We start from the raw sequence: 57,671 nt of genomic DNA, 5'->3' as shown, positions 1-57,671 counted from the left end.
GATGACGAACTCGGCGCTCAATCGTGACAACTTCAGGCTCAGAAAAACCAATTGGTCGACCATCGGCTTCAAGGCCAATATCTCTCAATAAATGGGTGTTGTTCCATGGTAGATCATATGAACTACGACGAACTTTTCGTTGCCATTCACGCTCTTCACGACGAAGGTCTGCACGGATAAGAACTGTTGCTAGTTTTAAATATACTGAGTGACGCATAATAACTCTCCAGTTGTGGAATAAACTGAGGAAAAATAGCGTTCTAGATAATATGAGGGCTTCTCACTTAGCTGCTATTTTTCCGCAGCCAAATAAGGGTACGGATCTATTAGTTAGGTTTATCTTGGGTGTTTCGATCGGCCATGGCTGATGTGTGTGACATATCAGTCACCATGTCAGTACACGGATCAAACGACGCGCAAATATGCTGTATAAAATCGAAATGTTTCATTTGCGCCTCCAAGCTAACTAAAAAATCCAAAAAGAAATGGGGTAGTAAAAGCAGACAAGTTTTTGTTAAGTCGTTGCTTTCACGGTTAAAGTCTAACCAAGTGAGTATATTATTCAACCGCTAATTGGTTAACATTTTTAAAACAATGCATTCGCCTGAAATATCAGTTGCATATTCATTTACATATAACATATTCACTATGATTATATAAAATCACAGCATATCTCTCTTAGGGTCGAACGAGAAAACAACGGACTATCCTTCAGAAACAAAAAAACCACGTAGATACGTGGCCTTTAATTTTCGGTGACTGGATAAACTCATGTTGAAAGAGTCTAAACAACCCCTTCAGAGATTAGGCTATGTTTATTCAGCAAGCGGTACATCGTCGCTCGTGATACACCGAGCTCCTTAGCCGCCAATGAAACCTGACCACCGTAAGATTCCAATACAATCAGCAACGCATCGCGCTCTGAGCGCTCTCGAATACTCTTCAAGCTTCGGCGTTCATCATTCTGCTTCGGTAAATCCAGTTGGTGATCCTCAATAATCACAGCATCAGACATCAACACAACACGCTTAATCTGATTCATCAGCTCACGCACATTTCCAGGCCAATGGTATCGATTCATCGAACAGATAGCATCGTCTGAGAAGCTCTTCGCTTGAGCATTAAACTCTTTCGAGTACTCACGTAGAAAATGATTCGCCAGTACTGAAATATCGCTCACACGTTCTTTTAAGCTTGGAACGTGAATACGCAGAACATTGATGTAGTGATAAAGCTCTTCATTGAAATCGCCCTCGATCAACGCCTTCTCGATATCAGAGGAGTTCGCAGCCAGGATACGTACATCGACAGATTTGGGTCCATTCGCGGTTTCAATCTTACCTTCTTGCAGAAAGCGCAGCAGGTTCAACTGCTGATTACGTGGCATCGCCAATACATCATTGAGTAAGATGGTTCCGCCGTCGGCTTCTTCCAACAGACAAGGTGCTGCAGCGGGCTGTGCTGAGATACCAAATACCTCGGCTTCTATTCTCATTTCAGATAAGGCACGACAATTGACCGTTAAAAATGGCTTCTGCGCTCGCGAAGAGTTTTGATGAATTGAGCGTGCAACCGTCTCTTTTCCTGCTCCACTCTCTCCGTAAATCAGGATACTGACATCAGTCGGCCCAATGCGCTTTACTTGGTCTCTCAAACGCTTCACAGCCACAGAGTCGCCAAGCAAACCCATATTGTTGTTGATGCCGTAGTTTGGCCATACTTTCTGCTCAAGCTTGAGCATACCCAATTGGTGACCAATGGTACTCAATAACTGGGCATCTGGGATTGGCGCCGTGAAAAAGTCGATACAGAAGTTCACGATAAATTGGCAAATGGTATCAGAGCTCAATTGCGATTCACGAATAAAGGCGAGCCATCTTACTTGCTTGTTGTTGCTCACGAGATTAGCGATACCGTTAAGGCTAAACTCATCATGACTAAGATCCACAATGCCAATGCAGGGGCCAATATCAGTAATTAAGGCATCGGCTTTTCGTAAATCTGCACACTGGGTACATTGCCAACCCACTTGTTCTAACACTGATAACCAGGGTTCGTACGCACCACCAACGACGATAAGAGAACCTGGTAAGGAATCCATCTTAAATTGAGTTCCCATCCTTCTTCCTTATTCTGTTTTTATTTTTTCAATCAGGCTAACACGAGTTAAACGAATCATACGGGTACAAAGTTGCCGCAAGATCGTATTCAGATCCGATACGTATAGTAATGAGACTATCTTAGATTTTTTGTCTCAATGGTAAGACTATGTCATAAATAATCATTTTTCGAATCAAGAGTGCGGTACGAGCTAGGTTTTGACGCTAAAAACCGAAAAAGCCACCCGAAGGTGGCTTTTAAATTACACGGGCAGTAACACCCCATAAGCGAAAATTACGCTTGTGGGCGCATTGCCGGGAACAAGATCACGTCACGGATTGTGTGCGTGTTAGTAAATAGCATCGCTAGACGATCGATACCAATACCTTGACCCGCTGTTGGCGGTAGGCCGTGCTCTAGTGCAGTAATGTAGTCCGCATCGTAGTACATAGCTTCGTCATCACCCGCGTCTTTTGCGTTAACTTGTGCTTTGAAACGCTCGTCTTGGTCTTGTGCATCGTTAAGCTCAGAGAAACCGTTCGCTACTTCACGGCCACCGATGAAGAACTCAAAGCGGTCTGTGAAGAATGGGTTGCTGTCGCTACGACGAGCCAGTGGAGAGATGTCCGCTGGGTAACCCGTGATGAACGTTGGTTGAATTAACTGAGGCTCAGCCGTTTCACCAAAGATCTCTTCAAGAAGCTGACCACATGTCCAGAACTTCTCAACGTAAAGACCCACTTCTTCTGCAATTTTAACCATCAATTCTCTGTTCTGAAGATCATCTTCAGTCAGAGCTTGAATGTTTGCATTTTCAGGTGTGTAGTGTTTGATTGCATCGAACATGCTCATGCGAGCGTAAGTGCCACCGAACTCAACTGTTTCGTCACCGTAAGGCATAGAAGTAGAACCAAGAACGTCCATCGCCGCTGTGCTTAGCATCTCTTCCGTTAGATCCATTAGATCTTTGTAGTCAGAGTACGCTTGGTAGAATTCCATCATTGTGAATTCTGGGTTGTGACGTGGAGAAAGACCTTCGTTACGGAAGTTACGGTTGATCTCGAATACACGGTCAAAACCACCAACTACTAGACGCTTAAGGTAAAGCTCAGGTGCAACACGTAGGTACATGTCGATGTCTAGTGCGTTGTGATGAGTGATGAATGGACGTGCTGTTGCACCGCCTGGGATCACGTGCATCATTGGCGTTTCAACTTCTAGGTAGCCTTTTGAGCTCATGAAGTTACGGATTGAAGACACAAGCTTAGAACGCACGATGAATGTGTTACGAGAGTCTTCGTTCACGATTAGATCAACGTAACGCTGACGGTAGCGCATCTCTTGGTCAGTTAGACCGTGGAACTTCTCTGGCAGAGGACGAAGTGCTTTAGTTAGCAATTCAAACTCTTCCATGTTCACGTAAAGGTCGCCTTTACCAGACTTGTGAAGCGCACCTTTAACACCGATGATGTCGCCGATATCTAGGCCTTGGTACTTCTCTTTCAGTACTTTTTGAACGTCTTTCGCTGCGTACGCTTGGATACGACCAGAAGTTTCTTGAATCGCTAGAAATGGACCACGCTTCGCCATAATACGACCTGCGATCGCAACGATGTGGTTAAGCTCTTCTAGCTCTTCCTTAGTCTTCTCACCGAATTCCGCTTGAAGATCGCCAGCTAGGTGCTCACGACGGAAATCATTTGGGTGACCGTTAGCTTTGCAGTTTTGGCGGATATGATCCAGCTTGCTACGGCGCTCAGCGATTAGTTTGTTCTCTTCAGGTGAAGAAGCTTCTTGTGTATTTTCGTTTTGAACAGCATCAGTCATTTGAGATGTACCCTGCTTTTATAATTTGGACAGCTATATTTTTGAAAATATAGGCATTTTTACCAATATTATTGGTAAAGCTTAATAGTTGATAAAGCTTACAGACCTGATTTCAGGCTAGCTTCAATAAACTTGTCTAAGTCACCGTCAAGAACCGCTTGAGTATTACGGTTTTCGATGCCGGTGCGTAAATCTTTGATACGTGAATCATCCAGCACGTAAGAGCGGATCTGACTGCCCCAACCGATGTCTGATTTCGTTTCTTCGCTCGCTTGTTTTTCAGCATTTTGCTTTTGAATCTCAAGTTCAAAAAGCTTAGCACGTAGCTGCTTCATCGCTTGATCTTTGTTCTTATGCTGCGAACGGTCATTCTGACACTGAACCACGGTGTTAGTTGGAACGTGAGTAATACGTACCGCCGATTCCGTGGTGTTTACGTGCTGACCACCAGCGCCAGAGGCACGGTATACGTCAATACGTAGGTCAGAAGGATTAATGTCGATCGTAATGTTGTCATCAATCTCAGGATAGATAAACGCAGAAGCAAATGAAGTATGACGACGACCACTTGAATCAAATGGTGACTTACGAACTAGACGGTGAACACCAGTCTCTGTGCGTAACCAACCGTAAGCGTACTCACCAGAGATACGTACCGTTGCGCCTTTAAGGCCAGCAACATCGCCATCAGACACTTCGATAACTTCAGTCTTGAAGCCTTTCGAATCTGCCCAACGCAAGTACATACGCAACATCATTGAAGTCCAGTCTTGAGCTTCTGTACCGCCCGAACCTGACTGTAAATCGATGTAGCAATCTGATGCGTCGTGATCACCAGAGAACATACGACGGAATTCCAGCTTCTCTAACTTAGCTTCAAGCTCGGCCAGTTCTGGCTCAATTTCATCGAACGTTTCTTGATCTTCTTCTTCAACCGCAAGCTCTAATAGGCCATCAACATCCTCAACACCTTGGTCAAGTTGGTCGATCGTTTCTACTACTGCTTCCAATGCTGAACGCTCTTTTCCTAGCGCTTGAGCACGCTCAGGTTCGTTCCATACATCCGGTTGTTCTAATTCTGCGTTTACTTCTTCTAGACGCTCTTTCTTTGCGTCATAGTCAAAGATACCCCCTCAGGATATTTGTGCGCTCAGACACATCCTGCAGACGGTTTTTTATAGGATTGATTTCAAACATTTTAGCTCATCATTTATGAGTAGAATTTAACCGGAGAATTGTACTCAAAAGTGTGACGGAGATACAGAATTTTTTAGAGTGGTACACCAAGATTCAATAACTTAATCGGATATAAAATTGACGGGCAGAAAAAACACGTAAAATTTGTAAGGAAAGGAAGGGAAGCAAGCCCTGTTTTTGAACAGAGCTTGTTGGGTTTGGCACTAAGTGATGAACCTCATTCAGTGAACGATAACGCTATTTGGCTTCAACTATTTCGCTTCGATATGATCAATCATCAACTGCAACGATTGATTGCCACGAAACTCGTTAATATCAAGCTTAAACGCAAGATGTACCGTTTTCACTGAGGCATCAGGCCAGCGACGTAGGTCAACATTAAAGGCAATGCCATCAATCATCACATTGGTCGGGTGGCCTTTATACAACGGCTCAAGCATTAACTTTAGGTGCTTTTCACCCACTAATTTTTGATGCAGAACTTTAAACTCACCATCAAAGATGGGCTCAGGGAAAGCTTGTCCCCACGGACCACCTGAACGCAATGTTTCAGCGGTATGCATGGAGAACTCTTCAGGTAACAGCTCACCATCAGACAAGATAATGCCCTTAAGTGCCGTCTCACCGAGTTCTTTACGCACAACGTCATCAAACATCTTGCTGAATCGCTCGAAGTCTTTTTCCATAATGGTTAAGCCGGCTGCCATTGCGTGACCACCAAACTTCAAGATCAGGCCAGGGTTTTGAGTGTCGATTCTGTCTAGCGCATCGCGCATGTGCAAACCTGGAATCGAACGACATGAACCCTTAATGCTACCTTCACCACCATCAGCAAATGCGATCACTGGGCGGTGATATTTGTCTTTGATACGCGAAGCTAAAATACCAATTACGCCTTGATGCCAATCACGTTGAAACAGAGCCAAACCAGAAGGCAAATCGTCTTTACCAAATTCAAGGCGCTCACAAAAAGCCATCGCTTCTTGTTTCATGCCCTCTTCGATCTCTTTACGTGTTTGGTTCAAGCCATCTAACTCGCTGGCCATTCGACGCGCGGCATGGATGTTATTACTCATTAGCAGCTCAACACCAAAAGACATGTCATCCAATCGGCCAGCCGCATTGATACGTGGACCAAGCGCAAAACCAAAATCGGAGGCAACTAAACGCTTAGCATCTCGCTTAGCAATTTCAATCAAGGCTTGAATACCCGGACGAGCTTTACCCGCACGAATGCGCTGTAGCCCTTGGTGGACCAGAATTCGGTTGTTTTCATCAAGTGGTACCACATCCGCAACAGTACCCAGTGCCACTAGGTCAATCAGTTCCATCAACTTGGGTTCTGTCATGCCGTGTTGAGCAAACCAGCCCAGCTTACGCATATGAACACACAATGCCATCATCAGGTAAAAGGCGACACCCACACCAGCTAGCGCTTTTGAAGGAAATGCGCAGCTTTCTAGGTTGGGATTGACCATTGCATCTGCAATCGGTAATTCAGAACCAGGCAAGTGATGATCAGTAACCAGTACATCAAGGCCTTTCTCTTTAGCAAAGCGAACACCGTCAATTGAAGATACACCGTTGTCGACTGTCATGATCACTTCAGCGCCAAGTTCAATGGCTTGTTCAACAACCTCAGGGCTCAAGCCATAACCATCCTCAAAACGGTTTGGAACAAGGTAGTCAACGTTGGAACTTCCCAACATACGCAGGGCAAGCACAGACAATGCAGAACTTGTCGCACCATCGGCATCAAAATCACCCACAATGATGATACGTTTTTGCTGCTGAATGGCTTTGAACAACAATTCAACCGCAGCATCAATACCGCCCAGTTTTTGATAAGAGTGCAAACCTTTCGCAGCTGTCTCTAGCTGGTCAGCACTGTCGATTCCGCGACTCACATAAATGCGCTTTAACAAGTCAGGTAAGTGAGCAGGTAAGACTGAAGTGTCGACCTCAGGACGGCGTTGGATCTCTATCATATAAAAATGGGCCTGATATCAATCAGGCCACTCCTTAAATCAAAAACAGGGGGGAATAATAGGTAATAAAAAATGAAGATTACTGCTCTAAACGCTGAATAAGTTGCGCCGGAGGTAAGTAACCACTCACCAACTCACCACTTGCTAGCACGATAGCCGGAGTGCCATTGATGCCAAGCTCACGACCGAGTTGGTATTGTTTAGCAATGATCTGCTTTTGCTCTGCTAGGTCTTTACCAGACGCTGGCATTTGACGATTGACTTTAGCATCATGCATAGCTGTTTTTGGATCATCAGACGCCCAGATTGCCGCCATTTGATCGGCAACTTGCCCTGTCGCACCTTGGCGTGGGTAAGCCATGTAACGAACGGTGATACCCAGATCGTTGTAGCCTTGCATTTGACTGTGCAGACGAACACAGTAGCCACAAGTAATGTCAGTAAATACCGTCACAACGTACTTTTCGTTATCGGCTTTATATTCGATAACCGTATCCGACATCGCCGCGACCTTTTCAGCATTAAGTGGAGCTTGACGCTCAGCCAAAACGTCACTGAATTTGCCGTTATCATCCAGAGAGTAAAGAGTGCCGGCTAGAAAGTGATCGCCCTCTGGAGAAGAAAAGATAATGCCACTGTTAGTTTGAATCTCTAATAGGCCATCAATGTCTGAAGGAACGATCTTCTCTACCTTGATACCGATTTTTTCAAAACGCTTAGTTAACGCTGCTGTATCAATAACTTGAGCTGGAGCAACTTCTACGGCTGTTGATGTTTGTTCTACTTTCGCTTCTGATGCATTACATGCAGTAATCATGAGAGGAAGCACTAATAGAGGAAGACGGCGTAATACGCTCATTAAGTTCACCTTAAAAATAAATGGATTTAAGCACGTGGGTGATGCTGCGCGTGAATTTGCTTCAGCCTTTCGGTCGCCACGTGAGTATAAATTTGGGTTGTCGATAAGTCACTATGCCCAAGCAACATCTGTACGACCCTGAGATCTGCGCCATAGTTCAGTAAATGAGTCGCAAAAGCGTGTCTTAACACGTGTGGTGACAATAGCTCTGTGTCTATACCAGCAACAACCGAGTAATGCTTAATACGATACCAAAACGTCTGACGGGTCATTTGCTTGGCGCGTTTACTCGGAAAAACCACATCAGAACTGTTTTCGCCGAGCAGTTGTGGCCGACCTTGCTCAATAAAAGTCTCAATCCAGTCCACGGCATTTTCGCCCATTGGCACCAAGCGCTCTTTACCGCCTTTACCAATAACACGCACCACGCCTTGTCTTAGGCTGATATTTTCCATCGTCAAACTGACTAACTCGGTAACACGAAGACCAGTTGCATATAATAACTCAAGCATCGCTTTATCGCGAAGTTCAATAGGGTCATTAGGATCAGGAGCCTCTAGCAGCGCATTAACTTGCTCTTCACTCAAATCTTTTGGCAAGCGCTGTGGCAGCTTAGGACTGATCAACAATGCACTCGGGTCATCGCCTCTCACTTTCTCGCGGTGCAAGTATTGGAACAAGCGACGAATGGCCGACAACATGCGAGCACGGGAAGTCTGCTTAAAATCGGCGTCGGCTAACCAGCCTTGATAATCCTGTAACCCTGAAAGGCTAATAAAGTCGAGGCGGTAATTGTTCTTTTCCATCCACGTTAGAAGCTTGGACAAGTCGGTACGATATGAGACAAGCGTATTCTCCGATAACCCTCGCTCCATCCACATAGCATCTAAAAACTGCTCAACGAGACCGTGGTCTGCGCTCTGCCCTTGAGGCGACTGCATAGTGTTACTCACAATATTGGAAACTATTTTGAGAGTATGTCAGAGCAAATATGAATGCCATAAAAATTACGACTTGAGCGGATAATCGCTGCAATCGAAGTCGATTTATGGTTAGAATTCGCCATCTGAAATTAAAATCGAACGTTTGCTATGAAAATTGGATTATTTTACGGCTCAACCACCTGCTATACCGAAATGGCAGCAGAGAAAATTCGCGGCATTATTGGTGAAGACCTAGTTGATATCCACAACGTGAAAGAAACCCCTCTTTCTTTTATGGCGGACTACGACCTTTTACTGCTTGGTATCTCAACGTGGGATTTCGGTGAAATTCAAGAAGACTGGAATGAGTTGTGGGAAGACATCGCAACAACGCCAATGAAAGGTAAGGTGGTTGCTCTGTTTGGTCTAGGTGATCAAGAAGGCTACGGTGAGTGGTTCTTAGATGCGATGGGTCTATTGCATGATGAACTGAAAACCGCAGGCGCTGAGTTTGTCGGCTTCTGGCCAAACGATGACAGCTACGAATTCGAAGCATCTAAAGCATTAACAGAAGACAAGTCTCAGTTTGTTGGTTTGGCTCTCGATGAAGATTCACAGTACGAACTCAGCGACGAACGTATCGCAATTTGGGTTGAACAAGTCCTCGTCGAGTACAGCGAAAAGCTATAAGTTCTGCTTCCTTAGAGCTAAGAACTAAGGGCTAAGAACTAAAAGCTTCAGGCAGAAAGAACATCATCGATTAGATACAAAAAGGCCTCATTACTGCGAAGTAATAAGGCCTTTTCTATTTCATCTCGAAGGACAATCTAATCTCAACGGAAGATTAAACGGTCTCTTCAGCCATCTCTTGTTCTGTTGCTTTACCAACAAAGAACATGCAGATGATTGCTGCAGCAGTTGGAAGCAACCAACCCATACCAATCTCGAACAATGGCAGCATCTTAAGTGCAGACACATCGACACCTGCTACTTTAGCGCCATCAATTAGAGCGAACATCAACGATACCAATACCACTACGCGGTAAGCCGCTTTTGGATTAGGGAAACGGCTACGCAAGAACGTCAGAGCAACCAACGCGATAGCGACTGGATACAATGCAAACAGTACTGGAACAGACAGAGAAATCAGTTGAGAAAGGCCAACATTTGCTACGGTTGCACAAGCTACACCGTTGATGATTACCCAAGTCTTGTAAGACAAAGGCGTTAGCGAGCTGAAGTAATCAGAACATGCTGAAACAAGGCCAATCGCCGTTGTTAGACATGCCAGTAATACGATCACTGAAAGCACTAGCTGACCTGATGGGCCAAACAACGATTGAACGTAAAGGCTTAAGATAGCACCGCCATTGTCCGCACCCGCTGCGACTGTTGCGCTTGTTGCGCCCAAGAAGAACAAAGAGATGTAAACAAACGCGAGACCAGCCGCGGCAATACAACCTGCGCTGATTAGGTACTTAGTCGTCGCTGCACGATCAGTAATGCCCTTGCTGCGAATCGCATCAACAATCAGCATACCAAACATCAATGAAGCAAACGTATCCATGGTGTTGTAGCCTTCAAGGAAACCTTTGGTCAGTGGCTGAGTAATGTACTCACCGTGAGCCGCAAGAATGTCGCCTTGTGGGTTAACGAACACAGCAACTGCCAGTACAACCAAACCAACAAATAGTGCAGGTGTCAGTACCTTGCCGATTACGTCGATAAGCTTACCTTGCGACCATGAGAAGAACATCGCTACCACAAAAAATGCAATCGAAAAAAGAGTGAGGTGAGCTTGAGAGGCATCGATGAAGAACGGTTTCACCGCCATCTCATAAGCAACAAGGCCGGTACGTGGCGCAGCAAATGCAGGACCGATGATGATAAAGATCAGCACAGCCATGATAGTTGCAGCTCGCTTTGGAAGATCTTTGGTTAGATGACCCCATGAACCACCAGCCACTGCGACCGCAACGATAGTGATTAACGGCAGACCAACGGCAGTCAGCAGAAAACCAGACATCGCTGGAAGAAAGTGATCACCAGCTAATTGGCCAGCTAGAGGTGGGAAGATGATGTTACCCGCACCTAAGAAAAACGCAAAAAGCATAAAGCCCAATGCCATTATATCTGTTAGTTTTAGACTCTGTTTCACAGATAATCCTTAATTATATTTATGAGTTTATGTTGTGCTTACATGAATGTTACAGCGAGAAGCTGCCAATCAATCTTTAAAATAGTCGCGCATAATGACGAAACACTCGGCTAGCTGCAAGTCACCACAAAAAAACACCATATAAATTTGTATTTGAGAACCATAAGCAGTGGATTCCACTGGATATGGAAATATTGCCATAATTATAAGCTAACCATAATTAACAACAATGAATTCTCAAATAGAACATTGAGCCATACAATTAATTAACATTAGAGCTAATCACTTAAAATATATCGATATCCAGAACATTCATGAAAGACAAAAAAACCGAAACCAAAAGCTTCAATTTCAAAAAATTCTCGATTTACGGAGGACAAAGCGGCATGCCCGTCAGTACCGATGGCGTGTTACTTGGCGCGTGGGTAAGCCTGCCACAAAGATCATGTGTACTCGATATTGGAACAGGAACAGGTCTGTTGGCCTTAATGGCTGCGCAGCGTTTTGAGGATGCTTCAATCTCTGCGATAGATATTGATCAGCACGCCATTGATGCAGCAACCGTCAATATTGAGCAGTCGCCTTGGCAAGATCGCATCTCCCTTCATCATGGCAGCGTGTTAACCACGGATTTCTCGCAACGATTTGATGCAATAATTTGTAATCCGCCCTACTTCAACTCTGGAGAGCAGGCACAGCAAAGCCAAAGAGCCACCGCGAGGCACACCAACAGCTTGGATCACCTTCAACTTGCTCAGCGTTGTTTCGAGATAACGACGGATGCCGCCACAGCCAGTTTTATACTGCCGACGACCGAGGGAGAAGGCTTCATCAAGCTTGCCCAACAATGTGGTTGGTACCTAGCAAAGCGCCTTGATGTGAAAACAACAGACAGAAAACCGGCAATTCGAGTCCTGTTTGAATTGTCTAAAGATCCTGTTTGTGAGCAAGATTTGCAGCGTGAATCGCTTACGATCCATCACGATGGCGGTTATAGCGAGGCATTTACTGCCCTTACTAAAGATTTTTATCTCAAGATGTAGCAAATACCATGTGATCCTAATCACTAATGCTTCTATAATGTCCGACTACTCTTTTTTATCGTCTGCTTTTTGAGGCAGAAACATTTATTGCTTGTGGAGAAACAACAGTGATCAGAACCTTTGCAGAACTCGATCTAAACCAAGAGCTGCTTAAAGCAATTGACGAAATGGGCTACGAACGCCCAACACAGGTACAAGCTGAAGCAATCCCACAAGCGTTAGATGGAAGAGACGTTTTGGCTTCTGCGCCAACAGGTACTGGTAAAACAGCATCATTTGTATTGCCAGCACTGCAATACCTACTGGATTTCCCACGTAAGAAATCTGGCCCTGCACGTATGCTTATCCTAACGCCAACGCGTGAACTAGCAATGCAGATCACCGAACAAGCACGTGAGCTTGCTAAATACACCAGCCTGAACATCTTTACGATCACGGGCGGTGTGATGTACCAAGAGCACGCTGACATCTTAAGTACAACCCAAGATATCGTGGTGGCAACACCCGGTCGTCTGATGGAATACATTGAAGGTGAGCGTTTTGACTGTCGTGCGATTGAATGGTTAGTTCTGGATGAAGCAGACCGTATGCTAGACATGGGCTTTGGCCCTGTTGTTGACCGTCTGTCTGCAGAGTGTCGCTGGCGTAAACAAACTTTACTTTTCTCAGCAACACTAGAAGGTAAAGGCATTGAAGGTTTCACTGAAGATCTACTGAAAAACCCAGCAGAGATCGATGCTAAATCATCACTGCGTGAACGTAAGAAGATCACTCAATGGTATCACCGCGCCGATTCAGCTAAGCACAAGCTTAATATCCTAAAACATATCATCACAGAGCAAGCTGAACGCAGCATCATCTTCTTGAAGACGCGTGATCGCCTAGGTGAGCTACGAGCTCAACTAGAAAGTGCACAGATTCCATGTGTGTGGATTCAAGGTGAAATGCCTCAAGATCGTCGTAACAACGCGATTTCTCGTTTCCGCGATGGTTCTATCAACGTACTGCTGGCAACTGACGTCGCAGCTCGTGGTATCGATCTTCCAGATGTGAGCCACGTTATTAACTACGACATGCCGCGTACAGCAGATGTCTACCTACACCGCATCGGCCGTACGGCTCGTGCAGGTAAAAAAGGTAACGCGGTTTCTATCATTGAAGCGCACGATCAGCTAATGATTGAACGTGTGGCTCGTTACACTGAAGATGCGATCAAAGAACGCTTCATCGAAGGCATGCGCCCAACGCATAAGAAAGCCGCGGTAACGAAGAAGAAGAAACCGAAGAAAGAAGACAAGAAAGCGGTCGCGAAGCAAAAAATTGCTAAGAAAAAGAAAATCGCTAAGAAAAAGAAAGCCGTTAAGAACAAGTAATCTAACCGCCTTTCAATGATTCAATAAAAAGCCCCATGCAGTTATCTACATGGGGCTTTTCTTTGTCTAGTTTATTATTGTCTGGCTTGTTATCAGGCTAAATAACTAGGCCTCTAATTTCAAACTCAAACTCAAACCGAGAGTAACTAATTAACAAGAGTGACAAATTAACCAAGAGTGACTAGTTTTGCTCTTCACGCTTGAAGACGAGCTCTTTCGCGTTCGACTCTTCTTCAACGAAGTAGTAACCCGCCGTATCAAATTTGGTCAGCGCTTCAACGGAATCAATTTTGTTCTCAATGATGTAGCGAGCCATCATGCCACGCGCTTTCTTGGCGTAAAAACTGATCACCTTGTATTGGCCATTCTTACAGTCTTTAAAAACTGGCGTGATGATTTGACCATCAAGGCTCTTCGGCTTCACCGCTTTAAAGTATTCGTTCGATGCTAGGTTGATCAACACATTATCGCCTTGAGCATTCAGTGCTTCATTCAGCTTATCAGTGATGATATTGCCCCAGAACTGGTACAAGTTAGTGCCACGCTCATTAGCTAAGCGTGTGCCCATCTCTAGGCGGTAAGGCTGCATCAGATCTAACGGCTTAAGCAAGCCATATAACCCAGAAAGCATACGCAGGTGATTCTGTGCGTAGTCAAAATCATCGTCCGACAGTGTTTCAGCATCTAGGCCAGTGTACACATCGCCCTTAAAGGCTAGGATTGCTTGGCGTGCGTTGTCTTGGGTAAAGGTCTCGCTCCACTGCTCAAAGCGCGCTACGTTCAGCCCAGCAATCTTATCGCTTACCTTCATCAGTGCTGATACATCAGCAGGTGTCAGCTTACGACACACTTCAATAAGCTCTGCAGAGTGTTCAACAAACTCTGGCTGGCTGAAACGCTCAGTCGCTAATGGTGATTCGTAATCTAATGTCTTGGCTGGAGAAACGACAACTAACATAACTTTACCCTAATCGGTTATCTAACTGGATGCTGCTAGAGTATAGAAAAAACATCAACTTGTCTTTATGACTCTTCCTATTACTTTGATAGACAGATCTAGCTATAAGTCACTTACAAAGAAGAATCGCTTACAAAGAAAAGGTCGCTTGCAAAGAAAAATCGTTTACAAAGAAAAGATCGCAGACAAAGCAAAAATCACTCACCAAGAAAAACTGCAAGCAGATAGAAATTGTAAACAGATAGAAATCGCAGGCAAAGAAAAAGGCTAAGGTCAAAACCTTAGCCTTTCTAATGATTTTAGGATGAGTGATGAATCACTCCAACAAGATTACTTCTTCTTGTTGTTAACCCAAATACCATCTTCCAATTGAGCTTTAAGCTCTGGGAAATCATCCGCATCGAACGTTGGTACTTTACCCGCGTCTAATTGACGGTTGTAGTCTTTCGCTAGCTTAATCACGATACCCGATAGCAAGATGATCGCTACCAAGTTCACAATCGCCATTAGACCCATCGATACGTCAGCCAATGCCCATACTGTTGGCAGTGTCGCCAAAGAACCGAACATAACCATACCCAGTACAACGATACGGAACAGCACTAGGCCCTTCTTGTTGTTGTGCTCTAGGAAGATAAGGTTCGTTTCAGCGTACGAGTAGTTTGCAATGATTGAAGTGAAAGCGAAGAAGAAAATCGCTACCGCTACAAAGATGCCACCCCATTCGCCTACTTGTGCCGTTAGTGCACGTTGCGTGAGTTCGATACCCGTTACTTCACCGTGCGGTACATACTCACCAGACATCAGGATGATTGCTACTGTTGCAGAACAGATAACAATTGTGTCCATGAATACACCTAGCATTTGCACATAGCCTTGTGATGCTGGGTGTGGTGGGTAAGGCGTAGCAGAAGCTGCTGCGTTTGGCGCAGAACCCATACCCGCTTCGTTCGAGAACAAACCACGTTTGATGCCGTTAATCATCGCTTGTGCGATCGCGTAACCTAGGCCACCCGCTGCTGCTTCTTGCAGACCGAATGCACTCTTGAAGATAAGAGCCAGAACTTCAGGCACTTTCTCAATGTTCATTAGCATTACGTAGATAGCGATAGCTAAGTAAGCCAGTGCCATGATTGGAACAATGATTTCTGCAGTGCGGGCAATCTTGCGGATACCACCGAAGATAACGAATGCAGAGATAATTACAATACCAACACCAACGTAGCCACGCTCAAAGTCGAATGCCGTGTTCATTGCACTTGCAATCGCGTTCGCTTGAACCGCGTTGAATACTAGACCAAATGCGATGATTAGGAAGATAGAGAATAGAACCCCCATCCAACGCATACCTAGGCCTTTCTCCATGTAGTATGCAGGGCCGCCACGGTAGTTACCGTCGTTATCACGCGTTTTGTATAGCTGTGCTAGTGTGCTTTCAGCAAATGATGTTGCCATACCTAGCATGGCGATTAGCCACATCCAGAAGATAGCACCAGGGCCACCGGCGGTTAGTGCCACAGCAACACCTGCCATGTTACCTGTACCTACACGAGCAGCAAGACTAGTACAAAGAGCTTGGAAAGAAGAGATACCAGCACTGTCTGCTTTACGGCTGTTTCTAAGAACAGAGAACATGTGGCCGAAATGGCGGAATTGAATGAAGCCTAGTCGTACAGTGAAGTAGATACCCACACCAACGAGTAAGTAAACTAAGATAGATCCCCAAAGGAGATCGTTCATCAAATTGATTAAGTCTGTCACGTGAACCTCGTAATTGAGTTTAAGCACCGATCTTGCTTCCGAGCCTTCCTCTAGATCACCTATGCCAGTGTCAATAGTTGTGTCGGCATTAGATTTATATTTATTTGTTGCGATCTAGATTGTAAATGTCGCTTCATGCATCCATTTTACGTATCAGTGTATTTTTTGACGGGCGGATAATGCAGCGAGATGGCCTAAAAATCAATATGCAAATACATTTATATTAAAATGACATTTCACTAATAACACACCTTTTGTTAACACAATTTTCAACAATACAGCCCAATAAAAGTCACATTATCGGGACATAATATCAACAACAACCAAGGTACCACCAAAACAAGAACGACATCCTATAAAAATGACGTCAGCCTAGGTTTTACAAGGTATAGTGAAGATTTGTATTTTTTTCTAGGGCAATGAGAACCCGCTACCGCACGGCGCAATACGCACTTAAATGCAGTGTAGTAAAAATACCATTCCATTCGCACAATGAATTAACATTCCATAACCTCTAATTTAATCGTTTACTTAGGTTTGTTTGCTTGTTTTTTGTACATAAAAATCCCCGCAATGTGTGAGCATGCATAAGAAAACAGAACAAAAACTTCATAGATTTGAAACAAATGAGAAACAAATCAAGGTTATTGTGAACCTAAATATGATATTTAATAGTTCGTAAGAACGATTCCCACGGAAGGAGATATGGCTTATGGATAGCTTTCAATTCGATGAACTATCAGAACTAGAAATGCCTCGTGCAACTCAAAAAACTCGCTCTAAACCACTCAAGCGTAAATGGCGTGAAATCGAGGCAATCAACGATCGTAGACAGCTTGAGAAAGAGCTCAGAGAGATGAATCTCGGTCTCGATTTTAGCCTTGATGATATAAAGCTTTAATCTGCACGACAATAAATCAGATAGCAAAAGGCACCTATGCAGGTGCCTTTTTTATTGTATGAAACCACTCTTCGGTTTAGAGCACAATTTGAAAGCGAGCGTCTTAATAGAGAGCGCCTAATAATAGCAGCGTTTCAATACGACAACGGGCTAAACGCACTCTTGCTCATTCTGTCGAACACGAGCCGCGAGTTGGCGGTACTGATCGGCAATTGTCTCTCCAAAGACAGGGTCGTCTTCCGGTTGAAGCCATTGAGACTCTACTTCTTGCCAATCTTTGACCGTGAATGCCTTCACAATCATCGGTAACACATGCTTCTCTTCATATTCCATGTGCTTTCGTTGAGCTTTAACAAAGGCTTCAAGCTGCTCAATAAAGACTTGCTGAGGAACAACCGCATCTTGGAGGATCATATCGACCACACCTAAAAAGTCCGCTGTTTTCTCAGAAAGCAATTGATGTTCCAACTCCAAGTCTTCAATCATTTGATCGCTGCCGTATTGCTTGAGGTAGTAACGATAAATAACGTCTTCTTTCGGGTGGTGCACCTTATCTGAATGGTTCATGAGATAATGAACCACCTCTGCGATCAAGCTATAGTTTATTTCTCGCTCTTGTTTTAGATGCTCTAACTTATTGTTGAGTATCGCGAGCAAGCGAGCCATATAGCCATGCTCTCGTCTTATCCTTTCAATCATCATAGTATTGCACTCCATTACACCTACTATTTACAAGTGTATACGAAGATGCTCATTTATGATTTGACCCTGCTCAGAAAACCACCAAGCTACAGCTCTGTTGATAATCGCCAATCTATAGGTTGTTGATCCATAGAAGAAAGCAGCTTATTGGTTGTTGAAAAATGCTGACAACCAAAGAAGCCACGACGAGCGGATAATGGCGATGGATGAGGTGCAGTCAATACATGGTGTTTGTCTGCATCAATGGCTTGGCCTTTCTTTTGGGCATGCGCGCCCCAGAGTAAGAAGATGATCGGCTCAGAGCGCTGATTCAGCTCAGTAATGATGGCATCGGTAAAGGTTTCCCAACCACACTTAGCATGTGAGTGTGCTTTTGCCTCTTCTACGGTTAGTACCGTATTCAACATTAACACCCCTTGAGATGCCCAAGTGTCGAGGTAGCCATGGCTAGGGATCTCAAAGCCGTCTATATCTTGTGCGAGTTCTTTGTACATATTACGTAGAGACGGTGGAATTTTAACGCCAGGTAGCACAGAGAATGCTAAACCGTGAGCTTGGTTAGCGCCGTGATAAGGATCTTGCCCTAGGATAACCACGCGTACGGACTCGAAAGGCGTCATATCGAAGGCACTGAACACCTGCTCTTGAGGGGGGTAGACGGTTTTCCCACTATTGCGTTGCTGTTCAACAAACGCGAGGACACTCTGAAAGTACTCTTTGTCACGTTCATCATTAATAATGGATTCCCAAGTCTTTGGTGCGCTCATCGTTTTACTTCCCAATCATCAAGGTTTCTAGCGGCTTTCGCCAGACAAAAAATAGCTGTATCGGCTAACTGTCCTAAATAAGGCTTTAGGGCGTGTTGACCTTTCGTGGTTAAATTTTGTTCGAGATAAAAGCGTTTTAATCGCGGCGAGGGAGAAGTAGCATAGTCATTCTAAGCAAATCTCCCTCAACAAAGAGTAAAACGCTTTTAGCCGAACCCTCCGGGCAGCGTTTGCTGGTCATTTCTACTGCGTTAGCGGCTTCTCATGTAGGCTAGCTACACGTCAAAGCCTCTGCCTTGTATAAATACCCAGCAACTCGCTGCAAAAATCAGCTCGAAAGATCAACACGCCCTATTTATACCTCATACAGCTATCAATAAACATGATGTGTAGGGTTCACTTGTTGATGAATCATAATAATCAGTTCAAGTTGTGTTTATCTCGATTAACCACTTTTCTGCTGTGTACGATGGTGACCGTGGTTATGCACATGACGGTTTGGGGTTGGTAAACGGCGAGCAGCAGATACAGTTGAAGTTTGGGCTTGTGAATACATAAAGGCACCTCCTCTAAGACATCGTGAACTACATATTCACTTTAATACTATGAAAGAAAGGTGCCAATTTTTAGGAGTAGAAGGAAATTAATTATTCCCTCTATTATTACGCTTCTTCGCTCGCTAGCGTTGCTGAGCGATGAAACATTCTAAGTTGTTGAATTTCCTCTTTCCAGATCGTCGAATCAATGGTTTCCAAGATAAGAGGGATACCATTAAAGCGAGAATCCGAGGCAATATACTCAAAACAATCCCAGCCAATCTCGCCTTTTCCTAAAGAATGATGTCGATCGACTCGGCTCGCAAACTCAGCTTTTGAATCATTGATGTGCATTGCTCTTAGATAGTGCATACCCACAATGCGCTCGAACTCAGCAAAAGTCTGCTCACACGCTTCTTTTGTTCGTAAGTCATAACCGGCTGTAAAAGTATGGCAAGTGTCTAAACACACACCAACGCGTGATTTATCTTCTACTTGGTCGATGATCTCTGCTAGTTGCTCAAACTTCCAGCCAAGGTTCGTCCCCTGCCCTGAGGTATTCTCAATCACCGCAATCACATCAGGCACCGCTTGATGAGCCAAGTTGATAGACTCAGCGATCTTGGCCAAACATTCGCTTTCTGAGATTTTCTTCAAATGACTCCCAGGATGAAAATTCAAAAGCGTGAGTCCTAGTTGGTTACAACGCTCCATTTCATCAATAAAAGCCGCACGTGATTTCTCTAGCTTCTCTTCTTCTGGTGCTCCTAGGTTAATAAGGTAGGAGTCATGAGGAAGAATATTCTCAGCACTAAAGCCCAACATCTTACAGTTGGCTTTAAACGCACTAATGGTTTTCGCTTCCAGCGGCTTTGCTGCCCACTGTCTTTGGTTTTTGGTGAACAGTGCAAAAGCATTGGCGCCAATCTCTCTTGCGCGCATTGGCGCCTGATCAACACCGCCCGCAGCAGACACATGCGCACCAATAAACTTAATATTAGTTTCAGGTTTTGAAGATGAATTATTGTTTGTCATTAAATCACTTTACACTTTCAGGATGCTTAATAATTAAAGGGTCGTATCACTTACAGGTCAATAAAAACACAACAAATGTAGTAAATTAACAACAAATTCCACTGTTAAATATTTTTTATACTTTAAAATATTTTGTAATTACTTTGTTTTCAAAGGTTTTATTGATTTAACTCAAAGTAATCACCTTGAAAAAAATGAGGTTTTTGGTTGTTTTTTGACTTAAATCAATATTAAACTACCACAAACTAGGTATATATTACTCAGCTCAATAAAATTCGAAAGTTAACACCATAATCAAACCACATAAAGTGGACTAGGAGATAGTTATGATCCAAGGTATTCAAATTACTAAAGCAGCAAACGACGACCTACTAAACTCAATCTGGCTACTAGACAGCGAGAAGAACGAAGCTCGTTGTGTTGTTGCTACTTCAGGTTTCGAAGCTGACCAAGTTATCTCAGCAGCAGACCTAGGCGAGTACGAAAGCCGTGAAGTTGCTATCGAAGCAGCACCACGCATCGAAGGTGGTCAACACCTAAACGTTAACGTTCTTAAGCGTGAAACGCTAGAAGATGCCGTTGCTCACCCAGAGAACTACCCACAGCTAACTATCCGTGTATCGGGTTACGCTGTACGTTTCAACTCTCTAACTACTGAACAACAACGTGACGTTATCGCACGTACGTTCACTGAGTCTCTATAATTTTTAGAGCTTGAATTAGAATACAAAAACGGCGCTCATTGAGCGCCGTTTTTATTTGTTCAACAATACCGGTGTAGGTTACGGTTGAACTCGACGAAGCACTGCTTTTAGCGCTTCAAAATCGTTATCTAGATCTTCAGACAACAACTCCATCACCGCGTGTTTTGCTAGCGGACCTGGCAGTTCAATGTCAGTACCTAAGATGTCATCAACCACTTCTTTGAATTTCGCAGGGTGTGCCGTACATAAGAACAGGCCTGTCTCGTTCTCTTGCAGTTGCTCTTCCAATAGACGGTAAGCAATCGCACCATGAGGTTCACACAGGTAACCTTGAGCTTTTAGATCACGTACTGATTCAGCACTCTGCTCATCAGATACTTTACCTTTACCCAAAGTATCCAGTCCCCAACCTTTCAGTTGGCAAAGCTCTTCGATACGTGGCCAGTTGTTTGGTTGGCTCACGTCCATCGCGTTCGATGTTGTCGCAACCGTTGGTTTTGGATCCCATTGACCTGTTTCTAGGTAACGGGGAACCGTGTCGTTTTCGTTGGTTGCTGCAATGAAGCGTTTAACCGGTAAGCCTAGCGCTTTCGCTAATAGACCCGCAGTTAGGTTACCAAAGTTACCACTTGGTACAGAGATAACCAGATTTTCACGTTGCTCTTTGGTTAGCTGAGAAGCCGCCTCAAAGTAATAACAGATCTGAGCCATCAAACGGCTGATGTTGATTGAGTTTGCTGAGTTTAAGCCAATTTCTTTACGCAATTCAGCGTCGTCAAACGCGTCTTTTACGAGTGCCTGACACGCATCAAAATCGCCATCAATCGCTACAGTGTGAATGTTCTTACCTAGCGTACAGAATAGCTTTTCTTGCAGTGGGCTGATCTTGCCTTTCGGGTATAGGATAACAACGTTGATGTTTTCCATGCCGTAGAATGCGTGTGCAACCGCAGCGCCAGTATCACCCGATGTTGCCGTTAAGATTGTGATTTGACCGCCATCAGAAACCGCAGCCAAAGATTGAGCCATAAAACGGCCACCGAAATCTTTAAATGCTAACGTTGGACCGTGAAACAGTTCAAGTGCGTAAACACCGTCTTTCACTTGGTTGATCGGTGCTGGGAATTGGAATGCCGCATCCACTAGTTGATCGATCTGTTCTTTTGGTAACTCACCACCAATTAGAGCAGAAAGAATCTTTGAACTACGAGGGACAAAGTCCTCTGCAAGTAGTGCATCGATGTCATCGAACTTAGGCAGCTCTGATGGGAAAAATAGACCTTGGTTGCGGCCTAGACCTTGACGAACGGCTTGGCCAAAAGAGACTTGCTCATCGTTTTCTTTGATGTTGTACAGCTTCATAACTCACTTCCTGTAACGATCGAACCTTGCTTATCTAAGCGACAAACGTGGACGAATCCTTCTTCATTTTGTACGTAATTTTGTTCTAACCAGCGTGCAACACGCTCGGCGACATCTTGTTCTTTGCAAATGCTAAATAGCGTAGGGCCACTACCAGAAATTCCAGTAGCTAGTGCTCCTGCTGACGTTGCATATTTGCGTGCATCAGCAAACCCTGGAAGCAGTTTCTCACGATATGGTTCAGCAATCACGTCTTTGATCATCTTAGCGGCTAGCTCTGGCTGACCAGAGTGACAAGCATGAATAAAGCCCGCTAAATGACGACCATGGGCAATCACGTCTTGACGGCGATACTGAGAAGGCAAAATCTCTCGCGCTTCGGCCGTCGAAACTTTGATGCCCGGGTAAGCCATTACCCAGTACCAGTCATCAAAACATGGCACTTCTTGACTAATGATACCTAGCTCTTCCAGCATTAATTGCACACCACCAAGGTAACAGGGTGCAACGTTATCGTAATGTATGCCACCTGAAATCTTACCTTCCATTTCACCCATCAGAGCAAGCAGTTCAGTTTCATTCAACGGTTGGCCATGAAAACGGTTCAAGGCATCAAGCGCCGCGACAATTGAACATGCACTTGATCCTAAACCAGAGCCGATAGGCATGTTCTTCTCTAGCGTCATCTCTAGATACTTAACTGAGATACCTTTCTTGTCTAACTCGCGAGAGAACACAACCCAGCAGTCGTAGACAATATTTTCTTTGGTTTCAGTTGGCAGCTTAGAAACAAAGCTGCCTGCTGTTTTTAGCGAGAATGGTTCATCACCGGCTTTAACCATTACTCGGTCACCAAGCAATGTGCCATCCACTGGAGACACAGCGGCCCCCAGCACATCAAAACCTACACTGACATTGCCGATTGATGCAGGAGCATAAACAACAACATCCATATCACTTGAACTCATTCCTAAACTCCTAATTTCCAACCAAGAGTACGCATCACATCAGAGAATACGCCTGCTGCTGTAACTTCAGTACCTGCACCGTAGCCACGCAGAACGAGCGGGATTGGCTGGTAGTAACGGCTGTAGAATGCCAGAGCGTTCTCGCCATCTTTAATCTTAAACATTGGGTCATCGCCATCAACAGCTGCGATACGAACCTTACATTTACCTTCAGCGATCTCACCTACATAACGAAGTACTTTGCCTTCTTCTGCTGCGATAGCTGACTGCTCTTTGAAGTATGCATCCGCTTCTGGCAAGCGAGCCATGAACTCGTCAACCGTACCTGAATCATCAAAACCCGGTGGCAATGCTTGGTCAACTTCAACATCTTCAAGCTCAAGTGCCATACCCGCTTCACGAGCAAGAATAAGCAGCTTACGCGCAACGTCCATACCAGACAGATCATCACGAGGATCCGGCTCAGTGAAGCCGTTATCTTTAGCAATGTTGGTTGCTTGGCTGAGTGTCATACCCTCATCAAGCTTACCGAAAATGTAAGACAGTGAACCAGAAAGAATACCGTTGAACTTCTCAAGCTCATCACCTGCAGAGATTAGGTTCTGTAAGTTTTCGATTACCGGTAGACCTGCGCCTACTGTTGTCTCGTACATCAACTTACGACGAGAGTTACGCGCCACTTCACGAAGCTGATGGTAGTAAGCCATGCTTGCTGTGTTGGCTTTTTTGTTTGGTGTTACAACGTGGAAACCAGCCGCTAGGAAATCAGCGTATTGCCCGGCAATACCTTCGCTAGACGTACAATCAACCAACACAGGGTTGATGATGTGGTTACGTTGAACAAGTGCAGCTAAACGCGCTAGGCTAAACTCTTCTGTCGCACTCGACATACGATCACGCCACTGTTCTAGCGGTAGACCGTCGCTGTCTAGCAGCAAGCCTTTGCTGTTTGCTAAACCACATACGCGAATCACGATGCCTTTTTCAGCCAGTTTGCCTTGTTGACGTTGGATCTGGTCAACAAGCTCGCCACCAACACCGCCAACACCGACAACGAAGACGTCAAGGAAGTGCTTAGAATTGAATAGGTTTTCGTGACACGCTTTGATTGCTTCTGAGATTTTATCTTCAGGGATAACAGCAGAGATAGCGCGCTCTGAAGAGCCTTGAGCAATAGCAACGATGTTAACGTTCACTTCAGCTAAAGAAGAGAAGAACTGAGAAGCAACGCCACGTGATGTACGCATACCGTCACCCACCAGCGTCACAATCGCAACATCATCCATGAACTCAACTGGCTCTAATAGGCCATCTTTAAGTTCGAGTTCAAACGCATCTGATAACACTTGCTTCGCTTTCACTTTGTCAGCCGATTCAATACAGAAGCTGATGCTGTACTCAGAAGAAGATTGAGTAATAAGGACAATAGAAACGCCTGCAGAAGACATCGCGCCGAATACACGACTCGCCATGCCTACCATGCCCTTCATACCTGGGCCTGATACGTTAACCATCGTTAGGTCACTTAGCGTAGTGATACCTTTGATCGCCAGGTTATCTTCGCCAGTGTCTTGGCCAATCAAAGTGCCTGCTCCCTGTGGGTTGAAGCTGTTTTTGATCAGACATGGAATATGGAATTGTGCGATAGGTGCGATAGTTTTCGGGTGTAGAACTGAAGCACCGAAGTAAGAAAGCTCCATCGCTTCTTGGTAGCTAAGTGATTTAAGAAGACGGGCATCATCCACTAAGCGTGGGTCACAGTTGTAAACACCATCGACGTCAGTCCAAATCTCACAGCAATCAGCACGTAGACATGCCGCTAGAACTGCAGCTGAGTAGTCAGAGCCGTTACGGCCAAGCGTTACTAGCTCGCCTTTTTCATTACCAGCAGTAAAGCCCGGCATGATATTTACGTGACCTTTAGGAAGCGGTGATTGGCGGAAGTTCTGAGTTGAAACATCCACATCCACCATAGCTTCAAGATGATCACCTTGAGCATAGAGGTATTCCACAGGGTCAATCAGGCTTGCTGGTTGGCCTTTCGCTTCCAGCACCGCTTTCATTAGCTGGATTGAAACTCGCTCACCTTTACTAATGATACGAGCATTTACGTGATTCGGGCACATGCCCAGTAGGTTAATACCATTCACGAACTGCTTAAGTTGAGCAAGAGAGGTATCGACTTGCTCTTGAAACGCAGAGCCATCTACTGACGGCAATACCGCTTGAATCTCTGCAAACAATGCAGCGAATGATGATTCGATCTCGGTGATCTGTACGTCTGCTTCACCATTTTTTAGTGCTGCTTCAATAACAGCAACCAGCTTATTGGTTGTTTTTCCTGGAGCCGATAGTACAACGGCTAGCTCTTCTTGCTGGGCATTATTAGCGATGATATCAGCCGCTCGTAAAAAACGATCTGCATCAGCTAATGATGAACCTCCAAACTTTAAAACGCGCATCCCTTTCTCCATAAGTCATAAAAATGGTACAAAAAAAGGCCTGTATCTTGTTGGATACAGGCCTTTTTTTTAAAATCCGTTACTTAGCAGCCTGCCCCAACAATGTGAATGTCGGTAATAATAATGGTGGTGGTCATTACTAGGTGGCTTACATGCTGCATATCAAATTCTCTGCTTGTGCTTTACTCTACGTGTATCAATTTTTACTACTATGCGTCAATGAAAAGTTGCGTTTTTTTTACATTCACACCGTTTTTCAGAGCAAACCTTCATTTAAGAGATAAAACACCCTGCATCAACCTGCCATTCAGAGACTGGATTAACTCATCAAACAAACATAAGTAATCAGTTGCATATATAGTCATAACAAAATGCTCTATCGATAGTACAGCGAACATACAAGTCCTGTGCTTTAATTGAACAATAACGTTCGAAAAACAATAATAATGACATCAGGAGTGGGAAATGAAGAGATTACTTATTCTTTTAGTCTTTGCTATGCCTGTCGTTTGTTCAGCGAACAGTTTACCGCTACTGAGCAGTTTGCCTTTGCTCCCCAGTCAAATCGATAGCTCTGCCCATAAGTTTTTTATCTCCACGCAAAGTGCATCGAGTGAAAGCTTTGATACTTGGACAGTAGACAGTGGTTATTCTTATAGCTTGTTTTCTGATGTGGATCTTTATGTCGGTACACGAATCAACACTGCTGCACTGAAATATGAGAGTGGATTCTTGAGTGGTGTTAGTTATCAGTTTTCCGAAAGAGTCTCTTTCAACAGCTCTCTACACACCTATAACAATGAAACAGAAGACAGTGATAAATCGGTAGCCGCAGAGCTTTCCAGCCGCGTGCAGCTAACCGATAATCTAGATATGCATGCCACCCTTGATTATGAAGAGTGGCAACAAGGTGTTGAGGTAGGATTAGGGTTTCGCTTCTAATCTATCCCACTTCTTTATCGATGAGCCCGTTAAGATTCAATCAACAATTCCGTTGAAATTAACACACCATTCCAATCGGCATAAATGTAATCACCGGGCTGAATCAGTTGATTGTGTATAGAGAGCGTCACATTCACTTGCCCAACACCGTGCTTCTCGGTTTTAAATGGAGAGGCTCCGAGAGCTTGAATACCAAGATCCATCTGCGCCATCATCGCAACATCACGCACCGCACCATTCACAATGACGCCTTCCCAACCATTTTCTATGGCTAGAATCGCCAATTGGTCGCCAAGTAACGCTTTTTGACACGAGCCATTGCCGTCTACAACGAGTACTTTGCCGCAGCCATCGGTCTCTAAAACCTCACGAACCTTGGAATTATCGTGATAACAACGAACTGTTACAATTTTTCCCCAGAACGCACCACGCTGGCCGAAGTTCTGTAATGGCATATTCAGTAGCGTGACTTTGCTTTCAAACTCATCACATAAGTCAGGTGTTATATCGTGCATATATCCTCCGTGAGTAAGGCAAACCTATTAAGTCAGGCGAGCCTCTATGCTTTTATATATTATTAAAATTAATCCTTTGTTTTCATTGTTCTATGCCCAATTTAATACGAAATAAAAGTTGATTGAGCATATTTATCTACTAGACTCTAAGGATAGCTTTCAGCTTCCTTGGTTCATAGTCCGGTCTTTAGCAAGCAAGATGTTCGAAACATCTCGAATAATCATTCTTATTTTGGTGCTAAATAGTCACCATAACATTGGTTAAGTTGTAGCCATACTATTAAAGTTTGTTGCGATACGGCAATTGATGTAAATCAACAAAGTGAATGGAATTAACATTCTCGCGTTGTTAGCATGCTGTTAACATTATAGAATCCTCTTAAATCACTAAAAGAATGATTGAAAGGCGTACTGGATCTACGTTATTGGGCAATACTTCAAGGAAGGCAGATAGCTGGAAGTAAGTGTTTTTTTGAAAACTTTAAGTTATCATCAAAAATACATTACCTGTATGTTATGTTTTGCCTAGAATTTATTCTATTAGCACAGTTTCGTCACAAATTTAGGTACCGCCAAATGCAAACCCCGCAGATTCTTATCGTTGAAGATGAGCAAGTAACTCGTAACACTCTAAAGAGTATTTTTGAAGCAGAGGGATATGCTGTTTTTGAGGCTAGCGACGGTGAAGAGATGCACCAAGTGCTATCTGATAACCAAGTTAACCTTGTAATTATGGACATCAACCTTCCAGGTAAGAATGGCCTACTACTTGCGCGTGAACTACGTGAGCAAGCAAATGTAGCGCTTATGTTCTTAACTGGTCGTGATAATGAAGTTGATAAGATCCTTGGCCTAGAAATCGGCGCTGATGACTACATCACTAAGCCTTTCAACCCTCGTGAGCTGACTATCCGTGCACGTAACCTTCTTAACCGTTCAATGAGCACAAGCTCTGTTCAAGAAGAAAAGCGTAGCGTTGAGAAGTACGAGTTCAATGGTTGGGTACTAGATATCAACAGTCGTTCTCTGGTTAGCCCAGATGGCGAAGGCTACAAGCTACCTCGTTCAGAGTTCCGTGCTCTACTTCACTTCTGTGAGAACCCAGGTAAGATCCAAACACGTGCAGACCTTCTTAAGAAGATGACTGGCCGTGAGCTTAAGCCACACGATCGTACTGTAGACGTAACAATCCGTCGTATTCGTAAGCACTTTGAATCTGTTTCTGGTACACCAGAAATCATCGCGACGATTCACGGTGAAGGCTACCGCTTTTGTGGTGACCTAGAAGACTAATTCGATTCGCGCTTCTGCCCGTTTAGTTCTTGCCGTCGATTAGCACTTCTAACCGATAGCACTCTAACCAGTTAGTACTTATAAACAGTTAGTACTTCTAGCAATCGAAGCGTGAACAATCGTTATTAAAAAGGGAGAATGCCAACGCATTCTCCCTTTTTTATTGTTCATTGTTCGCTAAGGTTTTAGTAAACCGTATCTACCTTCACGTCTTTCTCTACTAACCACTTCACGGTTTCGCCATCTTTGAGTTCAATCGCAACATCAACAGGCTTATCACTGTCGATCTCTAACTGCCATACAAAAGCGACTTCCCACTGCGTTTCACTATGTGTTCTTAAATCTAGATCGTCAGCAGTTACCAACAAGGTATCTGCACCCTGTTTAACCGTCACACTCTCAACCGCAAGTGTTGCTGGTAATTGTGAGTCAGACTCTAGGTAGATAGCACCATGCAAAGTCTTATCTTGAGCCTCCCCAATCGTAGGCATTTTGTTGTGCCACAGGTTGCTTTTCATTGTGACTGTCGCTGCAGATACTTCGACTTGATTATCTTGCTGCCATTCTACTTGTGGCGCAGAACAACCCGCTAATGCTACTACACATGCGGCAAATGCTAATTTTTTCATCATTCTTCTACCTTTGATTTAACCAACTCTTTAAGACTTCAATATCATTTTGGTATTCGTTATTTATTTCATCAACCCAATCTGAAATGTTCTCCCACCACGCAGGCATATCTGGAGATTGAGCTTTCTGAGCAACTTGCTGTATGCGTTTCAGGCCAATGGAACCTGCTGCACCTTTAATCTTGTGTGCCTCAGAAACGATACTGTCTTGATCTTTCGCAACCATATTGGAATTCAATATTTCCATATATTCCGGCATCATATCTTCAAACATCACGATACTATCCAAAACAGGTTTCGACCCGACAATGTCAACATAAGACTCTAGCATATCAATATCAAGCAAAGTGGTATCAATCGTTGAAAGAGCCGGCTTACTCGCTGTTACTTTCTCAACACCTGCTACTTTTACAACATCCTTTACTGTATCAATGCCCTCGGCTTTCTCAATAACCTCTGGGGCATCCTCAATCAACTCGCTGATGACATCCTGGATTGCACGAACCGACAGTGGTTTACTGATCGCTTCATCCATGCCTTTCTGGAAATACTCTTGCTTATTGTTTAATACATTCGCGGTTAATGCCACCAAAGGCGGCAATTGGCTATATTTCTCGCGGTAGTATTGGGCAATGTCGAAACCAGTCATATCTGGTAACTGGATATCCAGTAATACCAAGTCATAATCTTTCGGGTTGAAAACGATTTGTGCCTCTTTACCCGTCATTACCACTGTCACTTCATGCCCTAGGCTTTCAAGTAAAGAACGAGCTACTGTGATATTGAGCTCAATGTCTTCGACCATGAAAATCTTAAGGTTGGACTGCTTTCTTGGCGTTTTGATCAAAGCCTGAGTATCGTGATTAACTGGAACTCGAATCGAAATCGTAAAGGTACTACCAAACCCCTCTTCACTGGTGACTTCAATGTGACCATCCATCATATTGATCAGCTGTTGAGATACAGCAAGACCAATTCCGGTACCGACAGCGTGTAAATTGTCTGTTCCCGACTTTACCTGATAGTACATCGCGAAGATCTTCTCGATTTCGCTTTCAGGGATACCAATCCCGGTATCTTCTACTTCCATCGTGATGTTGGCAAAGTCGCCATCAATTTCAGCGCTGACCGTCATCACGACACCACCATCTTTGGTGAACTTCATCGCGTTGCTTACAAGGTTCCACAATACCTGTCTAAGACGAGTACCATCCACCTCAACTGCAGATGGGAGATCGGACAATCTTTCTAGATCAAACCTCAACCCTTTCTGCTCTGCCATTAACGCAGAAATGCTTTCGATCTCAACAACGAAATCTTCAAAATTGATAGGGGTTGGGAATAGCTCAAGCTTACGGCGGTCGAACTTATCCATGTCGATAATATCGTTAAAGATATTACCCAGTGTCACCGCACTCACCTTGATGGTTTGCATCTGCTTACGCTGCTCGGTCGTCAGCTGGCTATCCAATAACATGCGGCTCAAGCCGATGATGCCATTGAGCGGTGTTCTTAGCTCATGGCTAATGGTTGAGATAAAGGTGGTCTTATCGCGACTGGCTTTCTCTAGTGATTCTTGGTGCTCTTTACGCTCGGTAATATCACGACCAAAACCAACCAAGCCAAGGTGGCGACCATCTTTACTGTAGAAAGGCACCTTACGCAGCTCGAAGTAACTCTTACGTCCATCGGGGTATTCAAGCCATTGGTCATAGGTCAAAGCTTGGTTGTCAGCAAAGACTTTCTTATCGGTTTCAACAACTTGCTGGGCTACCTCTTTGCTGTAGACATCCCAAGGCGTCAAACCAACTAGCTCTTTTTCTGTTTTGCCCGTGAGTTCTTCAACCGCTCGGTTGCAACCTGAAAACACACCATCTTCATTGCGATAATAAATGAGGTCAGGCGAGGCATCGATAAACGAACGCAACAGCGCCGTACGTTCTGCTAATTCAAGCTGAGTTCGCTCACGCTGAAACACTTCGTTCTCAAGATCATGCATTGCTTCTGCACGCGCTTCTTCGGCTTTTTCACGATCTTCAATTTCTTGGTTGAGCTTTTCGATATTGAGTTGCAGTTTATTGTTGAGTTCTTGATCTCGCTCTCGCATGTCACCCAGCTTAGAGACCAATTTAGCCAACCTTTGGCGAGACTCTTCCAGTTGATCGACCACGACTGAGAGAAAATAGACCGCCCAAGGTGTGATCACTAAACCGAAGAAAACCGAACGGACAATGTCGATATCATCAACATTACCTTTGAGTGCGAGGGTGATACCGACTTGTACAACAACAGCAAGGGCAACAAGCGCTAGGGCGAGTAAGATAGAAAAGCGGACAATCCCCAATTTTACGAGCAGATCCACGTAATACTGGGCAAGATTTTTCATGGGTTTCATTTAGCGCTCCACGCGATAAGACTAGCAACATTCTACCTTGTTTGAAGAAAGTAGGTAAGCTAGCTACATCACACGCAGCAAGAGATTAGCGGTAATATCGAAGGTTAATCAACCAATATTAATACTAACCAAGCAATATCAATACTAGCCAAGCCACATAAATATTAGCCAAGTAATATAAATGCTAAACAAGAAAAAGACGGAGTCACTAAGTTACCCATTCTATAAAGTTAGTGAATAGAGTATGGATGCACTATCGAACGATTTCGACCATCAGATTTCGCTTGATACAACGCACTGTCAGCCAAGGCAACAGCAGACTCCATTTCGTCATCAGGTGTTGGTATATAAGAGACAATACCAATACTCACCGTGATGGAGTCTGACACTGTCGACTTCTCATGAGCTAATCCTAGTTTTTGCACTTCATCATGAATTCGACGAGCGACCATAAGCGCACCTTCTGTGGTTGTGTTTGGGAGAATAAAGCCAAACTCTTCACCACCGTATCGAGCCACGCAATCCGAAGAGCGATTCAACACCTGCTTAAAGGCTTGTGAAACCTGAATCAAAGCATCGTCACCTTGTTGGTGTCCATAGAAATCGTTATAGCCTTTAAAGAAGTCGATGTCACACAGCATAATCGTCAACGGCAATTTCTCACGCACATGATGATGCCACAATGTAGACAGCTGCTCATCGAAGCGACGTCGATTGGATACCTGAGTTAAACTATCCATAAAACTGAGGCGCTCAAGCTCTAAATTGGCTTCTTCAAGTTTCTGCTCGGCGAGGTAACGTTCTGTGATATCACGTGCCATGATCAGTACACCATTGGTACTCGATGCAGGGTCTCTAAAAGGCGACTTCACTACATCATACCAAGTAAACTCTCCATCACTTGAAACCAGTTTGTCGATGTAACGCAACGAGTTACCTTGATGAAGCACTTGATGATCACTCTCTGATACGCGCATATAAATGCTATTTGGTACTACGTCTTGTAGACGTTTACCCACTAAATCACTGACTTCAGAAATACCCAACGCTGCCACAAATGGCTTATTACACGCCTGGTAAACCATGTTTTCGTTGAAGATACCAATCGAGTCAGGGCTCGCTTCCAAGATGTTTTGTAAAATGGTGTCACGTTGTGCAAGTGCAACTTCAGTATCTTTACGCTTTTCCATTTCCCCACGCAGTTGTTGCTGCATGTCATGCCAATCCGTCACATCGTGACTTATCGAGAGCGTACCTATGGTTTCCCCACTTTGCGAGAGCAAAACACTTTGATAGGTTTCAAGGAGACACCCCTTACCATCTTGGTCTGTGGTCCATGAGCGCTCACTGACACGACCTTTTAAGGCACCACTAGACACACTTAAAGTGCCCTCTTCAGGGCGACCATGCCAAAACTTTTTAAACGCTCGATTACTCGCGACCAATTCACCCTTTTGATCGATGACATAGACCAACTCAGATAAAGAATCCAAAGCGGTACGGGCAACATTGAGATCACGAACCTCTTGGGAAATCTCTTCGTTGGTACTTTTATAAGGGGAAGCATGTATCATCCAAGCCTTTCTACTTCTAAAGTGGATCTTACGACCCACCAAGTTGATCTTAAAAGATTCAAATTCAGAAAGAACCCAAGACGAGAGATATTCAAACGTTCGAGAGTTGATGTGATCAGTGAGGTAATGACGAAAACTATTCTCAGCTTCCACTGTTGGAAAACGAAAGTGAGTACCTATTTGGCGGATACCAAGCAACTGCATGGCTTGGCGATTGGCGTACAAGATCTCGCCACTTCGGATGTCAACAAAATAAAGAGGTGAAGGTGTAGCAAGAAGAAGCTGTTCAATATATGACTGGTAACGTAAATAAATATGCCAGCAGATGAGACCTATCAGCAATAGAACAACGATATATATACCGTAGCCATACGCCCTATCCCATAACCAAGTCATTACCAGTTCCATCTGCTCTCAATCTATACTTATAAATTCTGTGAGGGAAATGTTACCACTATTTGTTGGTTTTATCTGCTGTTACCTACAGTCACCCATCCCTATCAATTGGTCGCGTTTAAAACAGGTTGCGTGTACTCGAATGCAAAGCCTGTTTTAATGCCTTGTGCGCCGGTTTTATCAAGCGAACGACCAATCTCAGTCATCGCCAACCAACGGTTCTCACACCATAAAGGAGAGAGTAGTGTCGGGCGTCTCGCCGCAGAAGATACACGATGATAAACCACGTCCGCTGGTGTGCGTTGAATGATCTCACTCGCGATATCAATGTACTCCTCAAGGCTTGGTGCTTCTAGCTTTCCTGCCTTCCAGGCTTTAGCCATAGTACTGCCTTCAACAATATGAAGCCCGTGAAGCTTGATACCATCAGTGCCAGCTGCTAATACCTTCTCTAGAGTTTCAAGGTTATCCGCTTTGGTTTCTTTGGGCAGGCCGACAATAAGGTGAGTACATACCTTGATTCCTAAAGCACGTGCGCGCTGGGTGATCGTTTCATACACAGTGAAATCGTGTCCGCGGTTAATTCGCTTGAGGGTTTTATCATTGGCTGTTTGCAGGCCGAGCTCTAGCCAAATTTCGTAACCTTGCTTAACGTACTCCGCGAGCAGGTCCAGTACTGCATCAGGCACGCAGTCTGGTCTCGTGCCAACACAAAGGCCAACAATCTCTGCTCCGGGTGCTTTTAGAGCCTCTTCATACATATTCTTGAGTACCTGCACCTCAGCGTAAGTACTGGTGTACGCCTGAAAATAAGCAAGATACTTCTTGGCACGAGCGATTTCACCCGCACGATCTGTTAATTGATCAGCAATACTTTGAACTTGAGTTTGTTCATCGGCAAAAGAAGCTACGTTGCAGAAGGTACAACCGCCACGGCCAATTGTCCCGTCTCGGTTTGGGCAACTAAACCCACCGTGAAGTGTCAGCTTGTGAACCTTCTCGCCATAACGACGTTGGAGATCTTGGCCGATAGTATTAACTAACTCGTGTAATTGCATATTTTCAAAGCACTCAAGTAAATAAGAATGAATATCAGTCTTTTTTGAAAAAAAATTACATCCCTGCAAAATTCGACCAATTAGTTTACGCAAGGATTTTTGCGAGCAACCTATCAAATATCAATAAACATGCAAAAAATAAGCTCTATTTGCCTAATGTTGCACATTTGTTAGGCATTAAATTCAAAACAAAACGAAAAAAATGGTCTACATCGGTTAACTTTCATTGCAATTCGCCTAGACAAAATTGTAGGATACTTACACATATTGGCTATTTCTGAGTGTTTACTTACATCGAAAACTTGCCAATAAGTCGGTGATATCTAACTCCCACCTATATAAACCACTAGTTTGTGGTTAAAAATAAACAGGTATCACTAAGGATTGTTTTTCTCGCAATACTTTTCCTGCGAGATACGGAAAGGATTCAAACCGCCAGCATAGGCAGGTTTAGACCCATAAATATAAAAGGACAAGGCTGACTTTATACAAATAAGTTGCGCCTAGATTTAACTGGAAGGATGTATCTATGGTAGATCAAGAGCAGAACTCACAGGGTCTGTATACTCCTGAATTGGAGCATGACGCTTGTGGTATCGGTTTTGTTGCTCATCTTAAGAATCGCAAATCTCATGATGTAGTAACTCAAGCACTCGATATGCTTGCACGTATGGAACACCGTGGCGGCCAAGGCTGTGATCCGTGTTCTGGTGATGGTGCAGGTATCCTGCTACAGAAGCCACACGAATTCTTACTAGAAGAAGCCGTAAAGCTTGGAATTAAACTGCCATCTTTTGAAAAATATGGTGTTGGTGTTGTACTTTTCCCTAAGGATGAATACAAACGTGCACAGTGTCGTGACATTCTAGAACGCAATGCACAGCGCCTTGAGTTAGAAGTGATCGGTTACCGAGAACTTCCAACTGACAATTCAATGATTGGTGCTGACCCACTAAGCACTGAACCTCAATTTGAACACGTATTTATTTCTGGCGGCCCTGGTATCACACCAGAAGAGCTTGAGCGTAAACTGTATGTTCTACGTAACTACACTGTTCGTGTATGCCTAGAAAGCGTGTCAAACATCGGTGACGACTTCTACATCAACTCTATGTCTTACAAGACATTGGTGTACAAAGGTCAGCTAACAACAGAACAAGTTCCTCAGTACTTCCTAGACCTGCAAAACCCAACTATGGTGACAGCTCTAGCACTTGTACACTCTCGCTTCTCTACCAATACATTCCCTCGTTGGCGTCTGGCTCAGCCTTTCCGTTACATAGCGCATAATGGCGAAATCAATACGGTTCGCGGCAATCTAAACTGGATGAAAGCACGTGAAGCAATACTAGAGTCGGATCTGTTTACACAAGCTGAAATCGACATGCTGCTTCCTATCTGTCAGGAAGGTAGCTCGGATTCATCAAACTTCGATATGGCGCTTGAGCTACTTGTTCTTTCAGGTCGTACTCTGCCACACGCATTAATGATGATGATCCCTGAAGCATGGCAAGAAAACAAAAACATGGATCCAACTCGTCGTGCGTTCTACCAGTACCACGCGAACGTAATGGAACCATGGGATGGCCCAGCTTCTGTCTGCTTCACTGATGGTGTTCAAGTTGGTGCAACGCTTGACCGTAACGGTCTGCGTCCTTCTCGCTACACAGTAACGAAAGACGACTTCCTAGTGATGGCGTCTGAATCTGGTGTTGTTGAGATCGCTCCCGAAAATGTTGAATACCGTGGTCGTTTACAACCAGGTCGTATCTTCGTTGCTGACCTTGAGCAAGGCCGCATCATTTCTGACGAAGAAGTGAAAGACGGTATTGCTAAAGCACAACCCTACGAAAAATGGGTTGAAGAGAACCTTCTGAGCTTGAAAAAGCTACCTGATGCGAACAACGAATTTAACCAACCTTCTCCAGAAAAGTTGCTTCATAAACAACAATCGTTTGGTGTGAGCTCTGAAGAAGTAAACGAAATCATTCTACCTCTTGCAAAAACAGGCTACGAGCCACTTTCTGCAATGGGCGCTGACTGGCCGCTAGCGATTCTTTCTCATCAATCGCAGCACCTTTCAAACTACTTCAAGCAATTATTTGCACAAGTAACAAACCCGCCAATCGATCCGATTCGTGAGCGTATGGTTATGTCTCTGAACACTTACCTAGGTAAGGATCAGAACCTACTTGCTGAAACGCCTGAACACTGTCAAAAAGTAGAACTTGAGTCTCCAGTTCTGTCTAACTCTGAGTTAGAGAAGCTACGTGCAATCGATAACGAGCACCTTCAAGCGAAGACGCTGGATATCGTATTCCAAGCAAACGGAGACAACGGTAAGTTAGAGCGCGCACTTAAGCGTATCTGCCAATACGCAGAAGACGCTGTGATTGATGGCTACTCTATCATCCTACTGACAGACCGTGCGGTTAACTCTACCCACGCCGCTATTCCAGCAATGCTGGCAGTTGGCGCGGTTCACCACCATCTTATCCGTAAAGGTCTAAGAGCTAAGTGTGACATTGTTGTTGAAACGGGCGATGCTCGCGAGACACACCACTTTGCAACGCTAATCGGCTACGGTGCGAACGCAGTTAACCCATACCTAGTTATTGAAACGATTGTTGAACTGCAACGTACAAAGAAGCTAGATCCAAACGTACACCCACGTGAGTTATTCGATAACTACCGTAAAGGTGTCAACGGCGGTCTACTGAAGATCTTCTCTAAGATGGGGATCTCTACGCTACAGTCTTACCACGGTGCGCAAATCTTTGAAGCACTTGGTGTAAGCAAGTCAGTGGTTGAAAAATACTTCACTGGTACTGTTTCTCGTATCCAAGGTCTAACGATCGATGATATCGCACGAGAAGTGCTAGTTCGTCACCGTGTTGGTTACCCAGCTCGTGAAATCCCAGCTCAGATCCTTGATGTTGGCGGTGTTTACCAGTGGAAACAACGTGGCGAGAAGCACCTATTCAACCCTGAAACGATTTCTCTACTTCAAGAGTCGACGCGTAACAAAGATTACGGTCAATTCAAGAAGTACGCAAAAGCAGTTGATGACCAAGGCGACAACGCAGCAACGCTACGTAGCCAACTGGATTTCATCAAGAATCCTGCAGGCTCTATTCCTCTAGCGGAAGTAGAACCCATCGAGAACATCCTTAAGCGTTTCGCAACCGGCGCAATGAGCTTTGGTTCAATCTCACATGAGGCTCACTCAACACTGGCTGTTGCAATGAACCGCATTGGCGCGAAGTCAAACTCAGGTGAAGGTGGTGAAGATCCAGCTCGTTTCGAACGTAAAGAAAACGGTGACTGGGAGCGTTCAGCAATCAAACAGGTGGCTTCTGGTCGCTTTGGTGTGACGTCTTACTACCTATCTAACGCTGATGAGCTGCAAATCAAGATGGCTCAAGGTGCAAAACCTGGCGAAGGTGGTCAACTACCTGGTGATAAGGTTGATGATTGGATCGGTGCAACACGTCACTCGACTCCCGGCGTAGGTCTTATCTCTCCACCGCCACACCACGATATCTACTCAATCGAAGATTTGGCTCAGCTGATCTACGATCTGAAAAACGCGAACCGTAACGGCCGTGTCAACGTGAAGCTAGTATCAGAAGCAGGCGTAGGTACGATTGCATCGGGTGTAGCAAAAGCGAAAGCTGACGTGGTACTTATCGCAGGTTTTGATGGTGGTACGGGTGCATCTCCTATGTCTTCTATCCGTCACACCGGTCTGCCTTGGGAGCTGGGTCTAGCGGAAACTCACCAAACACTACTGAAAAACGGCCTACGTAACCGTATCGTTGTTCAGTCTGATGGTCAGATGAAAACACCACGAGACCTTGCAGTAGCAACGTTACTTGGCGCTGAAGAATGGGGCGTAGCAACAGCAGCTCTAGTGGTTGAAGGCTGTATCATGATGCGTAAGTGTCACAAGAATACATGTCCTGTTGGTATCGCAACACAAAACAAGACCCTGCGTGAGCGTTTCGACGGCCGCGTAGAAGACGTAGTAACGTTCTTCCAATACATGGCAGAAGGTCTGCGTGAAGTAATGGCTGAACTTGGCTTCCGCTCTATCGATGAGATGGTTGGTCAATCGCACAAACTTAAAGTTCGTGATGACATCGGTCACTGGAAGTACAAGAACCTCGACCTAACACCTGTACTGCACATTGAGCAGGCGCGTGAAGACGACGGTATCTACAACCAGAGACAACAAAACCACAACCTAGAAGATGTTCTTGACCGTAAACTGATTCAAGCTGCCATTCCAGCGCTTGAGAAAGGCGAAGCCGTGAATGCGACCTTCCCTATCATCAACACGGACCGCTCTGCGGGTACGATGCTATCGAATGAAATTTCGAAAGTTTACAAAGATCAAGGTTTACCACAGCCAATGAACGTTAAGTTCCACGGTAGTGCAGGTCAATCGTTCGGTGCGTTCCTTGCGAAAGGCGTTAAGTTCGAAGTAGAAGGCGACGCGAACGATTACTGGGGTAAAGGTCTGTCTGGCGGTACTTTGGTACTGTACCCAGATGCGAAATCTACTATCGTTGCTGAAGACAACATCGTTGTGGGTAACGTATGTTTCTACGGTGCAACCTCAGGTGAATCTTTCATTCGCGGTATGGCTGGCGAACGTTTCTGTGTTCGTAACTCTGGTGCGAAGGTTGTTGTTGAGGGTGTTGGTGACCACGGTTGTGAATACATGACAGGTGGCGCGGCAATTATCCTTGGCTCAACGGGTCGTAACTTTGCTGCAGGTATGAGTGGCGGTGTCGCTTATGTTTGGGATAAAGCAGGCGACTTCGAAACCAAGCTCAACGCAGAACTTGTAGACCTAGATCCAATTGAACAAGAAGATAAAGATCTTCTACTAGATATGCTAACGAAGCATGTTGAATTCACAGGAAGTGAAGTTGCTCAGTCTTTCCTAGACAACTTTGAAGTAAGTGTCGCATCACTAGTTAAAGTAATGCCACGCGACTACAAAGCAGTTCTTGAGAAGCGTAAAGCTGAAGCACAACAGGCACAAACGGAAGAAGTGGAGGCAGTATAATGGGTAAGCCTACTGGATTTTTAGAACACGGTCGTGAGCTTCCAAAAAAGCTCGACCCGTCAGTTCGAATTGAAGACAACAAAGAGTTCGTACTTAACGAAGAGTTTGGTGAAAAGATCAGTACTCAAGCATCTCGTTGTATGGACTGTGGCGTACCTTTCTGTCACAACGGCTGTCCGATTGGTAACATCATCCCAGAATTCAATGACGCGGTTTATCGTGACAGCTGGGAAGAGGCTTGGAACATTCTAAGCTCTACCAACAACTTCCCTGAGTTTACAGGTCGTGTTTGTCCTGCTCCTTGTGAAAGTGCCTGTGTTCTTGGCATCAACCAAGACCCAATCACTATCTGTAATATCGAGAAAACGATTGTAGAAACTGCGTACCGTGAAGGGTACGCAAAGCCTAAGACACCACGCTCTCGTACAGGTAAAACTGTCGCGGTTATCGGTTCAGGTCCTGCTGGCTTAGCCGCAGCTGAGCAGCTAAACAGCGCTGGTCACTCGGTAACGGTATTTGAACGTGACGAGAAAGTCGGTGGTCTACTTCGCTTCGGTATCCCAGATTTCAAACTGGGTATGGACGTGATTGATCGTAAGATCAACCTAATGGCTGAAGCTGGCGTTGAGTTTAAAGTGAACCAACACATCGGTGTTGATGTTAATGCTCAACAGCTACGCCAAGAATTTGATGTGGTATTGCTAACGGGTGGTTCTACGGTTCCACGTGACTTGCCAATCCCAGGTCGTGAGCTGAAAGGCGTTCACTTTGCCATGGAATTCCTTGGTCAAAACAACCGCCGTGCCAACGACCTAGATCTTAAGACAGAAGAACTTCACGCTAAAGATAAGCACATTGTGGTTATCGGTGGTGGTGATACGGGGTCTGACTGTGTGGGCACATCAAACCGTCATAAAGCAGCAAGCATTACTCAGGTTGAGATCATGCCGATCCCACCAGAGAAACGCCCTGCAAATATGCCTTGGCCTCAATACCCAATGATCATGAAAACGACCACTTCTCACGAAGAGGGTTGTGAACGTCATTGGAACATCCTGACTAAAGAGTTCATCTCTGACGATAACGGTAATGTAACCGGACTTCGTATCGCTGACATCGTTTGGCAAGACGCAAAACCAGGCGAACGTCCAGGTTTTGATGAAGTAGCGAACTCTGAACGTGTTATCCCTTGTGACATGGCATTCCTTGCAATGGGCTTCTTACACCCAGAGCCAACAGGCGTGCTTGCTCAGCTAGACATTAAACTGGACGAGCGTGGTAACGTTGCTTCTGAAGGCTTTGCGACCAACCAGAAAGGCGTTTTCGCTGCTGGTGATATGCGTACTGGTCAATCTCTGGTTGTACGTTGTATTAATGAAGGTCGTGAATGTGCAATTGCCATTGATGACTTCTTAATGGGTAACTCAAACTTAGAAGCGAAAGCAGATTCACTCATGCTTTCCGCATAATATTTCTCGGGCTAGCGTCGATGACGTTAGCCTAGAGGAAAAGCAACACCCTTCCTAACTTTTATGTTTGGCTAGCACTCGATGCTAGCCTTTTTTCTATCTGGCCTTTAACTCTTTCTCAATCACTCCGGCTGTGCATGTTAAATCTCGTTAACATCTAGCTCTTATATCTCATTGATCTTCATCGACTATTTCAGATTATTACGTGGTTAATCGCGTTTACACATGATAATTAACCATGAACTTGACCTTAAACACAATTAGCTATACGTTGTAAAGCTGATGAAAATAAAACCAATCGGTTTTGTTAACACAACCAATAACGTTTTAGCTAGCTAAAAACAAACTATCAGTTTATATAAGAACAAGTTCATAAAAAATAACAAGTACATGAATAGTTAGTCATTTACTGTCTGGATGACAGCGAAGCAAAAGGGAGAATTGCAATGGCTCTATATGATCCTAGTCTTGAAAAAGACAACTGTGGATTTGGTTTAATAGCGCAAATGGAAGGCCAACCGAGTCATAAGTTGGTGCGAACTGCTATTTCAGCCCTCGATCGCATGACACACCGTGGTGGTATCGCCGCGGATGGTAAAACCGGAGATGGCTGTGGCTTATTGCTACAGAAGCCAGACTCTTATCTCAGAATTATTGCTGAAGAGAATAACTTCAAGCTCGGCAAGCAATACGCTGTCGGCATGATTTTCTTCAGCCAAGATCCAATCAAAGCGCAATCGGCGCAAGACATCGTCAATAAAGAACTCGCTCAAGAAACGTTAACCGTTGCAGGTTGGCGTGTCGTGCCGACCAACACCGACGTATTAGGCCCAATCGCCAAAGATTCTGTTCCCAATATTCAACAAGTGTTTATCTCGGCCCCAGCAGGTTGGCGTGAGCGCGATATTGAACGACGCCTTTATATCGCTCGTCGTCGAATTGAAAAGCAGATCACCGAAGACAAAGATTTTTATATTTGTAGCCTGTCGACTCAAGTCATGGTCTACAAAGGCTTGTGTATGCCCGCCGATCTTCCGCGATTTTACCTCGATCTTGCTGACTTACGTATGGAATCAGCAATATGTCTGTTCCACCAGCGCTTTTCAACCAACACACAACCGCGTTGGCCACTTGCTCAACCATTCCGTTATTTGGCGCACAATGGTGAAATCAATACCATCGAGGGTAACCGTCAATGGGCCAAGGCTCGTGCCTATAAATTCTCTTCGCCGCTGCTGCCCGATTTACAAACGGCCGCACCTTTTGTGAATGAGACAGGATCAGACTCCTCAAGCTTAGACAACATGCTCGATCTATTCCTTGCCGGTGGTATGGATGTATTCCGAGCGATGCGTATGCTTGTGCCGCCCGCTTGGCAAAACCACCCAGACATGGATCCTGAGCTTCGTGCCTTTTACGATTTCAACTCCAAGCACATGGAACCGTGGGATGGTCCAGCGGGTATCGTACTGTCTGACGGCCGTTATGCTGCATGTAACCTCGACAGAAACGGATTACGCCCTGCTCGCTATGTGATCACAAAAGACAACCTAATCACCTTGGCATCTGAAGTCGGTATCTGGAATTATGCGCCAGACGAAGTGGCAGAGAAAGGACGTGTTGGCCCTGGTGAATTACTCGTTATTGATACGCGTCGCGGTAAGCTATGGCAGTCGAACGAGATCGACAATGATCTTAAAGGCCGTCACCCATATAAAGAGTGGATGGATAAGAACGTTCACAAATTAACACCGTTTTCCGCACTAGCAGATGACCAAGTCGGTAAGCGTAATTTTGATGATGACACCCTAAAGACCTATCAAAAACAGTTTGCAATGAGCAACGAAGAGTCAGACCAAGTACTGCGTGTACTCGGTGACATGGGACAAGAAGCGGTCGGTTCTATGGGCGACGATACGCCAATGGCAGTGCTGTCTTCTAAAGAGCGCCTAATCACCGACTATTTCCGTCAGAAGTTTGCTCAAGTCACCAACCCACCGATTGATCCTTTGCGTGAAAAACACGTTATGTCTCTGGCAACCAGTATCGGCCAAGAGATGAATGTGTTCTGTGAAACCGATGGGCATGCTTACCGTGTGACGTTTGATTCACCCGTTCTGCTTTATTCTGATATGCAGCAACTTCTGCAATTAAATCAAAAGCATTATGGCCATACGATTCTTAGCATGCACTATGACCCAGCAGAAAAAGAGCTCGAACAAGCCATCAACGACTTGTGTGATCGTGCAGTTCAAGATGTACGTGACGGCGCCGTTTTGGTTGTGCTTTCAGACAAAGGTTTAGAGAAAGGTAAGCTACCCGTTCCAGCAGCCATAGCGGTCGGTGCGGTGCAAACTCGACTTGCAGACAACAACCTGCGTTGTGATGCTAACATAGTAGTTGAAACAGCAACCGCACGTGACCCACACCAATTTGCCGTACTGCTTGGCTTCGGCGCAACCGCGGTTTACCCGTATCTCGCTTATGAAGCTCTGGGCAAAATGTTGGACGAGGGTTCATTAGATAAAGACTATCGCACTGCATTGCAAAATTACCAAAACGGCATCAACAAAGGTCTGTATAAGATCATGTCGAAGATGGGTATATCGACAATTGCTTCGTATCGCTGCTCGCAGTTATTTGAGGCGGTCGGCTTACATACCGATGTCGTTGATTTGTGTTTCCGTGGCGTAACGACTCGTATCCAAGGCGCTAGCTTTAGCGACTTCCAACAAGATATCTATAATCTATCTCGTAAAGCATGGACTAAGCGTAAACCACTGGAACATGGTGGCTTACTCAAATATGTACATGGCGGCGAATACCACGCGTACAACCCAGATGTAGTCAGTACCTTGCAAACCGCCGTAAAGACAGGCGAAACATCAGATTATCAATCTTTTGCGAAGCAAGTTAATGCTCGCCCAGCTGCTATGCTGCGCGACTTAATGAGCCTCAAAAAAGCCGATCAACCTCTACCTCTAGAACAAGTCGAGCCGAGTAGCGATCTCTTTAAACGCTTCGACTCGGCAGCCATGTCGATTGGTGCCTTGAGCCCAGAAGCTCATGAAGCGCTGGCCATGGCGATGAACCGCTTAGGTGGTTATTCCAACTCTGGTGAAGGTGGTGAAGATCCACGACGCTTTGGGACTGATCGCAACTCACGAATTAAACAGATAGCTTCTGGTCGTTTTGGTGTGACGCCACATTACTTAACCAATGCGGATGTTCTACAAATCAAAGTCGCACAAGGTGCGAAACCAGGCGAAGGCGGTCAACTACCGGGTCATAAAGTCACGGCAGAAATCGCTAAGCTGAGATACTCAGTTCAAGGCGTGACTCTGATCTCTCCTCCTCCACATCACGATATTTATTCTATCGAAGATCTGGCGCAGCTGATTTTCGACCTTAAGCAAGTTAACCCTAACGCCTTGGTTTCAGTAAAGTTAGTATCTGAACCGGGTGTAGGCACCATTGCTACGGGTGTAGCGAAAGCTTATGCCGACTTGATTACGATCTCCGGTTACGACGGTGGTACCGCGGCAAGCCCGCTGACTTCAGTGAAATACGCAGGTTGTCCTTGGGAGCTTGGCTTAGCCGAGACTCAACAAGCACTAGTTGCCAACGGACTTCGTCATAAGATCCGTCTGCAAGTCGATGGTGGTTTAAAAACCGGCCTCGACGTCATTAAAGGCGCGATTTTAGGTGCAGAGAGCTTTGGTTTTGGTACCGCACCAATGGTCGCCATGGGTTGTAAGTTCTTAAGAATTTGTCACCTAAATAACTGTGCGACGGGTGTGGCGACTCAAGATGAAACCCTACGTCGTGAATACTTCAAAGGCCTACCAGACATGGTGGTGAACTACTTTACCGGCCTAGCCGATGAAGTTCGCCAGTACCTTGCAGAACTTGGCGTAGAGAAACTTACTGATCTGATTGGTCGTACTGACTTGCTTGAAGCCGTTCAAGGCCTCACTGCGAAACAGAGCAAACTCGATCTCTCTTCAATACTCGAAGCTCCAGTATCTCCAGAAGGTCACCCACTGTTTTGGACTGAGCCAAACGCACCATTTGATAAGGCTCAGCTCAACCAACAGATCCTTGATGATGCAATTGATGCGATTGAGAAACGTCAATCCACCAGCCTTTACTACAACGTGATCAACACCGATCGCTCGATTGGTGCTCGTATCTCTGGTGAAATTGCCAAACGTTACGGTAACCAAGGTATGGCTGGCTCACCAATTAAGTTGTATCTCGATGGTACAGCAGGCCAATCCTTTGCGGTTTGGAACGCCGGAGGCGTAGAGCTATATCTGACAGGCGATGCCAATGACTATGTTGGCAAAGGCATGGCTGGCGGCAAAGTGGTTATCAAGCCGCACCAAGGCACCGCATTTACTTGTAACGAAGCGACCATCATAGGCAACACTTGTCTGTATGGCGCAACCGGAGGCAAGCTATTTGCCGCAGGTACTGCGGGCGAACGATTTGGCGTGCGTAACTCAGGTACCGTTGCTGTGATTGAAGGTGCGGGTGACAACGCCTGTGAATACATGACTGGCGGTATTGTTGCCATTCTTGGCGCAACTGGCGTCAACTTCGGCGCGGGTATGACGGGTGGTTTTGCTTATGTCATGGATAAGAATGAAGACTTCCAAGGCCGTGTGAACAACGAATCGGTCGAAGCGCTTTCTCTGTCTGATCTATTTATCCACCAAGAACATCTACGCGGCCTGATTGCAGAGCACTTAGAAGAGACTGGCTCAGTACACGCTGAAGCTATTCTGGCGAACTTTGATGAATGGATTCCGAAGTTCTACCTAGTGAAGCCAAAGACGGCGGATCTTAACACCTTGCTCGGTCACCAAAGCCGTAGCTCTGCTGAACTTCGTGTTCAAGCGCAATAATTGGAAGGAGCCAATCATGAGCCAGAATGTATACCAATTTATTGATGTGAATCGCGTAGACCCAGCGAAGAAACCAATCAAGATACGTAAGATTGAGTTTGTAGAGATCTACGAACCTTTCACTAAGCAACAAGCCAAAGCGCAAGCTGACCGTTGTTTAGACTGTGGTAACCCTTACTGTGAATGGAAATGTCCAGTTCATAACTACATCCCTCAGTGGCTTAAGCTTGCCAATGAAGGGCGCATTATCGAAGCCGCTGAACTGTCTCACCAAACCAACAGCTTACCTGAGGTGTGTGGACGAGTTTGTCCTCAGGATCGGCTGTGCGAGGGATCTTGTACCCTCAACGATGATTTCGGCGCAGTAACCATCGGCAACATTGAAAAATACATCAATGACAAAGCGTTTGAGATGGGCTGGAAGCCAGACATGTCTCACGTTGAATGGACCGACAAAAAGGTCGCGATCATCGGCGCAGGCCCAGCAGGTCTTGCAGCAGCTGATATCTTAGTTCGAAACGGTGTGAAGGCCGTGGTATTTGACCGCTACCCTGAGATCGGTGGCCTGCTGACGTTTGGTATCCCATCGTTCAAGCTTGAGAAAGGCATCATGGAAAACCGTCGCCGTATCTTTAGTGGTATGGGGGTCGAATTTAAAATGAATACCGAAGTCGGCAAAGACGTTCAACTACAACAACTTGTCGATGATTATGATGCCGTTTTCTTAGGTGTCGGCACCTATAAAAATATGCGTGCTGGATTAGACAACGAAGAAGCTCCGGGCGTTTATGATGCCCTACCATTTCTTGTTTCCAATACCTACAAGGTCATGGAACTGGATAACCCAACGCCATTCATCGACATGAAAGGCAAGAAAGTAGTCGTGCTTGGTGGTGGTGATACTGCAATGGACTGTGTCCGAACGTCGATTCGTCAACACGCTGCTAATGTTGTTTGTGCTTATCGCCGAGATGAAGCGAACATGCCGGGCTCTCGCCGAGAGGTGAAAAATGCGAAAGAGGAAGGCGTGAAGTTCATGTTCAACCTTCAACCATTAGCACTGGAAACCGATTCATCCGGTCATGTGACTGGCGTTAAAGTGATGAAAACAGCCTTGGGTGAACCAGATGAGGCAGGCCGCCGTCGTCCTGAACCGGTTGAAGGCAGTGAGCATGTTCTTGAGGCTGATGCCGTGATCATGGCATTTGGTTTCCAACCTCATGCAATGGAATGGCTAGAACCATTTGGTGTAGAGCTCGACCAATGGGGTCGCATCAAGGCTCCCGGCAAACAAGAGTTTCAATACCAAACCACCAACAGCAAGATATTCGCTGGTGGCGATGCCGTTCGAGGCTCTGACTTAGTGGTAACCGCTATCGATGAAGGCCGTAAAGCCGCAGAAGGGATCTTGGATTACCTAGAAGTGTGATTGGGTTTCCTTTATTACTCAGTTCGTTACTATAAAAAAGGATCCAATGATGGATCCTTTTTTGAATTAGATTCGTTTATCACAAGCATCACGAAAATACGTAAAACAATTACAAATAAGCCAATACCGATAACTACAATTAGAATTAAAAACAAGCCATAGGAAACACTATGAAAAAAGCCGCTCTCCTTTCTCTATCTCTTTTAACTCTAACCGCTTGCAGCCAAGGAATCACGGACATGAAAGACAGAACTTCATCACCTTGTGGAGACAAACCAAACTGCGTTTCAACTCAAGATGACCGTGAACAGCATGCATTGGCCTTGTTTGAGTTATCAGATTCAGCAAAATTAGATGCCATTGAGCAGGTTGCGCTGACCTTACCGGGCGCAAAAACAGCCAGTAAAACGGAAGACTACCTACGTGTTGAATGCACCTCGCGTATCATGCGCTTTGTCGATGACTTAGAGCTTAAGATCACTGATGGCAAACTGATCGTGCGTTCAGAGTCTCGCACTGGCCATTCTGACTTTGGCGTAAACCGAAAACGTGCTGAACAACTTCGTGCTAGCTTGAAAAGCGAAGGCTTAATCAAATAGATAAAAGAATACACAGATAAATCGTCTGTATTCGGATGAGAAGTGCTTCTGGGCAGTCGCTCGACACTTCTCTTCCATGTTACAATTTCGCTCTACTGTTTAAATATTTTTTATTAAGAGACTACACATGAAAATCGGCATCATTGGCGCAATGGAGCAAGAAGTTGCGATCCTAAAAGCAGCAATTTCAGACATTACTGAAGTTAATAAAGGCGGTTGTACCTTTTTCTCTGGTCAGCTAAATGGTGTTGACGTTGTTTTGCTTCAATCAGGCATTGGTAAAGTAGCAGCCGCTGTTGGTACTTCAATCCTGCTAAGTGAATACCAACCAGATGTCGTTCTAAACACTGGCTCTGCTGGCGGTTTTGATTCAACACTGAACCTTGGCGATGTGGTTATCTCTACTGAAGTTCGTCACCACGATGCTGACGTTACAGCTTTCGGTTACGAAATTGGTCAAATGGCAGGTCAACCAGCAGCGTTCAAAGCTGACGACAAACTGATGGCTGTTGCTGAACAAGCTCTAGCACAAATGGAAGATAAGCACGCCGTTCGCGGTCTTATCTGTACTGGCGACGCATTTGTTTGCACAGCAGAACGTCAAGCGTTCATCCGCAAGCACTTCCCATCAGTGGTTGCTGTAGAGATGGAAGCATCGGCTATCGCTCAAGCTTGTCACCAATTCCAAGTACCATTCGTGGTTGTTCGTGCAATCTCTGACGTTGCAGACAAAGAATCACCAATGAGCTTCGAAGAGTTCCTGCCACTAGCAGCACAAAGCTCTTCTGAGATGGTTATCAAGATGGTTGCCCTACTAAAGTAAGCGACTAGACATGCAAACACTGTTTGATCAGGTATTTGCAAATGGCGTGCTCCTTGTAATGTGGGGAGCACTGCTTTTTCATTTAATTTTACCTATCCCCCATGCCGCACATCCCACGACCTTATGGCATAAGTTTGCTGAACTTTTAGCAACCAAGGTTAATAACAATCAAAATTATTCCCAAAGCTTAATCTCAGGCACTTTAGCTTGGGGGTTAATGGTCTTGCCGACTCTGGTTATTCTATTGGCACTGCAGCCACTGGTTTGGCAATCACAACTGTTTGAATTAGCGCTGTTGTTACTCGCTATTGATTGGCGTAACAATGAAAAGTTGGCAAATCAGTTGATCAAAGCACTTGGCCGAGAAGATAAAGCCGCGGCTCGCCAGTTATTGGCTCCGATTGTTAACCGTCAAACTGAATCACTGTCATCACTTGGACTTGGCAAAGCCGCGGCTGAAACTATCATCATGGGTTACGCTCGTAATGTGGTTTGTGTTTTATTCTGGTACGCCATTGGTGGTGGAATCGCCGCGTTAATGTATCGCCTGATTGTTGAGTTAGCGCGTGCATGGTCACCAAGTCGAAAGCGATTTTCTCCATTTGGATCAACGGCAATCAAGATTGTCGCTATCCTAGAATTCATACCAATGCGCTTGTTTGCCTTGATGATTGTATGTGGCGATAAAGCGTCTCACACATTCAAGATGATGCTCGTTCAGAGTCGCTCTTGGCCATTGCCCGGCCCTGCATGGTTGATTACAGCTGTCGGCAACAAGCTTGAGCTGTCACTGGGCGGTCCTGCGATTTACGACAACACCAAAGCTATTCGAGCAAAATTAGGCGGCAGAGTCGCCCCTTCAGCGCTGCACTTGTCTCAAGTTCAAAAACTGCTGTTTGGTCGCATCGCTATCTGGATATTTTTACAAAGCCTAATCTTACTATTTGTTCACCAAGGGATTTAGAGTGAAACCATCAGCACTTGTTACAAGCCTTACTATTTTGTTTTCCAGCTTATGGCTGCCTTTGTCATTTGCAGAAGAAACACTACTGACTTCAGAAAAAGTTCAACCAGCTCAACGTGTGGTTAGCCTTGCTCCTCATGCCACTGAACTCGCATACAGCGCTGGTTTAGGTGATAAGCTTGTTGCGGTGAGTGAGCGAAGTGATTATCCACTACAAGCTGACAAACTAGAGAAAGTGGCGAATTACCAAGGCATCAAGGTTGAGAAGATCATCGCCCTGCAACCTGATCTCATTCTCGCATGGCCAGCTGGAAACCCGCCCAGAGAACTCGCGAAACTGGAGCAATTTGGTTTTAATATTTATTACTCAAAAACCAAGAGCCTAGATAACATCGCGACCAATATTGAGCAACTTAGCCAATTCGCAAGCGATCCAAGTATTGGCGAAAATAACGCTCAACAATACAGAGAGCAGCTCAACGCGTTGAGACTAAAATATAAAGATGCCGGACCCGTAGACTACTTTTATCAGCTCAGTGAGAAGCCGATCATCACTGTTGCTCAAGGGCACTGGCCAAGTGAGGTGTTTGAGTTTTGTGGCGGCCACAATATTTTCGAAGACAGTGCTTCTCCTTATCCTCAAGTTGGTATTGAGCAAGTTGTATTAAGGAAACCGCAAGTGATCTTCACTTCTCAGCATGCAATTGAGAATGGAACCATGTGGCAAACTTGGGAGGACGAGATCCCAGCAGTCGCTCAAAATCAAATTTGGTCACTTAATTCTGACTGGATTAATCGCCCGACGACGAGAACTTTGAAAGCGATCCAACAAGTATGCGATTTCTTCGATAGAGCTAGGCAAAATCACTAACTATTTGCTGCGTTTTTTCGTACAATTCGCCACCGACCTGTCCCTACAATTTCAACCATAAGAGCACCAGTATCATGGACTCCATGCTGCTTTATATTATCGATTTATTTGGCACTGCCATTTTTGCTGTCTCGGGCGTATTTGTCGCTGGCCGTCTTAAGATGGATCCCTTTGGTGTCGCCGTTTTAGGTAGCGTAACCGCGATTGGCGGCGGTACAATTCGTGACATGGCATTGGGTGCAACTCCCGTGTTTTGGATCACCGATACCACCTACCTTTGGGTCATCATCACCACCTGCTTGCTGACCATGATTATAGTAAGACGTCCCAAGCGTCTGGCCTGGTGGATCCTGCCAGTATGTGATGCGATAGGCTTAGCTGTATTTGTTGGCATTGGTGTTGAGAAAGCACTGATTTATCAAGATTCTGCATTGGTTGCTATTATCATGGGTGTGATCACCGGCTGTGGTGGCGGCATTATCCGTGACGTACTTGCTCGTGAAGTCCCAATGATCCTAAGAAGTGAAGTCTACGCAACTGCTTGTATCATTGGCGGCGCCTTCCATACCATGGCAATTACCATGGGGCACGACTCAGAAACTGCCTTTTTAGCCGGTGTGTTTACGACACTATTGATTAGGCTTGGCGCTATTCGCTGGCACTTGTCATTGCCAACCTTCGCTATCAAATAGGCTAGCGTTACAAAATAGAAATGGGCTCCGCAAAGGAGCCTTTTTTAATTCGCTTTCAAATCACTTATCCCCTCTATTTCTATTATTCAAAGATCCCCTCCTTTCCTAACACTCTAGTTAGCTCATTCATTACTATGTTAGTAATCTTTTTTGTTTACTTATCCAATTCACAGGCTATATTAATAAACAAATAACTTTATAAACTAATTTATTTACTAACATTGGTAAAAGGGAGTTCAAGATGAGTATCAATAAAGTAGGCATTGTTTTCTTCTCTAAGAATGGAGCGACCAAGCAAGTCGCTGAGACAATCGCTGAAGGTATTAACACTCAACAACCTGACTCAGCACTGCTCATTGAAGTCCTCTCGTCTGAAATAGTCGAAGGAAGGTATGACAATGACGACAAGCTCAACGCATTAGACAGCTGTGATGCGATTATCTTTGGTGCTCCAACTTACATGGGGTCACCAGCCGCACAGTTTAAAAGCTTTATGGATGCGAGCAGTGATACCTACTGTAAAAAAGCATGGCGAAATAAGCTCGCTGCAGGTTTCACTACTGGTGGTAGCCTGAACGGTGAGCAACAACAAACCTTGTTAAGTTTTTTCACTCTGGCTTGTCAGCATGGCATGGTTTGGGCAGGGCTTGATATCTCAAAGCATATCGATGACTTAGGTTTGAATCGCACCGGTTCTAGTATTGGTTTGGTCGCCAGTGATGATCAGACGGCTGAGAGCACCAATAATCACATCCATAGTAATGATCTTAAAACCGCTTTCTATTTTGGGCAACGCATCGCGAGCCTAGTTAAAAGAACCTAGCTTATTTAATATCTATGAGCTCAGACTAGAGAATGAATGGCGTTTAAGGTAACTTGGTTCAATCATTCCCAACTTTCATGAATATCACTCAATGTTACTCGAAGGAATCGAAACTCTATTGGTGTTGAGCAAAGCAAAGACCATGAGCCGCACCGGCAGTTTGCTTTATATCAGCCAATCAGCGGTCAGCAAACGGATTGCTAATTTAGAAAAGAAGTTAGGTAAGAAACTCATAGAACCGAGTGGCAGACAGATAAAACTGACGCCGGATGCGATCGCACTCATCGAGAGTATTGGCCCCGCATTCAATGAACTTAGAGGGCTTATTTATGAACAGCAAGAGTTGGAAGATACCACTCTCATTACTTTAGATAGCTCTAAGTCTCTGATAGCCGGTTATTTAGGTGAAATGATGGGCCAATTTATCCAGCAAGATAAGTACATCACCATTACCACCAACCACACACCGAGAATCATAGAGCGAGTGCAATCGGGCAAGGCGACTTTGGGGTTGTGTGCTGGCTTATTGCCGCCGCATCATGGGTTGATGACATTCCACCTGTTTGATGAGCCGTTTTACATAGTAAGTAAGTCGCCGTTAACGGAGCTTCCTCCAATGGTCATCACTAACGATATGACCAATCCAGCAAACTCGTACCAGTTATCTGTGCTTGAAAAGTTCGGCATCAAACCCTTGATGGAGATGGATGCCTACACCGCAGCAGCCCAGCTAGCGTTGGGAGGAACGGGGCCGGCTTTGATCCCGCTCTCTATCGTAAAGACACTCAATATTGAGCCTCAATACCTGTTTAGCTTTCCCGAATTGCAAGGATTGATTAGACCGATTCATATCTGTGTAAGGCCAAATAGCTATCAGTCTCCACGGGTTAAAATACTGATAGAATCCATTGTTGATGCTGTTCCCAAAGCAGTTTAGACGCCATTAACATCGACATCACGATCACAAGAGGGCGAATCCATTTCTGCCCTTTTGTCACCACTACTTTAGCGCCAAGTTGAGCGCCCATAAAGCCACCAACTGCCATCACTAATCCCAACTCCCAAATTGGCAAGCCAGCCAAAATAAAGAAGATCAATGCGGCTATATTCGATGTGAAGTTAAGAACCTTAGTACGTGCCGTTGCATCCACTAAAGAGAAATGGCCGATAGCGACAAAACAAACGGTGAAAATAGAACCTGTTCCTGGGCCAAAAAAGCCATCGTAGAAGCCAACACCGCCACCAATACACAAAGCAAACATCGCCTCAGAGATCTTCTGCTTTCCTTCAGACGCTCTAGTTTGGGGTGCTAACAGGAAATAAAGAGAGATAGCGATAAGCAGCAGCGGTATCACGCTAGTCAGTAAACTCGCATCAATGTGCTGGACTAACTCGGCGCCAATTGCAGAGCCAATAAAAGTACAAAAGATCGCGAGGCGCATCTCTTTAATACTAACGATACCGTTGCGAACGAAATACCAACTGGCAGAGAAGCTGCCAAATGAGCTTTGAAGTTTGTTGGTTGCCAGTGCTTGCGTTGGTGGCACTCCGGCCGCTAGCAATGCAGGTAGAGTCAACAATCCACCGCCGCCAGCCATTGCATCAATAAAGCCTGCCGCCGTTGCAACAACAAACAAGATAGCCAATATTTCTAGAGTGATTTCCATATACCCAACGCCTTAAATTCTCGTGTAGCGACAACTTACCACCGTGAGCAAACAATCAACAACGAAACACAAGATTGTAACCTATTCCAAATTTTCATCATTTAGCCATTACCAGATTTTCACCATTTACCGACACCAGATGACAGACATAAAAAAGCCCACTCCGAAGAGTGGGCTTTGAGCATTTATATCCGCTTAACAGCGAAACACGTGAGTCAATTAAGCTTGAAAAGCTTTAACTTGTGCGTGTAGCTCTTGAACTGAAATTACTGACGTTTTCGCGTCTGCAGTGTGCGCCATACAAGTCGCGAATGCAGCGTTTAGCGTAGTCGTGTAGTTCACTTTCTCAGCCAGTGCGCCACGACGAAGAACTTTAGAATCTTCAATCGCTTGACGGCCAGCTGCAGTGTTCACGATGTACGTATACTCGTTGTTCTTGATACGGTCAAGAATGTGAGGACGACCTTCGTGTACCTTGTTTACTAGACGTGGGTTGATACCCGCTTCGCCAAGGATAACAGCTGTACCGTGAGTTGCGTCTAGCTGGTAACCAAGCTTAGATAGCTTAGATGCTAGGTCAACAACACGCTCTTTGTCGCCTTCGCGAACAGAAAGCAATGCACGACCGCCTTCAGGGTAGATGTGACCACAACCCAATTCAGCTTTAGAGTATGCTTCAGCAAACGTTGCACCAACACCCATAACTTCACCAGTAGAGCGCATTTCTGGGCCTAATAGTGGGTCAACACCAGGGAATTTGTTGAACGGAAGAACAACTTCTTTCACTGAGTAGTATGGTGGGATGATTTCTTTCGTAAAGCCTTGAGACTCTAACGATTGACCTGCCATCACACGAGCTGCAATCTTAGCGACTGCTGCGCCTGTTGCTTTCGATACGAACGGCACTGTACGTGCTGCACGAGGGTTAACCTCGATTAGGTACACTTGGTTGTTCTTAACAGCAAACTGCGTATTCATTAGACCACGAACACCCAACTCGAACGCTAGCTTTTCAACTTGCTCACGCATTACGTCTTGGATTTCTTGGCTTAACGTGTAAGCCGGAAGAGAACATGCAGAGTCACCTGAGTGAACACCCGCTTGCTCGATATGCTCCATGATACCCGCAATAACAACGCGCTCACCGTCACAAATCGCATCAACGTCCACTTCAACAGCATCGTCTAGGAAGCTATCAAGTAGTACTGGAGATTCGTTTGAAACGCTAACTGCTTCGTTGAAGTAGCGGCGTAAGTCTTGCTCGTCGTATACGATTTCCATCGCTCGACCACCAAGTACGTAAGAAGGACGTACAACCAGTGGGAAGCCGATTTCACGAGATTTCTCTACCGCTTGCTCCATTGTTGTTACTGTCGCGTTTTCTGGTTGTAGAAGACCAAGACGGTCAACAGCAACTTGGAAACGCTCACGGTCTTCTGCACGGTCGATTGCGTCTGGGCTAGTACCAATGATTGGTACGCCAGCAGCTTCAAGCTCACGAGCCAGTTTCAGTGGTGTTTGACCACCGTACTGAACGATAACGCCTTTTGGCTTCTCAACACGAACGATTGCTAGTACGTCTTCCAGAGTTACTGGTTCAAAGTACAGACGGTCAGACGTATCATAGTCTGTCGAAACTGTCTCAGGGTTACAGTTAACCATGATTGTTTCGTAGCCATCTTCACGTAGTGCTAGAGATGCATGTACACAACAGTAATCGAATTCAATACCTTGGCCGATACGGTTTGGACCGCCGCCTAAGATCATGATTTTCTCTTTGTCTGTTGGGTTCGATTCACATTCGTCATCGTAAGATGAGTACATGTAAGCCGTATCAGAAGAGAACTCAGCCGCACACGTATCTACGCGCTTGTAGACTGGGTGAATATCGTATTGGTCACGTAGACGACGAATTTCACTTTCAGCCACACCTAGAATCTTAGACAGGCGAGCATCAGCAAAACCTTTACGCTTAAGCTTCATTAGCTCGTCTTTATTCAGACCAGCAAAACCTTTCGCTTTAAGTTCTTGCTCTAGTTTTACGATGTCTTCGATTTGAACTAGGAACCAACGGTCAATTTGCGTTAGGTTGAATACACCATCAACTGACATACCAGCACGGAAAGCATCTGCGATGTACCAAATACGGTCAGAACCAGCTTCTTTAAGCTCATGGCGAATCGTCGTTAGAGCGTCAGGTACATCTAGGTCGACCATTTCGTCAAAACCAGTTGCGCCAACTTCTAGACCGCGAAGTGCTTTCTGTAGAGATTCTTGTTGGTTACGACCGATAGCCATAACTTCACCAACCGACTTCATTTGAGTCGTTAGACGGTCGTTAGCACCTGCAAACTTCTCGAAGTTAAAACGAGGAATCTTAGTTACTACGTAATCGATTGTTGGTTCGAATGATGCTGGTGTTGCGCCACCAGTGATGTCATTCATTAGCTCGTCTAGCGTAAAGCCAACAGCCAGTTTCGCTGCAATCTTAGCGATTGGGAAACCTGTTGCTTTAGAAGCAAGTGCAGAAGAACGAGATACACGTGGGTTCATCTCGATGATAACCATACGGCCATCTTTCGGGTTAATACCAAACTGTACGTTTGAGCCACCCGTTTCAACACCAATCTCACGCAGTACCGCTAGAGAAGCGTTACGCATTAGTTGGTATTCTTTGTCTGTTAGCGTTTGAGCAGGAGCCACGGTGATCGAGTCACCCGTGTGAATACCCATTGGGTCAAAGTTTTCAATCGCACATACGATGATGCAGTTGTCGTTCTTGTCGCGAACCACTTCCATCTCGTACTCTTTCCAACCGATAAGTGACTCATCGATTAGAAGTTCGTTGGTTGGAGACAAGTCCAAACCACGACGACAAATTTCTTCAAATTCTTCTTTGTTATAAGCGATACCACCGCCTGTACCACCCATCGTAAACGATGGACGAATGATACAAGGGAAACCAACCATTTCTTGAACTTTGTAAGCTTCTTCCATCGTTTTCGCTGTATCAGCCGTTGGACACTCAAGACCAATAGCTTTCATTGCTTTATCAAAACGAGAGCGGTCTTCAGCTTTATCGATAGCGTCAGCAGTTGCGCCAATCATCTCTACGCCGAACTCTTCAAGTACGCCGTATTTTTCTAAATCTAACGCACAGTTAAGTGCAGTTTGGCCGCCCATTGTCGGTAGAACTGCATCAGGCTTCTCTTTAGCGATGATGTTACGAACCACTTCCCATTGGATAGGTTCGATGTAAGTCGCATCAGCCATGTCTGGGTCAGTCATGATTGTCGCTGGGTTCGAGTTTACAAGAATAACTCGGTAACCTTCTTCGCGAAGTGCTTTACAAGCTTGAGCACCAGAGTAATCAAACTCACATGCTTGACCGATAACAATCGGACCAGCACCTAGAATTAGAACACTTTTAATGTCAGTACGTTTTGGCATTATCTACTACTCCGGATTACGCTGTGTGCTGTTTAATTAATTCAATGAAGTGGTCGAATAGCGGCGCCGCATCTTCTGGACCTGGACTTGCTTCTGGGTGACCTTGGAAGCTAAATGCTGGTTTGTCTGTACGGTGGATACCTTGTAGAGAACCATCAAATAGAGACTTATGAGTCGCTCGTAATGTCTCTGGAAGCGTATCTTCGTCAGCAGCAAAGCCGTGGTTTTGTGAAGTAATCATCACAACATCACGATCTAAATCTTTAACCGGGTGGTTTGCACCGTGGTGACCAAACTTCATTTTCACTGTCTTAGCGCCTGACGCAAGAGCAAGAATCTGGTGACCTAGACAGATACCAAAGATTGGTAAACCTTTTTCTAGGAACACTTTTGTTGCTTCAATTGCGTAAGTACATGGTTCTGGGTCACCAGGGCCATTTGAAAGGAAAACACCGTCTGGGTTCAGAGCAA

The 57,671-nt window shown here is 45.1% G+C and carries 43 protein-coding genes and 1 other annotated feature (1 of these 44 running past the window's edge); of the genes, 19 read left to right on the top strand and 24 right to left on the bottom strand.

The window, feature by feature from the left end; translation table 11 throughout:
• The 7 genes from ACED25_RS10935 to xerD all read right to left on the bottom strand — a co-directional run.
• Positions 1 to 217 carry the 5' portion of a hypothetical protein gene (locus ACED25_RS10935; protein WP_004735015.1) on the bottom strand. It extends 35 nt beyond the left edge of the window, so 217 of the gene's 252 nt are visible here — the first part of the coding sequence; the start codon lies at positions 215 to 217; its stop codon lies beyond the left edge, outside the window.
• A 567-nt stretch (positions 218 to 784) separates the two neighbouring features.
• Complete coding sequence (gene vpsR / locus ACED25_RS10930) at positions 785 to 2,119, bottom strand: cyclic-di-GMP-binding transcriptional regulator VpsR (protein WP_371695258.1); 1,335 nt, start codon at positions 2,117 to 2,119, stop codon at positions 785 to 787.
• 275 nt (positions 2,120 to 2,394) lie between these two features.
• Positions 2,395 to 3,927: a lysine--tRNA ligase gene (gene lysS / locus ACED25_RS10925; protein WP_012603264.1), complete on the bottom strand. Its 1,533-nt coding sequence runs from the start codon at positions 3,925 to 3,927 to the stop codon at positions 2,395 to 2,397.
• A 98-nt stretch (positions 3,928 to 4,025) separates the two neighbouring features.
• Positions 4,026 to 5,124 (bottom strand): peptide chain release factor 2 gene (prfB, locus tag ACED25_RS10920; protein WP_100208942.1). Its coding sequence is split into 2 segments (ribosomal slippage): positions 4,026 to 5,048 and positions 5,050 to 5,124, totalling 1,098 coding nucleotides; the frame shifts between segments, so codons are not numbered across the junction.
• Positions 5,125 to 5,375: 251 nt separating this feature from the next.
• Positions 5,376 to 7,112: a single-stranded-DNA-specific exonuclease RecJ gene (recJ, locus tag ACED25_RS10915; protein ID WP_012603262.1), complete on the bottom strand. Its 1,737-nt coding sequence runs from the start codon at positions 7,110 to 7,112 to the stop codon at positions 5,376 to 5,378.
• A 79-nt stretch (positions 7,113 to 7,191) separates the two neighbouring features.
• The gene (locus tag ACED25_RS10910; protein WP_371695257.1) at positions 7,192 to 7,971 is read right to left on the bottom strand and encodes a thioredoxin fold domain-containing protein; all 780 of its coding nucleotides are present in this window, start codon (positions 7,969 to 7,971) and stop codon (positions 7,192 to 7,194) included.
• 26 nt (positions 7,972 to 7,997) lie between these two features.
• Positions 7,998 to 8,912: a site-specific tyrosine recombinase XerD gene (gene xerD / locus ACED25_RS10905; RefSeq protein ID WP_004735009.1), complete on the bottom strand. Its 915-nt coding sequence runs from the start codon at positions 8,910 to 8,912 to the stop codon at positions 7,998 to 8,000.
• 150 nt (positions 8,913 to 9,062) lie between these two features.
• On the opposite strand from xerD, the gene fldB reads away from it, so the two are divergent.
• The gene (gene fldB, locus ACED25_RS10900) at positions 9,063 to 9,584 is read left to right on the top strand and encodes a flavodoxin FldB (protein WP_371695255.1); all 522 of its coding nucleotides are present in this window, start codon (positions 9,063 to 9,065) and stop codon (positions 9,582 to 9,584) included.
• A gap of 154 nt (positions 9,585 to 9,738) precedes the next feature.
• Here the strand turns inward: fldB and brnQ are convergent, their stop codons facing one another.
• Complete coding sequence (gene brnQ, locus ACED25_RS10895; protein ID WP_371695254.1) at positions 9,739 to 11,052, bottom strand: branched-chain amino acid transport system II carrier protein; 1,314 nt, start codon at positions 11,050 to 11,052, stop codon at positions 9,739 to 9,741.
• 314 nt (positions 11,053 to 11,366) lie between these two features.
• Between brnQ and ACED25_RS10890 the strand changes: the two genes are divergently transcribed.
• The gene (locus ACED25_RS10890; RefSeq protein ID WP_371695253.1) at positions 11,367 to 12,095 is read left to right on the top strand and encodes a tRNA1(Val) (adenine(37)-N6)-methyltransferase; all 729 of its coding nucleotides are present in this window, start codon (positions 11,367 to 11,369) and stop codon (positions 12,093 to 12,095) included.
• 107 nt (positions 12,096 to 12,202) lie between these two features.
• Complete coding sequence (srmB, locus tag ACED25_RS10885) at positions 12,203 to 13,468, top strand: ATP-dependent RNA helicase SrmB (RefSeq protein ID WP_065605376.1); 1,266 nt, start codon at positions 12,203 to 12,205, stop codon at positions 13,466 to 13,468.
• 181 nt (positions 13,469 to 13,649) lie between these two features.
• Here the strand turns inward: srmB and yaaA are convergent, their stop codons facing one another.
• A complete protein-coding gene (gene yaaA, locus ACED25_RS10880) occupies positions 13,650 to 14,426 on the bottom strand; it encodes a peroxide stress protein YaaA (RefSeq protein WP_017080261.1) in 777 nt (258 codons plus the stop codon).
• 148 nt (positions 14,427 to 14,574) lie between these two features.
• On the opposite strand from yaaA, the gene ACED25_RS10875 reads away from it, so the two are divergent.
• Positions 14,575 to 14,697, top strand: coding sequence for a hypothetical protein (locus ACED25_RS10875; RefSeq protein ID WP_277869479.1), 123 nt, complete (start codon positions 14,575 to 14,577; stop codon positions 14,695 to 14,697).
• A 59-nt stretch (positions 14,698 to 14,756) separates the two neighbouring features.
• Here ACED25_RS10875 and ACED25_RS10870 read toward each other — a convergent pair whose 3' ends face one another.
• Positions 14,757 to 16,187, bottom strand: a complete 1,431-nt coding sequence (locus tag ACED25_RS10870; RefSeq protein WP_017084788.1) for a sodium:alanine symporter family protein — start codon at positions 16,185 to 16,187, stop codon at positions 14,757 to 14,759.
• Between the two features lie 712 nt (positions 16,188 to 16,899).
• Here ACED25_RS10870 and ACED25_RS10865 point away from each other — a divergent pair.
• The gene (locus tag ACED25_RS10865; RefSeq protein ID WP_004735002.1) at positions 16,900 to 17,088 is read left to right on the top strand and encodes a DUF3545 family protein; all 189 of its coding nucleotides are present in this window, start codon (positions 16,900 to 16,902) and stop codon (positions 17,086 to 17,088) included.
• 150 nt (positions 17,089 to 17,238) lie between these two features.
• Here ACED25_RS10865 and ACED25_RS10860 read toward each other — a convergent pair whose 3' ends face one another.
• From ACED25_RS10860 to nfo, 3 genes are all read right to left on the bottom strand, one after another.
• Positions 17,239 to 17,790 (bottom strand): hemerythrin domain-containing protein, encoded by a 552-nt coding sequence (locus ACED25_RS10860; RefSeq protein WP_004735001.1) that lies wholly within the window; start codon positions 17,788 to 17,790, stop codon positions 17,239 to 17,241.
• 86 nt (positions 17,791 to 17,876) lie between these two features.
• On the bottom strand, positions 17,877 to 18,557 hold the full coding sequence (gene ung / locus ACED25_RS10855; RefSeq protein WP_371695252.1) for a uracil-DNA glycosylase: 681 nt from the start codon (positions 18,555 to 18,557) through the stop codon (positions 17,877 to 17,879).
• Positions 18,558 to 19,219: 662 nt separating this feature from the next.
• Positions 19,220 to 20,128: a deoxyribonuclease IV gene (gene nfo / locus ACED25_RS10850; RefSeq protein ID WP_017098330.1), complete on the bottom strand. Its 909-nt coding sequence runs from the start codon at positions 20,126 to 20,128 to the stop codon at positions 19,220 to 19,222.
• Between the two features lie 326 nt (positions 20,129 to 20,454).
• Between nfo and grcA the strand changes: the two genes are divergently transcribed.
• Positions 20,455 to 20,832 carry an autonomous glycyl radical cofactor GrcA gene (gene grcA, locus ACED25_RS10845; RefSeq protein ID WP_009848415.1) on the top strand — a complete coding sequence of 126 codons (378 nt, stop codon included), beginning with the start codon at positions 20,455 to 20,457 and terminating at the stop codon, positions 20,830 to 20,832.
• Positions 20,833 to 20,910: 78 nt separating this feature from the next.
• Here the strand turns inward: grcA and thrC are convergent, their stop codons facing one another.
• Genes thrC through thrA form a run of 3 tightly spaced genes read right to left on the bottom strand, consistent with a single transcriptional unit; the run spans position 20,911 to position 25,624 of the window.
• The gene (thrC, locus tag ACED25_RS10840; protein WP_371695251.1) at positions 20,911 to 22,194 is read right to left on the bottom strand and encodes a threonine synthase; all 1,284 of its coding nucleotides are present in this window, start codon (positions 22,192 to 22,194) and stop codon (positions 20,911 to 20,913) included.
• Positions 22,191 to 23,147: a homoserine kinase gene (gene thrB / locus ACED25_RS10835; protein WP_371695269.1), complete on the bottom strand. Its 957-nt coding sequence runs from the start codon at positions 23,145 to 23,147 to the stop codon at positions 22,191 to 22,193. Before thrB ends, thrC begins: the two co-directional genes overlap by 4 nt.
• A 17-nt stretch (positions 23,148 to 23,164) precedes the next feature.
• Entirely contained in the window at positions 23,165 to 25,624 is a 2,460-nt protein-coding gene (thrA, locus tag ACED25_RS10830; protein ID WP_009848412.1) for a bifunctional aspartate kinase/homoserine dehydrogenase I, read from the bottom strand.
• Positions 25,625 to 25,653: 29 nt separating this feature from the next.
• Positions 25,654 to 25,772, bottom strand: a sequence feature (Thr leader region).
• Between the two features lie 317 nt (positions 25,773 to 26,089).
• On the opposite strand from thrA, the gene ACED25_RS10825 reads away from it, so the two are divergent.
• Positions 26,090 to 26,566 carry a hypothetical protein gene (locus tag ACED25_RS10825; RefSeq protein WP_009848411.1) on the top strand — a complete coding sequence of 159 codons (477 nt, stop codon included), beginning with the start codon at positions 26,090 to 26,092 and terminating at the stop codon, positions 26,564 to 26,566.
• Positions 26,567 to 26,595: 29 nt separating this feature from the next.
• On the opposite strand, the gene ACED25_RS10820 is transcribed toward ACED25_RS10825, so the two are convergent.
• Positions 26,596 to 27,081 (bottom strand): putative 4-hydroxy-4-methyl-2-oxoglutarate aldolase, encoded by a 486-nt coding sequence (locus tag ACED25_RS10820; protein ID WP_017098326.1) that lies wholly within the window; start codon positions 27,079 to 27,081, stop codon positions 26,596 to 26,598.
• Between the two features lie 576 nt (positions 27,082 to 27,657).
• Here ACED25_RS10820 and arcA point away from each other — a divergent pair.
• Entirely contained in the window at positions 27,658 to 28,374 is a 717-nt protein-coding gene (gene arcA, locus ACED25_RS10815; RefSeq protein ID WP_004741534.1) for a two-component system response regulator ArcA, read from the top strand.
• Positions 28,375 to 28,559: 185 nt separating this feature from the next.
• Here the strand turns inward: arcA and ACED25_RS10810 are convergent, their stop codons facing one another.
• The 4 genes from ACED25_RS10810 to ACED25_RS10795 form a co-directional block, all read right to left on the bottom strand.
• Positions 28,560 to 29,003: a hypothetical protein gene (locus ACED25_RS10810; RefSeq protein WP_012603236.1), complete on the bottom strand. Its 444-nt coding sequence runs from the start codon at positions 29,001 to 29,003 to the stop codon at positions 28,560 to 28,562.
• Between the two features lie 7 nt (positions 29,004 to 29,010).
• Positions 29,011 to 31,398, bottom strand: coding sequence for an aerobic respiration two-component sensor histidine kinase ArcB (gene arcB, locus ACED25_RS10805; protein WP_017100508.1), 2,388 nt, complete (start codon positions 31,396 to 31,398; stop codon positions 29,011 to 29,013).
• 230 nt (positions 31,399 to 31,628) lie between these two features.
• Complete coding sequence (locus tag ACED25_RS10800; protein ID WP_012603234.1) at positions 31,629 to 33,380, bottom strand: diguanylate cyclase; 1,752 nt, start codon at positions 33,378 to 33,380, stop codon at positions 31,629 to 31,631.
• Between the two features lie 92 nt (positions 33,381 to 33,472).
• Entirely contained in the window at positions 33,473 to 34,426 is a 954-nt protein-coding gene (locus ACED25_RS10795) for a TIGR01212 family radical SAM protein (RefSeq protein ID WP_017100509.1), read from the bottom strand.
• Positions 34,427 to 34,955: 529 nt separating this feature from the next.
• On the opposite strand from ACED25_RS10795, the gene gltB (ACED25_RS10790) reads away from it, so the two are divergent.
• From gltB (ACED25_RS10790) to ACED25_RS10740, 11 genes are all read left to right on the top strand, one after another.
• Complete coding sequence (gene gltB / locus ACED25_RS10790) at positions 34,956 to 39,503, top strand: glutamate synthase large subunit (protein ID WP_371695250.1); 4,548 nt, start codon at positions 34,956 to 34,958, stop codon at positions 39,501 to 39,503.
• On the top strand, positions 39,503 to 40,972 hold the full coding sequence (locus tag ACED25_RS10785) for a glutamate synthase subunit beta (protein ID WP_017098322.1): 1,470 nt from the start codon (positions 39,503 to 39,505) through the stop codon (positions 40,970 to 40,972). The genes gltB (ACED25_RS10790) and ACED25_RS10785 overlap by 1 nt, the downstream gene beginning before the upstream one ends.
• Positions 40,973 to 41,418: 446 nt before the next feature.
• Entirely contained in the window at positions 41,419 to 45,882 is a 4,464-nt protein-coding gene (gene gltB / locus ACED25_RS10780; RefSeq protein WP_371695249.1) for a glutamate synthase large subunit, read from the top strand.
• Between the two features lie 16 nt (positions 45,883 to 45,898).
• Positions 45,899 to 47,311: an FAD-dependent oxidoreductase gene (locus tag ACED25_RS10775; RefSeq protein WP_029225425.1), complete on the top strand. Its 1,413-nt coding sequence runs from the start codon at positions 45,899 to 45,901 to the stop codon at positions 47,309 to 47,311.
• 170 nt (positions 47,312 to 47,481) lie between these two features.
• Entirely contained in the window at positions 47,482 to 47,910 is a 429-nt protein-coding gene (locus ACED25_RS10770; protein WP_017100511.1) for a DUF1499 domain-containing protein, read from the top strand.
• Between the two features lie 127 nt (positions 47,911 to 48,037).
• Positions 48,038 to 48,733 carry a 5'-methylthioadenosine/S-adenosylhomocysteine nucleosidase gene (gene mtnN / locus ACED25_RS10765; RefSeq protein ID WP_017100512.1) on the top strand — a complete coding sequence of 232 codons (696 nt, stop codon included), beginning with the start codon at positions 48,038 to 48,040 and terminating at the stop codon, positions 48,731 to 48,733.
• 10 nt (positions 48,734 to 48,743) lie between these two features.
• Positions 48,744 to 49,697, top strand: a complete 954-nt coding sequence (locus ACED25_RS10760; RefSeq protein ID WP_017098318.1) for a cobalamin biosynthesis family protein — start codon at positions 48,744 to 48,746, stop codon at positions 49,695 to 49,697.
• Position 49,698: 1 nt separating this feature from the next.
• Positions 49,699 to 50,568 carry a vitamin B12 ABC transporter substrate-binding protein BtuF gene (btuF, locus tag ACED25_RS10755; protein ID WP_017098317.1) on the top strand — a complete coding sequence of 290 codons (870 nt, stop codon included), beginning with the start codon at positions 49,699 to 49,701 and terminating at the stop codon, positions 50,566 to 50,568.
• 74 nt (positions 50,569 to 50,642) lie between these two features.
• Complete coding sequence (locus tag ACED25_RS10750; RefSeq protein WP_017100513.1) at positions 50,643 to 51,260, top strand: TRIC cation channel family protein; 618 nt, start codon at positions 50,643 to 50,645, stop codon at positions 51,258 to 51,260.
• 241 nt (positions 51,261 to 51,501) lie between these two features.
• Positions 51,502 to 52,083, top strand: a complete 582-nt coding sequence (locus ACED25_RS10745; RefSeq protein ID WP_017100275.1) for a flavodoxin family protein — start codon at positions 51,502 to 51,504, stop codon at positions 52,081 to 52,083.
• A gap of 91 nt (positions 52,084 to 52,174) precedes the next feature.
• Positions 52,175 to 53,020 (top strand): LysR family transcriptional regulator, encoded by an 846-nt coding sequence (locus tag ACED25_RS10740; protein ID WP_017084776.1) that lies wholly within the window; start codon positions 52,175 to 52,177, stop codon positions 53,018 to 53,020.
• On the opposite strand, the gene ACED25_RS10735 is transcribed toward ACED25_RS10740, so the two are convergent.
• The 3 genes from ACED25_RS10735 to ACED25_RS10725 form a co-directional block, all read right to left on the bottom strand.
• On the bottom strand, positions 52,971 to 53,750 hold the full coding sequence (locus ACED25_RS10735; protein ID WP_012603222.1) for a TSUP family transporter: 780 nt from the start codon (positions 53,748 to 53,750) through the stop codon (positions 52,971 to 52,973). The genes ACED25_RS10740 and ACED25_RS10735 overlap by 50 nt on opposite strands.
• Positions 53,751 to 53,969: 219 nt before the next feature.
• Positions 53,970 to 57,200 (bottom strand): carbamoyl-phosphate synthase large subunit, encoded by a 3,231-nt coding sequence (carB, locus tag ACED25_RS10730; protein WP_017101342.1) that lies wholly within the window; start codon positions 57,198 to 57,200, stop codon positions 53,970 to 53,972.
• 16 nt (positions 57,201 to 57,216) lie between these two features.
• A partial coding sequence (locus ACED25_RS10725) for a gamma-glutamyl-gamma-aminobutyrate hydrolase family protein (protein WP_371695248.1) occupies positions 57,217 to 57,671 on the bottom strand: 455 nt, incomplete at its 5' end.

The sequence above is a fragment of the Vibrio sp. 1F263 genome, assembly GCF_041439035.1.
GTDB classification, from domain to species: domain Bacteria; phylum Pseudomonadota; class Gammaproteobacteria; order Enterobacterales; family Vibrionaceae; genus Vibrio; species Vibrio tasmaniensis_A.
This window is presented reverse-complemented; position numbering and strand designations above follow the sequence as displayed.

Bases quoted from the DNA above. Each gene is read 5' to 3' on its own strand.
- mtnN (WP_017100512.1), top strand. From the start codon at position 48,038: ATGAAAATCGGCATCATTGGCGCAATGGAGCAAGAAGTTGCGATCCTA.
- thrB (WP_371695269.1), bottom strand. From the start codon at position 23,147: ATGGATGTTGTTGTTTATGCTCCTGCATCAATCGGCAATGTCAGTGTA.
- fldB (WP_371695255.1), top strand. From the start codon at position 9,063: ATGAAAATTGGATTATTTTACGGCTCAACCACCTGCTATACCGAAATG.
- ACED25_RS10800 (WP_012603234.1), bottom strand. From the start codon at position 33,380: ATGGAACTGGTAATGACTTGGTTATGGGATAGGGCGTATGGCTACGGT.
- gltB (WP_371695249.1), top strand. From the start codon at position 41,419: ATGGCTCTATATGATCCTAGTCTTGAAAAAGACAACTGTGGATTTGGT.
- carB (WP_017101342.1), bottom strand. From the start codon at position 57,200: ATGCCAAAACGTACTGACATTAAAAGTGTTCTAATTCTAGGTGCTGGT.
- vpsR (WP_371695258.1), bottom strand. From the start codon at position 2,119: ATGGGAACTCAATTTAAGATGGATTCCTTACCAGGTTCTCTTATCGTC.
- ACED25_RS10735 (WP_012603222.1), bottom strand. From the start codon at position 53,750: ATGGAAATCACTCTAGAAATATTGGCTATCTTGTTTGTTGTTGCAACG.
- grcA (WP_009848415.1), top strand. From the start codon at position 20,455: ATGATCCAAGGTATTCAAATTACTAAAGCAGCAAACGACGACCTACTA.
- ung (WP_371695252.1), bottom strand. From the start codon at position 18,557: ATGAGCGCACCAAAGACTTGGGAATCCATTATTAATGATGAACGTGAC.
- arcA (WP_004741534.1), top strand. From the start codon at position 27,658: ATGCAAACCCCGCAGATTCTTATCGTTGAAGATGAGCAAGTAACTCGT.
- ACED25_RS10750 (WP_017100513.1), top strand. From the start codon at position 50,643: ATGGACTCCATGCTGCTTTATATTATCGATTTATTTGGCACTGCCATT.
- ACED25_RS10860 (WP_004735001.1), bottom strand. From the start codon at position 17,790: ATGATGATTGAAAGGATAAGACGAGAGCATGGCTATATGGCTCGCTTG.
- ACED25_RS10795 (WP_017100509.1), bottom strand. From the start codon at position 34,426: ATGCAATTACACGAGTTAGTTAATACTATCGGCCAAGATCTCCAACGT.
- ACED25_RS10740 (WP_017084776.1), top strand. From the start codon at position 52,175: ATGTTACTCGAAGGAATCGAAACTCTATTGGTGTTGAGCAAAGCAAAG.
- ACED25_RS10865 (WP_004735002.1), top strand. From the start codon at position 16,900: ATGGATAGCTTTCAATTCGATGAACTATCAGAACTAGAAATGCCTCGT.
- gltB (WP_371695250.1), top strand. From the start codon at position 34,956: ATGGTAGATCAAGAGCAGAACTCACAGGGTCTGTATACTCCTGAATTG.
- xerD (WP_004735009.1), bottom strand. From the start codon at position 8,912: ATGCAGTCGCCTCAAGGGCAGAGCGCAGACCACGGTCTCGTTGAGCAG.
- ACED25_RS10760 (WP_017098318.1), top strand. From the start codon at position 48,744: ATGCAAACACTGTTTGATCAGGTATTTGCAAATGGCGTGCTCCTTGTA.
- ACED25_RS10890 (WP_371695253.1), top strand. From the start codon at position 11,367: ATGAAAGACAAAAAAACCGAAACCAAAAGCTTCAATTTCAAAAAATTC.
- ACED25_RS10770 (WP_017100511.1), top strand. From the start codon at position 47,482: ATGAAAAAAGCCGCTCTCCTTTCTCTATCTCTTTTAACTCTAACCGCT.
- ACED25_RS10820 (WP_017098326.1), bottom strand. From the start codon at position 27,081: ATGCACGATATAACACCTGACTTATGTGATGAGTTTGAAAGCAAAGTC.
- ACED25_RS10810 (WP_012603236.1), bottom strand. From the start codon at position 29,003: ATGAAAAAATTAGCATTTGCCGCATGTGTAGTAGCATTAGCGGGTTGT.
- arcB (WP_017100508.1), bottom strand. From the start codon at position 31,398: ATGAAACCCATGAAAAATCTTGCCCAGTATTACGTGGATCTGCTCGTA.
- yaaA (WP_017080261.1), bottom strand. From the start codon at position 14,426: ATGTTAGTTGTCGTTTCTCCAGCCAAGACATTAGATTACGAATCACCA.
- thrC (WP_371695251.1), bottom strand. From the start codon at position 22,194: ATGAAGCTGTACAACATCAAAGAAAACGATGAGCAAGTCTCTTTTGGC.
- ACED25_RS10785 (WP_017098322.1), top strand. From the start codon at position 39,503: ATGGGTAAGCCTACTGGATTTTTAGAACACGGTCGTGAGCTTCCAAAA.
- ACED25_RS10825 (WP_009848411.1), top strand. From the start codon at position 26,090: ATGAAGAGATTACTTATTCTTTTAGTCTTTGCTATGCCTGTCGTTTGT.
- nfo (WP_017098330.1), bottom strand. From the start codon at position 20,128: ATGACAAACAATAATTCATCTTCAAAACCTGAAACTAATATTAAGTTT.
- ACED25_RS10775 (WP_029225425.1), top strand. From the start codon at position 45,899: ATGAGCCAGAATGTATACCAATTTATTGATGTGAATCGCGTAGACCCA.
- recJ (WP_012603262.1), bottom strand. From the start codon at position 7,112: ATGATAGAGATCCAACGCCGTCCTGAGGTCGACACTTCAGTCTTACCT.
- ACED25_RS10910 (WP_371695257.1), bottom strand. From the start codon at position 7,971: ATGAGCGTATTACGCCGTCTTCCTCTATTAGTGCTTCCTCTCATGATT.
- lysS (WP_012603264.1), bottom strand. From the start codon at position 3,927: ATGACTGATGCTGTTCAAAACGAAAATACACAAGAAGCTTCTTCACCT.
- thrA (WP_009848412.1), bottom strand. From the start codon at position 25,624: ATGCGCGTTTTAAAGTTTGGAGGTTCATCATTAGCTGATGCAGATCGT.
- ACED25_RS10745 (WP_017100275.1), top strand. From the start codon at position 51,502: ATGAGTATCAATAAAGTAGGCATTGTTTTCTTCTCTAAGAATGGAGCG.